The 57671-nt window shown below is 57.1% G+C and carries 45 protein-coding genes (2 of these 45 only partly in view); 20 read left to right on the top strand and 25 right to left on the bottom strand.

Annotated elements, in window-relative coordinates; all coding sequences use genetic code 11:
* Nucleotides 1-724, top strand: partial view of a DMT family transporter gene (locus ABVF61_RS18485; protein WP_353995008.1) — the 3' portion only. 173 nt of this gene lie to the left of the window's left edge; only the last 724 of its 897 coding nucleotides appear in the window; its start codon lies off the left edge, out of view; the stop codon is at nt 722-724.
* A gap of 16 nt (nt 725-740) precedes the next feature.
* On the opposite strand, the gene ABVF61_RS18480 is transcribed toward ABVF61_RS18485, so the two are convergent.
* Nucleotides 741-1622, bottom strand: a complete 882-nt coding sequence (locus ABVF61_RS18480) for a LysR family transcriptional regulator (RefSeq protein ID WP_353995007.1) — start codon at nt 1620-1622, stop codon at nt 741-743.
* A 101-nt stretch (nt 1623-1723) separates the two neighbouring features.
* Between ABVF61_RS18480 and glyA the strand changes: the two genes are divergently transcribed.
* From glyA to ABVF61_RS18460, 4 genes are read left to right on the top strand one after another with little or no spacing between them, the layout of a single operon-like run.
* Nucleotides 1724-3049 carry a serine hydroxymethyltransferase gene (gene glyA / locus ABVF61_RS18475; protein ID WP_353995006.1) on the top strand — a complete coding sequence of 442 codons (1326 nt, stop codon included), beginning with the start codon at nt 1724-1726 and terminating at the stop codon, nt 3047-3049.
* Nucleotides 3004-4260 (top strand): ATP-binding protein, encoded by a 1257-nt coding sequence (locus ABVF61_RS18470; RefSeq protein ID WP_353995005.1) that lies wholly within the window; start codon nt 3004-3006, stop codon nt 4258-4260. Before glyA ends, ABVF61_RS18470 begins: the two co-directional genes overlap by 46 nt.
* A 35-nt stretch (nt 4261-4295) precedes the next feature.
* A complete protein-coding gene (locus ABVF61_RS18465; protein ID WP_353995004.1) occupies nt 4296-4664 on the top strand; it encodes a response regulator in 369 nt (122 codons plus the stop codon).
* A 35-nt stretch (nt 4665-4699) separates the two neighbouring features.
* Nucleotides 4700-7027, top strand: coding sequence for a methyl-accepting chemotaxis protein (locus ABVF61_RS18460; protein ID WP_353995003.1), 2328 nt, complete (start codon nt 4700-4702; stop codon nt 7025-7027).
* 164 nt (nt 7028-7191) lie between these two features.
* Here the strand turns inward: ABVF61_RS18460 and ABVF61_RS18455 are convergent, their stop codons facing one another.
* The 3 genes from ABVF61_RS18455 to ABVF61_RS18445 form a co-directional block, all read right to left on the bottom strand.
* The gene (locus tag ABVF61_RS18455; protein WP_353995002.1) at nt 7192-8241 is read right to left on the bottom strand and encodes an AbrB family transcriptional regulator; all 1050 of its coding nucleotides are present in this window, start codon (nt 8239-8241) and stop codon (nt 7192-7194) included.
* Between the two features lie 94 nt (nt 8242-8335).
* The gene (locus ABVF61_RS18450) at nt 8336-8704 is read right to left on the bottom strand and encodes a glutathione S-transferase family protein (RefSeq protein ID WP_353995001.1); all 369 of its coding nucleotides are present in this window, start codon (nt 8702-8704) and stop codon (nt 8336-8338) included.
* A gap of 38 nt (nt 8705-8742) precedes the next feature.
* Nucleotides 8743-9066: a glutathione S-transferase N-terminal domain-containing protein gene (locus ABVF61_RS18445; protein WP_353995000.1), complete on the bottom strand. Its 324-nt coding sequence runs from the start codon at nt 9064-9066 to the stop codon at nt 8743-8745.
* Nucleotides 9067-9142: 76 nt separating this feature from the next.
* Here ABVF61_RS18445 and hemN point away from each other — a divergent pair, with 76 nt between their 5' ends.
* Nucleotides 9143-10519 (top strand): oxygen-independent coproporphyrinogen III oxidase, encoded by a 1377-nt coding sequence (gene hemN / locus ABVF61_RS18440; RefSeq protein ID WP_353994999.1) that lies wholly within the window; start codon nt 9143-9145, stop codon nt 10517-10519.
* A 17-nt stretch (nt 10520-10536) separates the two neighbouring features.
* On the opposite strand, the gene ABVF61_RS18435 is transcribed toward hemN, so the two are convergent.
* From ABVF61_RS18435 to ABVF61_RS18405, 7 genes are all read right to left on the bottom strand, one after another.
* Nucleotides 10537-11133: a hypothetical protein gene (locus ABVF61_RS18435; protein WP_353994998.1), complete on the bottom strand. Its 597-nt coding sequence runs from the start codon at nt 11131-11133 to the stop codon at nt 10537-10539.
* Nucleotides 11134-11340: 207 nt separating this feature from the next.
* Complete coding sequence (locus ABVF61_RS18430; protein WP_353994997.1) at nt 11341-12054, bottom strand: helix-turn-helix domain-containing protein; 714 nt, start codon at nt 12052-12054, stop codon at nt 11341-11343.
* Nucleotides 12055-12431: 377 nt separating this feature from the next.
* The gene (locus ABVF61_RS18425) at nt 12432-13340 is read right to left on the bottom strand and encodes an endonuclease/exonuclease/phosphatase family protein (RefSeq protein WP_353994996.1); all 909 of its coding nucleotides are present in this window, start codon (nt 13338-13340) and stop codon (nt 12432-12434) included.
* 208 nt (nt 13341-13548) lie between these two features.
* Complete coding sequence (locus ABVF61_RS18420) at nt 13549-13890, bottom strand: response regulator (RefSeq protein ID WP_353994995.1); 342 nt, start codon at nt 13888-13890, stop codon at nt 13549-13551.
* 139 nt (nt 13891-14029) lie between these two features.
* A complete protein-coding gene (locus tag ABVF61_RS18415; RefSeq protein ID WP_353994994.1) occupies nt 14030-14641 on the bottom strand; it encodes a response regulator transcription factor in 612 nt (203 codons plus the stop codon).
* Nucleotides 14642-14679: 38 nt separating this feature from the next.
* Nucleotides 14680-15843: a two-component system sensor histidine kinase NtrB gene (locus tag ABVF61_RS18410; RefSeq protein WP_353994993.1), complete on the bottom strand. Its 1164-nt coding sequence runs from the start codon at nt 15841-15843 to the stop codon at nt 14680-14682.
* A 74-nt stretch (nt 15844-15917) separates the two neighbouring features.
* On the bottom strand, nt 15918-17090 hold the full coding sequence (locus ABVF61_RS18405; RefSeq protein ID WP_353994992.1) for a pyridoxal phosphate-dependent aminotransferase: 1173 nt from the start codon (nt 17088-17090) through the stop codon (nt 15918-15920).
* A 244-nt stretch (nt 17091-17334) separates the two neighbouring features.
* On the opposite strand from ABVF61_RS18405, the gene ABVF61_RS18400 reads away from it, so the two are divergent.
* On the top strand, nt 17335-20856 hold the full coding sequence (locus ABVF61_RS18400) for a PAS domain-containing hybrid sensor histidine kinase/response regulator (RefSeq protein ID WP_353994991.1): 3522 nt from the start codon (nt 17335-17337) through the stop codon (nt 20854-20856).
* Between the two features lie 3 nt (nt 20857-20859).
* Here the strand turns inward: ABVF61_RS18400 and ABVF61_RS18395 are convergent, their stop codons facing one another.
* Both ABVF61_RS18395 and ABVF61_RS18390 read right to left on the bottom strand, forming a co-directional pair.
* Nucleotides 20860-23286 (bottom strand): putative bifunctional diguanylate cyclase/phosphodiesterase, encoded by a 2427-nt coding sequence (locus ABVF61_RS18395; RefSeq protein ID WP_353994990.1) that lies wholly within the window; start codon nt 23284-23286, stop codon nt 20860-20862.
* 336 nt (nt 23287-23622) lie between these two features.
* Nucleotides 23623-24303, bottom strand: coding sequence for a response regulator (locus tag ABVF61_RS18390; RefSeq protein WP_299479670.1), 681 nt, complete (start codon nt 24301-24303; stop codon nt 23623-23625).
* Nucleotides 24304-24770: 467 nt separating this feature from the next.
* On the opposite strand from ABVF61_RS18390, the gene ABVF61_RS18385 reads away from it, so the two are divergent.
* Nucleotides 24771-25640 carry an acyl-CoA thioesterase gene (locus ABVF61_RS18385; RefSeq protein WP_353994989.1) on the top strand — a complete coding sequence of 290 codons (870 nt, stop codon included), beginning with the start codon at nt 24771-24773 and terminating at the stop codon, nt 25638-25640.
* Between the two features lie 57 nt (nt 25641-25697).
* Here the strand turns inward: ABVF61_RS18385 and ABVF61_RS18380 are convergent, their stop codons facing one another.
* The 3 genes from ABVF61_RS18380 to ABVF61_RS18370 all read right to left on the bottom strand — a co-directional run bounded on the left by ABVF61_RS18380 (nt 25698) and on the right by ABVF61_RS18370 (nt 30427).
* On the bottom strand, nt 25698-26231 hold the full coding sequence (locus ABVF61_RS18380; RefSeq protein ID WP_353994988.1) for a hypothetical protein: 534 nt from the start codon (nt 26229-26231) through the stop codon (nt 25698-25700).
* Nucleotides 26232-26371: 140 nt separating this feature from the next.
* The gene (locus ABVF61_RS18375; protein WP_353994987.1) at nt 26372-28018 is read right to left on the bottom strand and encodes a cisplatin damage response ATP-dependent DNA ligase; all 1647 of its coding nucleotides are present in this window, start codon (nt 28016-28018) and stop codon (nt 26372-26374) included.
* 87 nt (nt 28019-28105) lie between these two features.
* Nucleotides 28106-30427: a methyl-accepting chemotaxis protein gene (locus tag ABVF61_RS18370; RefSeq protein ID WP_353994986.1), complete on the bottom strand. Its 2322-nt coding sequence runs from the start codon at nt 30425-30427 to the stop codon at nt 28106-28108.
* Between the two features lie 306 nt (nt 30428-30733).
* Between ABVF61_RS18370 and ABVF61_RS18365 the strand changes: the two genes are divergently transcribed.
* The gene (locus tag ABVF61_RS18365; protein WP_353994985.1) at nt 30734-32806 is read left to right on the top strand and encodes a DEAD/DEAH box helicase; all 2073 of its coding nucleotides are present in this window, start codon (nt 30734-30736) and stop codon (nt 32804-32806) included.
* Between the two features lie 113 nt (nt 32807-32919).
* Here the strand turns inward: ABVF61_RS18365 and ABVF61_RS18360 are convergent, their stop codons facing one another.
* Complete coding sequence (locus ABVF61_RS18360) at nt 32920-33684, bottom strand: MipA/OmpV family protein (RefSeq protein ID WP_353994984.1); 765 nt, start codon at nt 33682-33684, stop codon at nt 32920-32922.
* Between the two features lie 376 nt (nt 33685-34060).
* Here ABVF61_RS18360 and ABVF61_RS18355 point away from each other — a divergent pair, with 376 nt between their 5' ends.
* On the top strand, nt 34061-34696 hold the full coding sequence (locus ABVF61_RS18355; RefSeq protein ID WP_353994983.1) for a TetR/AcrR family transcriptional regulator: 636 nt from the start codon (nt 34061-34063) through the stop codon (nt 34694-34696).
* 30 nt (nt 34697-34726) lie between these two features.
* On the opposite strand, the gene ABVF61_RS18350 is transcribed toward ABVF61_RS18355, so the two are convergent.
* Together ABVF61_RS18350 and ABVF61_RS18345 are read right to left on the bottom strand one after the other, a co-directional pair.
* On the bottom strand, nt 34727-35170 hold the full coding sequence (locus ABVF61_RS18350) for a DUF6841 family protein (RefSeq protein ID WP_353994982.1): 444 nt from the start codon (nt 35168-35170) through the stop codon (nt 34727-34729).
* 41 nt (nt 35171-35211) lie between these two features.
* Nucleotides 35212-36234, bottom strand: coding sequence for a ligase-associated DNA damage response exonuclease (locus ABVF61_RS18345; protein ID WP_353994981.1), 1023 nt, complete (start codon nt 36232-36234; stop codon nt 35212-35214).
* 131 nt (nt 36235-36365) lie between these two features.
* Here ABVF61_RS18345 and ABVF61_RS18340 point away from each other — a divergent pair, with 131 nt between their 5' ends.
* Both ABVF61_RS18340 and pdeM read left to right on the top strand, forming a co-directional pair.
* Nucleotides 36366-38870, top strand: a complete 2505-nt coding sequence (locus ABVF61_RS18340) for a ligase-associated DNA damage response DEXH box helicase (protein WP_353994980.1) — start codon at nt 36366-36368, stop codon at nt 38868-38870.
* Nucleotides 38867-39604, top strand: a complete 738-nt coding sequence (gene pdeM / locus ABVF61_RS18335; protein ID WP_353994979.1) for a ligase-associated DNA damage response endonuclease PdeM — start codon at nt 38867-38869, stop codon at nt 39602-39604. The genes ABVF61_RS18340 and pdeM overlap by 4 nt, the downstream gene beginning before the upstream one ends.
* A gap of 43 nt (nt 39605-39647) precedes the next feature.
* On the opposite strand, the gene ABVF61_RS18330 is transcribed toward pdeM, so the two are convergent.
* From ABVF61_RS18330 to ABVF61_RS18310, 5 genes are all read right to left on the bottom strand, one after another.
* Nucleotides 39648-40016 carry a hypothetical protein gene (locus ABVF61_RS18330; RefSeq protein ID WP_353994978.1) on the bottom strand — a complete coding sequence of 123 codons (369 nt, stop codon included), beginning with the start codon at nt 40014-40016 and terminating at the stop codon, nt 39648-39650.
* 237 nt (nt 40017-40253) lie between these two features.
* Nucleotides 40254-41354 (bottom strand): AI-2E family transporter, encoded by a 1101-nt coding sequence (locus ABVF61_RS18325; RefSeq protein ID WP_353994977.1) that lies wholly within the window; start codon nt 41352-41354, stop codon nt 40254-40256.
* Nucleotides 41355-41501: 147 nt separating this feature from the next.
* A complete protein-coding gene (locus tag ABVF61_RS18320; protein ID WP_353994976.1) occupies nt 41502-42287 on the bottom strand; it encodes a TIGR02186 family protein in 786 nt (261 codons plus the stop codon).
* Nucleotides 42284-43213 carry a sulfite exporter TauE/SafE family protein gene (locus tag ABVF61_RS18315; protein ID WP_353994975.1) on the bottom strand — a complete coding sequence of 310 codons (930 nt, stop codon included), beginning with the start codon at nt 43211-43213 and terminating at the stop codon, nt 42284-42286. The genes ABVF61_RS18320 and ABVF61_RS18315 overlap by 4 nt, the downstream gene beginning before the upstream one ends.
* Nucleotides 43214-43338: 125 nt before the next feature.
* Entirely contained in the window at nt 43339-47439 is a 4101-nt protein-coding gene (locus ABVF61_RS18310; protein ID WP_353994974.1) for a peptidoglycan-binding protein, read from the bottom strand.
* A gap of 415 nt (nt 47440-47854) precedes the next feature.
* Between ABVF61_RS18310 and ABVF61_RS18305 the strand changes: the two genes are divergently transcribed.
* The 8 genes from ABVF61_RS18305 (at nt 47855) to ABVF61_RS18270 (ending at nt 57136) form a co-directional block, all read left to right on the top strand.
* A complete protein-coding gene (locus tag ABVF61_RS18305) occupies nt 47855-48316 on the top strand; it encodes a MerR family transcriptional regulator (protein WP_299479719.1) in 462 nt (153 codons plus the stop codon).
* A 315-nt stretch (nt 48317-48631) separates the two neighbouring features.
* Nucleotides 48632-50428, top strand: a complete 1797-nt coding sequence (locus ABVF61_RS18300; protein ID WP_353994973.1) for an acyl-CoA dehydrogenase C-terminal domain-containing protein — start codon at nt 48632-48634, stop codon at nt 50426-50428.
* Nucleotides 50429-50533: 105 nt separating this feature from the next.
* On the top strand, nt 50534-51175 hold the full coding sequence (locus tag ABVF61_RS18295) for a glutathione S-transferase family protein (RefSeq protein ID WP_353994972.1): 642 nt from the start codon (nt 50534-50536) through the stop codon (nt 51173-51175).
* A gap of 21 nt (nt 51176-51196) precedes the next feature.
* On the top strand, nt 51197-52405 hold the full coding sequence (locus ABVF61_RS18290) for an acetyl-CoA C-acetyltransferase (RefSeq protein ID WP_353994971.1): 1209 nt from the start codon (nt 51197-51199) through the stop codon (nt 52403-52405).
* Nucleotides 52406-52408: 3 nt separating this feature from the next.
* Complete coding sequence (locus ABVF61_RS18285; RefSeq protein WP_353994970.1) at nt 52409-52807, top strand: cupin domain-containing protein; 399 nt, start codon at nt 52409-52411, stop codon at nt 52805-52807.
* A 17-nt stretch (nt 52808-52824) separates the two neighbouring features.
* Nucleotides 52825-55035 (top strand): 3-hydroxyacyl-CoA dehydrogenase NAD-binding domain-containing protein, encoded by a 2211-nt coding sequence (locus tag ABVF61_RS18280; RefSeq protein WP_353994969.1) that lies wholly within the window; start codon nt 52825-52827, stop codon nt 55033-55035.
* Nucleotides 55036-55179: 144 nt separating this feature from the next.
* On the top strand, nt 55180-56316 hold the full coding sequence (locus ABVF61_RS18275; RefSeq protein ID WP_353994968.1) for an AraC family transcriptional regulator: 1137 nt from the start codon (nt 55180-55182) through the stop codon (nt 56314-56316).
* Between the two features lie 544 nt (nt 56317-56860).
* Nucleotides 56861-57136, top strand: coding sequence for a DUF6460 domain-containing protein (locus ABVF61_RS18270; RefSeq protein ID WP_353994967.1), 276 nt, complete (start codon nt 56861-56863; stop codon nt 57134-57136).
* A gap of 36 nt (nt 57137-57172) precedes the next feature.
* Here ABVF61_RS18270 and ABVF61_RS18265 read toward each other — a convergent pair whose 3' ends face one another.
* Nucleotides 57173-57671, bottom strand: partial view of a histone deacetylase family protein gene (locus tag ABVF61_RS18265; protein WP_353994966.1) — the 3' portion only. The gene runs 419 nt beyond the window's last position; the window shows 499 of its 918 coding nt (coding positions 420-918); its start codon lies off the right edge, out of view; the stop codon is at nt 57173-57175.

Below are 57671 nucleotides of genomic sequence, written 5' to 3'. Positions count from 1 at the left end.
GTTTTGGGTTCTGGCAAGACTGAAGCGTGAAACCGTCTTTCACCCGGACGTCCTGTCGCCGGTCATGAGGGTCCGCTTCGTTTTCGAACTTCTCGGGCGTCTCTTCTATATCCTGGCGCTTGCGTTGACCCCACTCTCTTCCACCACGGCTATCCTGCAGGCCACACCCATCTTCGTTGTGCTTGGCGCTGCCCTCTTCTTTGGAGAAAGTGTCGGCTGGCGCCGCTGGAGCGCGATTTTTGTCGGATTGATCGGCGTTTTGATCGTGCTGCGCCCGACTGGAGACAGTTTTTCGCTGCTGTCCTTGCTTGCAGTCATCGGCATGCTCGGGTTTTCGGGCCGGGACCTGGCCAGCCGGGCAGCGCCTGCGACCCTGAGCACGAACGTCCTTGGGTTTTACGGGTTCATAACAATCATTATCGCAGGTGTGCTCTTCAGTTTCTGGGAGCAGCCGGTCGTGATTGTGCCCACGCCCTCCCATCTGCAGGCGCTCGCGGCAGCAGTCGTCCTTGGTGTGGTCGCCTATACCTCACTCATGAAAGCCATGCGCACCGGAGAGGTGGCTGCGGTCACGCCGTTCCGCTATTCACGGCTGCTTTTCGGCATACTGCTCGGCGTTGTCTGGTTTGGCGAAACGGTCGACATTCAGATGCTGATCGGCTGCGGTGTTATCGTCGCGTCCGGCCTGTTTATCCTGTGGCGCAGCAACAGGGCCCGGTCGTAAGTCAGGATCAGGGCGTTCAATCGACGTTGCCCGACAGTCTTTGCAGCTCCGCCACGACCTCGCTGCATCGCCCTTCCGGTAGTCGCCACATTGTAATTGCGCGAGGCAACGGCACCTTTGTCGCAAAAGGGGCAACAAGTGCGCCGGATCTCAAATGCTGCTCGACCAGGGATGTGTGGCCCATCAGGACCCCAGCGCCGCTGATGGCCTCTTCGACCGCCAGTGAATACAGCGAGAACACCGGTCCGCGCGGTACGAGCCCGATCCCCGGACATGCATGCGCTGCCCAAATGGCCCAGTCGTCTACCCAGGCGGTGTCCGTCAGACAGGCAACCTTGTTGAGGTCCGCGGGCTGTTTGAGGTGACGCGCACATTCGGGCGAACAAACCGGCAGCAGTTCATCCTTTTGGAGCTGCACGCCACCTTGCGGAATGACGTCGCTGTAGAACAGGCAAAGATCAAATGGAACGCGCTTCAGGTTCGGTGGGGTTTCCAGAGCAGTGACGGAGACATCGAGATCGGGAATTCTGGCGCGCAGCCCTGGCAGCCGCGGCGCGAGCCAGAGCTGCGCAAGGGCCGGAAGGGCTGCTATGTGGACCTTCCGCGGAGCGGCGTCCTGCCTGAGATCACGCACCGCCCCGCCCAGCAGATCAAAAACCTTCACAAACGCGGGCAACGACCTTTGTCCAATCTGAGTGAGCTCCACACCCCGGGCGCTGCGGACGAAGAGGGCAGCACCGATCTCCTGTTCAAGCGCTTTGACCTGCGCCGCAACAGCTCCTGACGTCACGTTAAGCTCCTCTGCGGCGAGCGCAAAACCTCCCAGTCTCGCCGACGCTTCGAATGCGCGCAACGCGTTGAGCGAGGGAATACGCGGCATTGGTGGTGAGACAGACATCTTGAGACCTAATTTTTCTAGCCCTTTTTTTTCTAAATTCTGATTTGCCAAAGCGCAAGCTGACAGGCACGTTCAACCCAACGTCCTTTGGAGGGTTTCGTATGTCAGTACATGAGCTCCGGCCATGGTTGCCGCACGGTGTTGCAGAGCGGATCGACGGTATCGTCAAGGCGACCCGTTCGCTGTCGTCCGATCAGATCGTGCGAACGATCGATGACCTGGCCGACAGGAACCGGGAAATTCATGAGCGGGACTGCTTCAACCTCAATCCGGCGACCAACGTCATGAACCCGAGAGCTGAAGCGCTTCTCGCCAGCGGGCTGGGATCCCGGCCCTCGCTCGGCTACCCGGGTGACAAATACGAGATGGGTCTTGAAGCCATCGAAGAGATCGAGGTGATCGCGGCGGATCTCGCCTGCGAGATCTTCAACGCGCAACATGCCGAAATCCGGGTCGCGTCCGGGGCGATGGCAAATCTCTATGCGTTCATTGCGACAACGAAGCCCGGTGACGTCATCATAGCCCCGCCCGCTTCCGTCGGCGGTCATGTCACCCATCACGATCCGGGCTGCGCCGGTCTCTACGGTCTTGAAATCCATGAGGCTCCGGTGGACGCCGATGGCTATACCATTGATGTGGAAGGTCTGCGCGAGATGGCGCACCGTCTGAAGCCGAAGTTGATCACGATCGGGATGAGCCTCAATCTCTTCCCGCATCCGGTTTCAGAGATCAGGGCGATAGCGGACGAGGTCGGCGCGTTTGTCCTTTTCGACGCAGCGCATCAGTGCGGGATGATCGCGGGCGGCGTTTTCGCCGATCCGCTAGCCGAAGGCGCCCATCTGATGACAATGAGCACGTATAAGAGCCTGGGTGGACCGGCCAGTGGGCTGATCGTAACCAACGACCAAGACCTCTCGCAAAAGCTCGACGCCATCGCCTTTCCGGGCCTGACGGCCAATTTCGATGCTGCCAAATCGGCAGCACTGGCCGTCTCTCTGCTGGACTGGCGGGAATTCGGCACAGCGTACGCGCAAAAGATGGTTTCTACTTCAAAAGCGCTCGCGTCCGCCCTTGCGCAGGAAGGACTGCCGGTCCTTTCAACGAAAAAGGGCTTTACGGCATCTCATCAGTTTGCTCTGGAGGCGGCACCATTCGGCGGCGGGCAAACGGCTTCGAAGAAACTTCGCAAGGCCGGTTTTCTTGCCTGTGGCATCGGTCTCCCGATAACCGAGGTCAATGGCGACATGAACGGGCTGCGCTTCGGCACGCCAGAGCTCGTGCGCTGGGGCATGAGCGAGGCAGACATGCCGGAACTCGCCCGCCTGATCGCCGAAGCATTGCGTTCCAATGACCCGCACGCCATGGCGGGCCGCGTAAGCGAATGGCGGCGTTCATTCAAGGATCTGCACTTCGTGCGCCACGGCTGATCCGGTCTTCCGTTTTTGCATTTCTGTGCCTACCCTTTCATGGCGATGTCACCAACGCATGGAGGGGCGAGGCGGATATGCAGAAGCAGTCAGATCATGGATATGAGGCTTTGGAGACCATACTCGGCAACGCCCCCGATTTGCTGAAGTCACTGCTTGAAGGATCACCCGACACGATCAGCATCTCGGATGCACGGCAGCCGGATCTGCCGCTGACCTATGTAAACCCGTCCTTTCACAGAACAACCGGATATGCTTCCGATGAAGCTCTCGGAAGGAACTGCCGTTTTCTGCAGGGCGAAGATACAAACCCGGACGACGTTTCAATAATCCGCAAGGCCATCGCCGATCGCGCGCCTGTCGATGTTGTTCTCCTGAACTACAAGAAATCCGGAGAACCCTTTATCAACGCGCTTCGGATGGCGCCGATTTTCGACAGATCAGGAGACCTTGCCGCGTTCCTGGGAATCCAAAAGGACATTACGCAGGAGCGGCTGCGCGCCGAAAGCGATATGGCTCAAAACAGGCTGGAAGCTCTGGGAACGGCATCCGGCGCACTCGCCCATCAGCTCAACAATCTGTTGCACCCGATCACGAGCCTCATTTCCCTGCATCTGCCCGACATTGCCGACCCGGTGATCCGTAAAGACCTGGAAATGTCGCTCTATAGCGCGCGGCAAGCCGCGGACCTGTCAAACAATCTGTTGGGGCTGTCGCGCGGAAATTTTCAGGATAGTTCGGACGTCACCCAGCTGCCCGACGGTCTTGTCCGTGCCGTCGAACTTGTGCGTTTGATGCTGCCGCCGACCATCACCATCGAAACCGACTTCGCGACGGTCTCTAAAGACCTGCGAGTTCCAATTAATGAAACCTTGTTCGCGCAAGTAATCATTAACATCGTCACCAACGCCGCCCAGGCAACCAAGAATACCGGGATAATACGTATAGAACTCGCTGAACCCGAGAGTTCAAGACTGAAAATTTCGATTGCCGACAACGGCCCAGGTATACCAAAATCGCAGCGCAACAAAGTATTCACACCTTTTTACTCTAGCAAAAAAGAAAAAAACGGATCAGGTCTTGGGCTTTCCGTCGTTTTGCAAATTATTAATAAGTTTGATGGAAATATTATGATCAGTGACGGCCTCATACAACCAGATGGAGACGGATTTGGTTGTATGTTTACTATAGATCTACAGAAAATTACGTAAGGTTGTATTTCGGTAGATCTGGGAGCGACGGTATAATGTGTCAGATTCTACTGATTGACGATATGCAGCCCGTCCGGCACGCGATTGCGGCAACGCTTCGCAAAGCAGGACACGAGGTTGTTGAGACCGATGACGGCAACAAGGGGCTCGAAATTGTTTCCAAGAAACAATTCGACCTTGTGATCACGGACATCATGATGCCGGCCTCCGATGGAACGGATGTGGTGTTTGCACTCAAGACGGCCAATACCGGTCCCAAAGTCATCGCGATGTCGGGCGGCGGGGCAGGAATTCCGGCAAAAGAGGCTCTGCAACTTTCGACATCTCAGGCGGACGCGGTCCTGAAGAAGCCGTTCACCAATGAAGACCTGATCGAGACGGTGAGCGGGCTCACGTCGAACTGATCGGACTGTCATCCACGCTTTCGGAGGGGATAATCGTGGCCTGGTTTTACAATATGCGGCTGACGCAGAAACTTCTGCTCGCCTTCGGCGTCTTACTGCTCATCATGGCATTTCTCGGTGGTAAGTCCGCCATGATGTTCAACACGCTGGATCATGAATTCACCGAGTTCACCGAACACGGCAATGCGCTTGCCGCGGCGACCGACATCACGCAGGCTTTCTCCGAAATGGAGATCAAAGCAATAGAGTTCATTGCTGATTCATCGGATGAAAAGCTTCAGGAAGTTGATGCCGCCCACACGAGCGTGGTTCAGGCGATCGACGAAAAGATCAAGAAGCTTCATATTCCCGAAGAGATCGAGCGCCTCGAAGATGCGCGCAAACACGTTGAAATCTATTGGGATGATTTCCAGAAGGTTGCCCACGAGCGTGCTTTGCAGAAGGATATTGTCGACAACAGCCTGCACAAGGCCGGCGACAAGCTTCAATATGAGATCGTGACGGTCTTCAAGCACAAGCAGGAGCAGGATTCCAAGAACGGTAAACCTTCCGAGACAGTTGAACTCGTGACGGATGCGATGATCCATCTCCTGATCGCACGCGACCACGCCAACCGGTTCGTCTATTCCGGTATGGAATCTGAACTCGACTATGCACTCTCTGAAATCGACCGGGTCAAAAAGGATCTGACCAGCGATGCCATGGCCAAGCTGGACGGTGAGGACAGAAAGTTGGTCGACGACGCGCTTGGTCAGATTGAGGTCTATGTAAGCGCTCTCATGGAGTTCCGCACGCTTGAACAGGACATCAGGCACCTGGAACAAGACGTTATGTCCAGCGAGGCAAAAATTGTTGCTGACGACCTTGCCGCGATCAAGCAGTTTGCCATCGACGCGGAACACAAGCTGGAAGCGAAGGTTCATGAACAAACCGCGAGTTCAATCATGTTCTCGCTGGGAGGAACTGCAATCGGCTTTGCGGTCGGGCTCGCCGCAGCCATCGCGCTTGGACGGATGATCAGCGGTCCGGTGAACGGGCTTTCCCGGACGATGGATGACCTTTCGCGCAATCGCCTCGACACCGAGATCCCTGCGCTCAAAGGCAAGGATGAAATCGCCGACATGACCCGTGCCGTCATGGTTTTCCGTGACGGATTGGTTGAGCGTCAGGCCATGCGCGAGGCGCAGGAAAAGAACCGCGAACAGACGAACCGCCGCCGGGACGAACTGGATCAGATGATCGGCATTTTCGGCAACACGATCCGCGGCATTTTCAAGCGCATGTCGCACTCTTCCACCGAAATGTCCGACACGGCGGAAACCCTGACGCAAACCTCCGAGAACTCGACCAATCAGGCGACCGTGCTTGACAAGGAGGCAAGCGACACCTCCTCCATGGTGGCAACGGTGTCCTCGGCTGCGGAAGAACTGATTTCCTCCATTCAGGAAATCCGGCGCAATGCGGATCACTCGGCAGAAATCGCCGCCAAAGCTTCGGATCGGGCGGAAGAAACAAAGTCCAACTTCAGTGAACTTGTCACCGCGTCGGACCAGATCACCAGTGTTGTCGACCTGATTCGCGAAATCGCCGATCAGACCAATCTCCTGGCTCTCAACGCCACGATCGAAGCTGCGCGCGCCGGCGAGGCGGGCAAGGGCTTTGCTGTGGTGGCCTCGGAAGTCAAGGAACTGGCGGCGCAGACCTCCCGGGCAACAGGTGAAATCAGCAACCAGGTCGGAGCAGTCCAACGCACGGCACAAAGCGCTGAACAATCGATCGGTGAGATCTACGGGACTGTCCGCGAGATCAACGATGTCGCCACCAGCATCGCATCGTCGGTCACGCAACAGGAAAGTGCCACGTCTGAAATCGCACGCAGCATGGAAACTGTTTCAAGCAGTGCGGCGCGCGTGCGCGACAGCGTCTCTGTGATGCGGCAGAACTCCGAAGACACAGCCAACTCCTCCAAGTTGGTGAAGGATGGCAGCTCGGTGGTCTATGACGAAGCCGTGCTTTTGGGTGACGAGGTGGAAACCTTCCTCGATGCGATTGCCAACCGTGGCGACGACGAGACTTACCGGATCTACGAGGTCGACTGGCCGGCAACGCTGGAAATAGGCGGCAGGCTGATCAGCGCGCGCACTCTGAAAATCTCGTCTGCGTTCTGCACTGTTTCCGAACAACTCGACGTAACACCCGGCACACGTGTGGTGTTCGAGTGCAGTGAATTGACTGCGGCGATCGAAGCACGCGTGGCGGTGACCGAGAATGGCACGACAACCCTGCAATTCCCGCTGAACCTGGATCACATTGCCGATCTCAGAACCCAGCTGGAACAACGCGGCCTGGCATCAGCTGCCTGAGCAGAGGCAAAAACACACCGGGACGCCCAGGACCTTCGCAATGGTTCCAGGGCGTCCCGTTTTCTATTGCCGGGTGCGAGCGAAAGTTCGAAACGGTCCCCGCTCCCCTTTAAAGACGAACTCACAAGGGCCCTATCCGGCAGACACCGGTTCATCCGATGCTTTCACGATTTCGGTCGTCCGAGCACGAGCCCTGTGATCAGCGGCAGCAAAAGTATCATGCCCGTAAAGCGCGCAATCTGGTGTGCCGCGACAAAGGCCGGGTCCAGATCGAGAATGAACGCCAGAAGCGTCATGACCTCAAGTCCGCCAGGCGCATAAGCCAAAAGGGCCTGACCGAATGGAATGTCAACCAGGGACGAAATCAGCAGCGCACCGAGAATAGACATCAAGAATGCTGCGCTGAAAGCCGCGATAGAAGCCCCTAAAACAGAGACGAATTGCCTGAAGGTCATCGCGCCGAACCGGCAGCCGATCATCGCTCCCATCAGGACGAAACATGGCAGAACAAGATAGAAGGGGAGCACGAGTGTCCAGACGCCCGAGGCATTCAGCCCGGCACTCATGAAAAACGCACCGGTCATCAGCCCCCCCGGCACATTCAGCTTATGCGCCACCAGGCTGGCAAGCAAACAAAGTGGCAAGCCAATGATGATCTCAAACCAGCTGGATGCCTCGATCATGCCGCCCTCCCCGTCAACGGTTCCACTTGTCGACACAACGGCGAAAGGCAGAATGGCAACGAGGACGAACAATCTCAGCGATTGGCTGGACGCAATCCGGGGAAGGTCGGCGCCACGGTCTGTCGCAAGCGCGATCACATAGGACAGAGCCCCTGGTATCGCTCCGAAAAACGCTGTTTCCCGAGACCATTTGGCCCCGAAATGCAGCACCAGATACCCTGCCAGGGTAACGCAAACGACCACGACAAGCAGAAGCGCCATGGAAACCGGCCACTCGGCGATCCGCTCCACGACATCGGGCCGGACACCGGCGCCCATCGAGACACCGATGACGACGAAAAGCGCGTCACGCAGCGGATCAGGCATGATTGTCGGCGCGCCCGCGAGTGTCGCAACGGCTACAAAAACCATCGCGCCAGACAACCAGGCGGCGGGAAGGCCCGCGAGATAGAACAAGCCGCCTCCGCAGGCTGCGATCAGGATTGTCAGCGACAGGTGCGCGGCGGTTTTGGTCAATTTGTCAGAAGTCATTTGGGTCTGGCAGATTTGGAGGTCCTCTGTCTCCCGGACTAATATAGTTGATTATGATCGTCATGGTTGATTGCATCGATCAACATAAAAGACCTCAAAACTCCCGTGCCATGGCAACTTCTACGGGTTGCGTAAAGGGAGCTCCTTCGATCATCTCAAGTTCGCAGGCTTTCCGGATCGCAGGCCGCTCTTCCAGCCGTTGAAGCAACTGTAACAGACGGGGATAGTCCTCGACCGGCCATCTTCCAGCTGTACCATAAATCTGTGCCCATCTTGCGCAGGCTGCTGTGTAAAAATCGAGGCAGGTCACCTGCTTGCCGATCAGGTAAGGGCCTGCTGAAACGGCAAGTTCCTGTTCCAAAAGCTGAAAACTATTCGAGATGCGCTTCTTGAGACCTTCTGAAAAAGCGGCCGAATCCCGGTCTCCTGACAGATATCTGTGCGGCTTGAAGGAAATGCGCAAGTCGGAATGAAGCGTGTTGGAAAGGAAAAACAGCCATTTCAGAAAGCGCCCCCGACCCGAGGCTCCTGAGGCGGGGCGAATGATTGATGCCGGTCGGCGAGCAGCAGCAAGATAGCCCCGACTTCAAACACGGGAGCATCCTGTCCCGGACACTCCAGCACTGGGATCAGGCCCTGAGGATTGAGCCTTCGATAGGCTTGCGTTTTTTGAGCCGAAGTCTTTCGATCAACCGGGACGAAGTCATAGATCACGCCCAATTCCTCGAGCAACATGCGCACAACAAGGTTGGCATTGTCAGGCGCACCGTGGAGGCGGTAACGCGAAGCCGCCTCCTCCAATTTCGTTTCTTCAAAGCCGCTCACATTTTTCTCCAGTCATCCGTTCACGGAATTGAGCGATATCAAGGTTCGAGACGGCGATTTTCTGAAATATACCGTCATGACAAACGATCCGCTCTCCTATGCGCTGCGCAGCGTGCCGCGTTATACCAGCTACCCGACAGCACCACATTTCCATAGCGGTGTGAGCGCCCAAACCTATAGAGAATGGTTACGCGCGATCACGCCAGAGGACAGTCTGTCGCTTTATCTGCACGTGCCCTTTTGCCGGGAGCTCTGCCATTATTGCGGATGCCATACCAAAGCGACGCGTCAGGATGCGCCGATCAGAACCTATGCGGCGACACTCGAACAGGAAATCGGGCTGGTTGGCGAACACCTTAAAGACGCCGGACCGGTTCGCCATATCCATTGGGGCGGCGGTACCCCCAGTCTTCTGCCCCGGCAAAGTTTCGCCGATCTGACCGGATTGATGCGTGTCCTGTTCGAGTTTTCACCGGACCTGGAACATGCAATCGAACTCGACCCGCGGCTTGTAAGCGAAGACCTGGCAGAGACGCTCGCGCTTGTCGGCATCAACAGAACGAGCCTGGGCGTCCAGGATTTTGACCTCAACGTACAAAAGGCAATCGGACGGGTTCAGCCTTTTGAAGTCGTTGCAAAAGCGACACGGATGTTGCGCGCGAACGGGCTTGATGCGCTCAATTTCGACCTGATGTACGGACTTCCCGGTCAATCGCGCGAAACAATTCTGGATACCGTCGACAAGACACTGGAACTCGCGCCGAGCCGGATTGCCCTGTTCGGCTATGCGCATGTTCCCTGGATGCGCAAACACCAGAGATTGATCGACGAAACGGCGTTACCGTCCGCAGCCGAGCGGCTTGAACTTGCCGATCTTGCGCGCTCCGAATTGCTGAAAGCCGGCTACGTGGCGGTCGGCCTCGACCACTTTGCGCACGCCGATGACAGCATGGCACACGCCCTCGCAGACGGCTCCCTGAAACGGAATTTTCAGGGCTACACGACAGACCAGGGCGAACAGCTTATCGGCTTTGGCGTATCGTCGATCGGCAAACTGTCCAATGGATACATTCAAAACCTGCCGGATGTCGGCAATTGGCGACGCCAGATACTTGCCGGTGAACTTCCGGTTTCCAAGGGTTTGGCACTCAGCGCTGACGACAGGCTGCGCGGCCGTATCATCGAAGAGCTCATGACAGACTATGCCTGCGATCTCACTCCGGTCTGCAAAGGCTTCGGACTCACTGTCAACGATCTCAGCGATGCCATCCGAGCATTGGAAGATCTGGCGGCGGATGGTCTGGTGACACTCGATTTCGGCGACAATGACAATGTGAGGGTTTCAGTCACTGAAAGCGGACGGCCATATGTACGTCTGGCAGCGGCTGCATTCGACAGCTATCTTGCCGAAAGTCAGGCGACCGGCAAGGCGAGACACTCCGCTGCCGTCTAGATGAAAGAGAGCGCCGCTCAGCCCGCGCGCGCGCCGCTCACCGTAACCTCGACCAGAAGCAGAACAGAGGCAATCATCCTGTAGGCCGATTGCATCGGTGCCGGCTGGCTGAGTTCGAGAAACCAGTCACGATCTTTGAACAAGCCGGTGAGTTTTTGGAGCCTGGTCTTGGGCTCTTCTTCTCCCGGCCTCAGGGCGCGCCTGATAATGCCAATGCCGCGGCCATCGACAACCAAGGCGTAACTGTCCGGCCAACTGCCCATCGCGGCCTCGAGTGTTTTTTCAGACCACTTCCGCGGGTCGACCACACGAAACAGCTCATTTTGCATCATGTCGCGCGCAAGCCAGGCGTCGGTTCCCTTTAAGGCGATTTCACCCGCTTCGCCAGCATCCTGCGACGTGAGATGCCAACGCGTGTTCAGAAACTTTTTTTCAGGCGTCAGCGTACGGGTCATTCCGTCATTGACGTTGAATAGCTCAATTGGCTTTGCAATCGTCCTTTTTGTAAGATCGCATCGGACGAATTCCTCCTCGTTGGCAAGCACGTTGTACTGCTTGTCCGCGTTGCAATCGGGATTTGAAGTTTTCACAAAGCGAAGAGAATCTATCTGCATCACGGACCGTCCGATCTACAAGGAAACCTGGCAAATTTATGCAGTTTCAACTCTTAATAAATGACCGCTTCTGGGCTTGTGGCGATCCAGACGCCTCAAGAATGACAAACATGCCTAAGAAACACTTGCAACCTGCATCCAAAAGTCCGTTTGAACAGACAAAAGGCCGAGCATGAGCCCGGCCTCAGGGATACGATCTGCCTTCGATCAGTGAATACCGGTCATCTGGCAGAGGCCGCAAACCTTGTTGAGATGAATTTTGTCCGCTTTGTCGACGCGGATGACGCCGCGGCGTTTCAGGTCGGAAACAACCCTGCTGACAGTCTCGATCGTGAGCCCGAGATAGTCCGCAATTTCCTGCCGTGTCATGTGAAGCTGCAGATCAAAACTGTCGTCGTCTTCGTCGGTTGGACCAACGCAGCCCAGTCCACCGCGATCAGGCACAAGATGCATCAGAAAGCTGGCAACGCGCTCAACTGCCGATTTGCGGCCAAGAAGAACGGCATGTTCATGCAGAACCTGCATCTGGTTCGTCAGACACTTTGCGAGCGTTCTTTGCAATTCATCGGATCGCTCGACGTGCCTCAGGTCGATTTCCTGGACGATTGAATGCGTGAGCGTTTCCGCCGTGCAGTCGTTCTCGTCGCTATTGGAAAGGCCGAAGATGTCACCAGGACGCAGGACCTCCACCACCTGGCGGCGGCCATCGGGAAGGAGTTTGTAGAGCATGATTGATCCGCGAACGAGCTCGTAAAGCCGTTTAGCAGGGTCGCCTTCATAGTAGACAACAGCATGTGTTTCATACTCGGTTGTCTTGCCGCCAAAGCTGGAAAATCCCGCTTTGGGCGCTTCGCAAAACGCCGTGCGGTCTGACCGTGATCCAGCACCGTGACCTGTGAAACCAGCTTCAAGATATGCCATTTTTCCCTCCTTCGCGCAGATCAGCGCGGCTTAAGCCCGCAACGACACTTCCTGGCACCATCACCCCACCACAGCAGGAAGACGTTTTGCCCAAGAGAGCCCCGTGCTGCAAAAACGCCCCGTCCGACGTTTTCGCAACCCGCAATGATCACTCTAAAACGTGGAAACCATTGAAGGAATTCGGTCGACTGCGTAAGAGGAATTACATATGGGCGGAAACGCCGCAGTAGACGCTCCAGGGCCCGCTCGCTTTCACAGACCTCATGGCTCCCCGCACAGCTTTGCACTCCAGACAGAGCACTCCGTGAGGCAGGGATTGGCCTTATCAAGGGCCGCTTCAGGCCAGTTTTTTCAACGCGGGCAAGGCTTACCTTGCATCATCTCACGTCCATGCGAACGAGAAGGCCCAGATGGTCTGAACCCATATAGGGGCGTGTTTCAACCGATCCTTCCGTACCCTTGGGAACAAGCACGTTGTCCAAAGGCAACGGTAGCAGCCACGCCCCGAATTTGAATGAGTTACGTGTTTTTCCCAGTATCTTGTTGCCTGCGGCCCTGCTTATTTCCCGCACACTCTCTCCCCACGGCACCATGTTGAAGTCGCCAGCGATAATGACGGGGTCGTCCAGCTTGCTGATCCACTCGGAAACTTGCTTACTCTGCTGATATTGCCGGTAGGGAAATGGCCATTCCAGGTGTAGCGAAACGATCCAAACCCGGCGGTCGTCCGGGAGAATTGCCTTAACGCCGGCAAGTCCGCCCTCGGGCAGACAGAACTCGGATCCGACAATCGTCGGCAAGGACGTCAGGATGGCGACGTCCTGCCTGGGCCTGAACCGACAGAACACAGAGAAAGAGTAATGATCGAACAGCTTCGCCATGAAGCGGCGATTGTGGTCCGATACTTCTTGAAGGGTAACAACCTGGGCAGAGGACAGGATTATGTCATCTGCTAGAGAGTAACGTGGCCAGGCCCTTGAAAGCAGGTTCTTTTGATAAAGCGTTAGGCAGTTGTTGCTGCACGACATCTCCGGGCGAAAATACCCGGAAATAAAGGACCCTGTCGCAGCTGTTGAAATGATCAGAGAAAAGATGGCCATACGTTGAAAGCCAAGCACCCACAGCGCAAGTGTTGTCGGGACAAGCAAGGCCGCAAGAAGTGGGCGGATAACCGCCAGCGAGTCGCCAGGTGGGAATACGCGGCCCGTGAACCCAAGCAAAAGCGCTGCCGCAATGGCTATCGCCCAAGCCAGCGTGACATACCTGACAATCTTTTTGCGAACCATTCCAATCCTGTAGCTGCCACCGGCATTGGCTTGTACCTTAGGTCCGATGAACAGAGACAAAAACCCTTTATTTTCAGAAGGGCATCATGGGAATTTCCTGCCATGTGTTCATGAAGCGCTGTGTGCGGTCTGATCCCTAAAGGGTTCCAAGTGTCGCGGCGTGCGACCACATTGCCAAGATCAAGGTGACCGGCAGCTGCGCGCACATTCAGGCCATTGCGGCTGTCAGCATGTCGATGGAAAGAGGTTTGCGCAAAATCGTGAGATCGCGAAGTTCCTTGAGGCTCTGAAGGATCTTTACGCGTGATTTGCCGGAAATCGCAATTATGTTTGGCGGCATGGCCAATCGCTTCAATTCCCTGACAATGTCCGCTCCGCTGATACCCGGCAAGCCCAGGTCAACAATTACCCAATGGCCGTCAGACACATGGGCCTGCTCCATGAATGTTTCCCCATCCAGGTATATCCGTGTCGAATGATCCAGATGTTCGAGCGCCAGTGCCAGCGCATCTGCAACAGCTTCGTCATCCTCGATGATATGAACGACCACTCAATACTATCCCGGGTTCCAGCGTTACCGCCCAGATACCCGTGAAGCATACGCCACAAAAGCCGCGGCGAATGTACGCAGAAATACGTCTGTCTTGATCCAGGTCTCAGGCGCAGAAAACTGCGCCGTTTCTCGAACCTCAGTCCGCCGTCGGATGCCCCAGGACAATCCTCACAAGATCGGCAGCGTTTCTTGCGCCGAGTTTTTCCATGATACGCGCCCGGTGAACCTCGACAGTCCTTGGACTGATGCCAAGGGTCCGCCCGGCTTCCTTGTTCGACGCACCGTCGGTGATTTCCTTGAGAACTTCCATTTCCCGGCGCGTGAGCAGATCGGCCCCTTGAAAAGTCTGGCTTGTGTCGGCTTCCTGCCGCGTGCTCATTGCAGCGATGGCTTCCTTCACCCTTTCCAGCACTGTTTCGGCCGAGAACGGTTTTTCAATGAAGTCATGGGCCCCGTTGCGTATCGCCTCGACTGCCATGGGAATGTCACCCTGGCCGGAAATGATGAAGATCGGGGCCGGGTAGTGTTCGGCATTCAGAGCCTTGAGAATTTCGATCCCCGACCTGCCGGGCATATGTACGTCCAGCATGACGCATGCGGGCGCTGACTTGCTTGCGGACTGGATGAAGGTATCCCCGTCTGAAAATGTCTCGACGACATAACCTTCCATGTTGAACAGAACGGACAGCGCGTCCCGCACCGCAGGGTCATCATCAACGATATATACGGCCTCTGCGTCAGCTTCCATTATCTTTCAGTCCCCATACGTTGTTCGCGTTGTCTGCTTTAAAGATCATTATCCGATCGTTCTTCCCTTGGATGAACAGGCAAGGTCAACAAAAACGATGCGCCAGTGCCCTCAGGCGACGTTTCCAACTTCAGATCGCCGCCGTGGTTTTGGGCTATCGAACGCGAAATGGCCAGACCGAGACCGACACCTTTGTGCTTTACACCGGTGAAAGCGCGAAACAGTCCGTCAATCAGTTCGACCGGTACACCGGGTCCATTGTCCGTTACCCTAAATTCCAGCAGGTCTTCGTTGAGACGGACGCTTAACGTAACTTTTTTCTCCGGTTGGTCGGCAACCGCCTCACGCGCATTTCGCAGAAGATTGATCAATATCTGACGGATCTGGACGGGATCCGCCTGAAGCGAGGGCAGCCCTTCCTGGACACTTGCAGACAAATAAGCTTGCTGTCCGCCGCTTCCGAGTTCCGCCATCTCAAGGCAGGACCGTACAAGCTCGGGGACGTCGACAGTCTGTCTTTCAGGCGCTTTCTTTTCCACAAGTTGGCGCATGCGCTGGATGATCTCACCGGCCCGTTCGGCCTCGCGAACGGCTTTTTCAATGACGGAAAGGATGAGCGGATCGATCGAATCGTCGGTTTTGGCCTTGCGCGAGACCGACTGCAGGTAAAGAAGAACCGCTGTCAGCGGCTGATTGAGCTCGTGTGCGATCGCCGCACCCATCTCATCAAGCGCACTCAAACGCGTCATGTGCAACAACTGCGCCTGTGTTTTCGCCAGCCGGTCTTCAATCTGCTTTCGTGACCGCAGGTCCCGCAGAATGCCAATGAATTGACGCCCGTCAGGTGTATTCGCCTCGCCGACCGACAACTCGATCGGAAAGACGGTTCCGTCCTTGTGCTGGGCCTGAACCTCGCGGCCAATTCCGATGATCTTTCTGTGGCCGGTATTGATGTAGTTCTGAACATAGTGATCATGTGACCGGGCATATGTTTCCGGCATGATCCTGTTCACATTACGCCCGAGAAGATCTGCGGCTTCGTATCCGAACAGGTGCTCGCAGGCCTTGTTGTAAGCAAGTACCAGGCCGCGTTCGTTGATCACGATTATTCCGTCGACAGCCGTATCGAAAACACTTACCAGTCTCGCTTCTGAGACCGCGGCGGAGTCCGCATTTCGATCTGCTATGCTGTCGTCTGCCATCCCCGCACCTAACTGGAAATCACGTCCATTCAGGTTTAAGGGGTTTCACGTAGTCCAGCAACCCGTCAAGAGTCTTAAATCTCTGGAAGCCAAGCATTAATTCGCCGAATTGCTTCTTCCAGGTGGTCCTGCTTGCGTGCATAACAGAGCCGGGCGAAGTTCTCCCCGCCGGGACCGAATGCCGTTCCGGGCGCAAGACCGACACCTGTTTCACGAACAAGATCAAGCGCGAAGCTGCGCATGTCCGTGATGCCTTCGAGCTTGAAGAAGAGATAGAACGCGCCCTCCGGCGGCGCGGCCGAAATGCGCCCGATTTTGCGAATGCCTTGAAGCACGGCCTCCCTGCCTTTGCGCGCGCGCTCGATCTGGCTTTCGAGAAACTCCTGCCCCTCTGTGAGCGCCGCAACCGCGCCCCACTGTAAAAAGGCGGGCACACCAGATGTTGAATATTGTATCAGATTTTCAAAGACTTGACCCATGACTGGCGGTGCGGAGACCCAACCGACCCGCCATCCAGTCATGGCCCAGTTTTTCGAAAATGAATTCACGAAAATGATGCGGTCGTCTTCGTCGGCAATGTCGTAAAATGACGGCGAGCGCCTGCCGTTTCCATAGAAGTAAAGCGTATAGATCTCATCGGCGATGATCCACAAATCATGCTTGCGTGCGAGATCCAGAAACGCTGTTAAAAGTCCCTCGGACGCGACCCATCCGGTCGGATTGCTGGGCGTGTTCAAAAAGAGAGCGGCCGTATCCGAGGTGATTGCCCGCTCGATATCTTCCAAGGCGAGAGACCAGCCGCCGTTTGATTCGCGCATTGCAACCGGAACGGTTTTTGCGCCGTGAATTTCCACGGATGCCGCGATGTTCGGCCACGAAGGCGACGGAACGATCACTTCCTTGCCCGGGTCAACGATCGCCTGGACCGTCAGCTGGATCGCCTGCATGCCTGATCCCGTCACGTAAAATCTTTCGGGCGAAAAAGGCCTGCCGTAAAGATCCTGGTGATAGGCTGCCAATGCCTCGCGCAATTCCGGAATACCGCGCTGATAAGTGTAGAAGGTTTCGCCACGGTCGAGCGACGCCTTGACGGCCCTGTTGATGAAGGACGGTGTCGGCAGGTCCCCCTCGCCCACCCACAAGGGTATCAAAGCTTCGTGGTGACGACCGGCATTGGCAACTTCGACTATTCCGCTTTCAGGCGCGTTACGGGCACCAGTACTCAATCGCGCAATCAGGTCGGACAAATCGTATACTCCTCACACATGGTCGCCGCACCATAGCGTGTCCGCAATCCAATGTTTCATGAAACGATGTGAACTAGACTTCACCATCGTTGATCGGTTCCAACCTATTGCAAACCGGGTCATAAGTGTCTTCTTCGCCTTGGTCGCAAGGTGAATAGACAGAACGGTTCCGCTATGGTCCGATCTGGAAAAAGCAGCGGAACGGGTTTCTGCAACAACCGGTCGGGAGGACGGTCGCCGCAAGATGCTGCACGGATGGCTCGTGATACTGGTCGCAACGGCCTATATCCTGCTTCTGTTTGCGATTGCCAGCTACGGCGATCGCCTGTCCAACCGCTCGTCTTCTCGCGCGGGTGGCCGTCCTTTTATCTACGCCCTGTCGCTGTCCGTTTACTGCACATCTTGGACATTCTTCGGCTCGGTCGGCAACGCCACCAGAAACGGTGCGGAATTTCTGACCATCTATATCGGGCCGCTTCTGGTATTCGCGCTCGGATATCCACTCTTGAGGCGAATAATCCAGATCTCAAAAGCCGAGAGCATTACCTCGATTGCGGACTTCATAGGTGCGCGATACGGCAAGAGCCAATCGGTGGCCGCTCTCGCGACCCTGATTGCCGTGATCGGCGTCATTCCCTATATCGCGCTCCAGCTGAAGGCCGTCTCCTTTTCGGTTACCACAATGGTCGGCCCCCTGATTTCTCCCGGCTTCAGTTTCGCGCCGTTCTTCAACGACATCACGCTCCTCATTGCGCTCGGCATGGCCATTTTCAGCTGGGCCTTCGGAACCCGTCATATTGACGCCACCGAGCACCAGGAAGGCCTGATGCTGGCGATTGCGACCGAAGCAATCGTAAAGCTGTTTGCCTTTCTGGCCGTCGGTGTCTGGGTCACCTACTGGCTGTTCGACGGACCGTTCGACCTCGTGCGCGCCATCTCGGAAGCACCGGAGGTCGCAGAAGTCTTTGAGCAGCCGATCAATGTGAGCAACTGGCTGATCCTGTCGATCCTGTCAGGTTTTGCGGTTCTCATGCTGCCGCGCCAGTTCCACGTCACGGTGACGGAAAACAATTCCGACGCCGAACTGAGATGCGCAACGTGGCTGTTTCCGCTGTACCTCGTTCTGATCAATCTGTTCGTCATTCCCATCGCGGCAGCTGGCATGCTGCGGTTCGGACAGGACATCAACCCGGACACTTATGTCCTGGCGCTGCCAATCGATGCGGGCCACGACTGGCTTGCAATGTTTGTGTTTATCGGAGGGCTGTCCGCGGCTACCGCGATGGTCATTGTGGCAACGGTTGCGCTTGCGATCATGATTTCGAATGACATCGTCGTGCCGCTCTTGCTGCGCCGGCACAGCGAAGACGATCTTGTCAATGCCAGCGGGCGCGACATGAGCCGTCAGTTGCTGACGATCCGTCGACTGGCGATCTTTGCCATCCTGCTCCTGGCTTACGCCTATTACAAGGCGGCGGGTGACACGGCAGCGCTTGTCTCCATCGGGCTCTTGTCGTTTGCCGCGATTGCACAATTCGCACCCGCCTTTATCGGAGCTCTTGTCTGGCGGCGGGCCACTTCCCTTGGCGCGCTCGCCGGGCTCAGCAGCGGATTTCTTCTTTGGGGCTACACGCTGCTCTTACCGACATTCGCGCAATCTGGGCTCATATCGGCCGGTTTCCTGGAGACCGGTCCCTTCGGCATCGGTTTTCTGAACCCGCAATCCCTGTTCGGCATCGACATAGATCCGTTTATTCACGGAACATTGTGGAGCCTGCTGGTCAACATCCTCCTCTTTGTCGGCGTTTCCTTCGCCCGCAAGCCGCTGCCGGCCGAAACGCTTCAGGCCAATGTGTTCGTGCCTGCCGAATTCACACCGACGCCCAGCCTGCGTTACTGGCGAACGTCCGTTACCGCGAGCGACCTTCAATCCACGGTCGCGCGCTATCTTGGCGAAGAGCGGACCGAGCGCTCGTTTCACCGGTTTGCAAGCGAGCGCGGCATTCCGCTTGATCCGAACACGCTTGCAGACGCCAATCTGCTCCGTTTCTCCGAACAGCTTCTTGCAAGCGCGATCGGTGCGGCGTCCTCGCGCCTCGTTTTGACCTTGATGCTGAAGCGCCATGACCCATCGACAAAAGGGGCGGTAAAACTGCTCGACGATGCGTCAATTGCCATCCAGTACAACCGCGACCTTCTGCAGACGGCGCTCAATCAGGTTCGCCAGGGGATCGGCGTCTTCGACCCTGACCTGCGATTGATCTGCTGGAACCGTCAATTCCGGGACCTGCTTGGTCTGCCAGCCGAATACGGGCAGGTTGGAACAACGCTCGACGCGATCCTGCGATACAACATTGAACGCGGCGAACATGGTCCCGGACCGGTTGAATCAATGGTCGCCGACCGCATTGAAAAACTGGTGCTGGTTCAGGAGACGTTCCAGGAGCGGCTGGAGTCCAGCGGCACGGTTTTCGAAGTCAGGGTCAGCCCGATGCCCGATGGCGGAATCGTGACGACCTATACCGACATCACCGAACGGGTCATGGCGGAAGAAGCGCTTGCGCGCGCCAATGAGACGCTTGAGCGGCGCGTCAGGGAACGAACTGAAGAGCTCACCCACGTCAACGAACGACTTGTCGAGGCAACAAGGGAAGCTGAAGAAGCGAACATCGGCAAAACGCGGTTTCTTGCTGCGGCCGGGCACGACATCTTGCAGCCGCTCAACGCCGCACGCCTTTACGCGTCTGTTCTCGTTGACAAGCTTCAGGCCGGTGACGATGGCGAGCTTGTCCGCAACGTGGAATCAGCGCTTGAATCCGTTGAAGATATCCTTGGTGCCGTCCTGGATATTTCAAGGCTCGACACCGGCGCCCTGAAACCTGAACCCACTGTGTTCCGCCTTGATGAAATACTTCGAGGGCTGGCGCTTGATTTCCAGCCGGTCGCCCAGGAAAAGGGACTTGAACTGCGAATCGTACCGACGTCGGTTTCCATTCGAACCGACCGCAGGCTGCTTCGACGCTTGCTTCAGAACCTTGTGTCCAATGCCCTGAAATACACGCAGGAGGGCAAGGTTCTCGTCGGGTGCCGCCGCCGCGGCAATCGCGTCATCGTCGAAATCCACGATACGGGCATGGGGATCCCGAAAAGCAAACAGAAGGCGATCTTCCACGAGTTCCACAGACTGGACGACGGCATGCGCGTCGCCAAGGGTCTCGGACTGGGGCTTTCAATTGTCGAGCGTATCAGCCACGTCCTGAAACACCCTGTCGCGCTCAGATCGGAAGCGGACAAGGGATCCTGCTTTTCGGTCGAATTGCCGCGCTCTGCGGCCGTTCCGGACATTGCACCGGCGAAGCACGCGCCCGCCTCGCTTGGCAATCTGGACGGTCTGTGCGTTGTGGCGATCGACAATGAACCGGACATCTTGAGCGGGATGCACCATCTCCTGTCGAGCTGGAACTGCACAGTGGTGACGGCTTCCGACGATCAGGAAGCGGCGGCGCGTCTGAACAAGGCGGGGGTGGTACCGGACGTCATTCTCGCCGACTACCATCTCGATTCGGGCACCGGCATCGATGCGATCGTGAAGCTGAGATGGAAATTCGGTTCTCACATTCCAGCCATCCTGATCACCGCCGACCGCAGCAGACCGGTTCGCTCAGAGGCCAACGAGAAGGACATTGCCTTCTTCAACAAGCCGGTCAAACCGGCCGCCTTGCGGGCCCAGCTGGCACGTTGTCACGCAGGACAGGCGGCCGAATAGGTGTCAGGTGCCGGATCTCAGATTTGAGGCGTGAGCGCTGTCTGGTCCATCGCTCAGCGATGCTTCAGAGTCGCTTTCATTCCAGGCGTCGATCTTGACTTCGGTAATCTTCATCGGGTTTGCATGCGGCTTTCCAAAGAAATACCCCTGCAGGGTATCGCACCCGAGCGTGCGCAGGGCATCCACCTGAAACTGGCGTTCAACACCTTCCGCAGTGACTTCCAGACCAAGATTGTGTGCCAGCGCGATAACCGCCGAAATAATGGCAAGACCATCGCTGCGTTCGCCGATCTCGTCCACAAACGACTTGTCGATCTTGATCTTGTCGAACTTGTATTTGCGCAAGTAGGAGAGCGACGAATATCCCGTTCCAAAGTCGTCCAGCGAAATCTTGATCCCGAGATTGCGAAGCTTTTGCAGTTTCTCCGAAGCCGATCCGAAGTCGCGCAGGAAAACGGACTCGGTGATTTCCAGAACAAGCCTTTCCGGCGGGAATCCGGTTTCGTCCAGAACGGAAGTGATCTGGCTCACAAAATTGGGATCCATGAATTGCACAGGCGACAGATTGACCGCGACGCTCTCGAGGTCGGGGCACTGAGCGGCCGCAGCGCAAGCTTTCCGCAGAACCCAGTTGCCGAGCGGCAGAATGAGGCCTGCATGTTCAGCGATCGGCAGGAACGTGTCCGGTGTTACCTCGCCGCGCGTCGGATGGAACCAGCGCACGAGGACTTCACTTGAGACGACGAGGCCCGAGCGTGCATCGACGATCGGCTGGAACTCGACACTGAGCTTGCCGTATTCGAAGGCCTCGCGAAGATCTGCTTCCAGCTCGCGGCGCTCGCGCACCTCGCGTTCCATTTCGCTTTCAAACGCCAGAGCCCGGCCACGGCCGCTTTCTTTGGCCTTGTAGAGCGCGATATCGGCCTTGCGCATCAGGTCATCGACAGTATCACCATTGTCCCGGAGCCTCGTGAATCCGACCGTTGCACCTATGGCAAAATCCCGACTGCCAATCCGGAAAGGCTTCCGCGTAACGTTGACCAGTTCCTCCGCAAAGGCACTTGCAGCCTGGTCGCTGACGAAACGGCCAAGCGCTGCGAACTCATCTCCACCGAAGCGGGCCAAAGACGTTCTACCTTCACTGATGTCGGTAAACCTGGCGGCAACCTGCTTGAGAAGTTCATCGCCGGCCGGGTGACCGCTTGTGTCGTTCACAACCTTGAAGTTATCAAGATCGATCAGAAAGAGCGTCAGTGTGTTCTGCCCGGATCGGGACTGTTCCTCGAGCAGCGTTTCTGCCTGTTTCAGGAACCAGCTGCGATTCCCGATACCGGTGAGCGAGTCGTGTTCGGCCAAATGCGAGGCGAGTTCGCTGGCCCTGCGAGCCTCGGTCACGTCGGAGGCAACGCCACGATAGCCGGTGAAGGAGCCATGGTCGTCGTAGACCGGCCTTGCCGCCAGTGACCACCAGCGCTCCTCGCCATTGACCGCCAATCCGATCACGAGCTCACGGAAGGATTTTTGAAGCCCTACCTTGTTTTCCAGGTCAGCAACGCTTGTCCGTGCTTCCTCATTTTCGAGGGTGTAAGCCAGATCGACCATGCGCATGGTTTCCAGCTCGGAACGGCTGTGTCCGCTTGCATGGCAGAAGCGGTCCGAAACATTGCGGAAGTTCCCGCTGCTGTCGGCTTCCCAGATCCAGTCACTCGACGTTTCTTCAAACTCGTTCAGAAGCAACGCAATGACGTCGCCATGCTTTTCAAGTTCCGCTTCGGCGAGAAAATGCGATGCAAACAGCCAGCCCGCTGCAGTGGTACTGCCGATCACGACAAAGGTGTAGCTCGTGAGCAGGAACAGGAGCGGCCACATCATGACCCCCTGATCGATTACCAGCGCGACAACGGATGCGCAGTAAAGGATCGCAACCCATCTGAATGCAGCCTGGGGGACCGTCGCAAGTGCAAAACCACCGCCGCAGATCATTCCCGTCGTGACACAGGAGGCGATCCAAATGCCATTGACGTTGCCACTTGCGAATGCGGCGACCGGAACCACTGCCCAAAGGGCACTGAGCAACGTTGCGTGGCGCAATGCTGCCGAAAGCGCGCGTTGAGAGGCAAGTTCAACCGGTGAACGGTTTGACAAGAACCACTTAATCGTCGTGAGCGCCATCAGGCTCATCACCAGGGCCACCCAGACGAAAACATAAGTGAGTGGAAACACCTGTGCCAGAACTGGCGTGACAACGACAACGTTGACGATGTTGGCGAGCACAGTGAGCGGGGTCAACCGCGCGATGCTGGAGATCTGTGCGGCGCGTACCCTGCATGCGAGATACTGATCGACGACAGGGTGGCCGAAGGCAAGAAGCAAGGCCCGTTCCGGGCTGGAATCCATTTGCCCGTCCGCTTTGACCGCCGCGAACTTCATTCGCGCTCCGGGTGACACAAGCGCCGCAAAGATCGTTTTAAGGATCAATTTCCAATTGGCGCCGGGCCGCATCTCATCTCCGCATCTGATACTCGATACTGTGTGCGTCACAGCTCAGTCAGACAAAGAGGTACATGCATTCCCTGAAATTCCGGTAAAGAGCCCTGGCCGATTTCCGGAAATTTCTGAATCTTTTAAAGAATTTAGCCCTAACGCGCGTTTACGTTAACAAAATCATTCGTACATCCGCATGCAGACCGCGCGCCTGATGAGGGAGCCGCATATACTGCAGATTATCGGCACTTTTACGGATTGCCGGCCCGTGCGATCACACAGCTATGCGCCAGCGGCTTCCTGTGCTTCGCCGCCGATTTGCCACTGACCGGCTTCGATTTTAGACGCTGCGATCACGGCCTGGGTCCGACTTTCGACACCCAGTTTTTGCAGAATTGCGGAAACGTGCGCCTTGACCGTTGCCTCGGAGACCGACAATTCATACGCAATCTGCTTGTTCAACAGGCCCTCGGACAACATCATGAGAACCCGAACCTGCTGCGGGGTCAGTGTGGAGAGGCGCTGAACAAGATCGTCACTGCCGTCATCCGCCTTCAGATCAACATCGGGTGGGGTCCAGACATTGCCGGACATGACTTCAGAAATCGCCTGCCGGATCACTTCGATGCCGTGCGATTTCGGAATGAAGCCGGATGCTCCAAATTCCATTGCTCTGCGGATCGCTTGGGGCTCTTCGTTTGCCGATACCACCACGACCGGGACGCCGGCATATTGCGCGCGCAGATACATCAGGCCCGAGAACCCGCGCATTCCTGGCATTGTCAGATCAAGCAGGATGAGATCCGCATCACCATCTTCTTCAAGGCGCACTGTCACGTCTTCGAGCGCACCAGCCTCCTCGATAGACGCGTTCGGGTATTGCGTTTCCAGTGTCTGGCGCAGAGCTCCACGAAAGAGCGGGTGATCATCTGCTATGATAAACCGGTACGAAGTGGACGACACGTTGTTTTTCCTCCCTCAACGGTCTTACCTCCGCTTTACTGGCTCATTTTGCCGAGCGCTCCATCACAAAGGTGCGCTGCCAGGCATTTTTGTTCGCTTCAGTCCCAGTAAAGCGGCCCTCAGGAAGTATGTTTGCATCACGAGTTGCGTGCAAGTCAAACAATGGTTTTGGTTGGAATATGCACTTGTTCGTCACCCGACATACGGTTGAGCCCTAGAATTTCAACCTACAGAATCGGTATCCGCAAATATAAAACCCTTATTGACTATATGCAAATTCGCACAACCATGAGTTTCATTAAAAGTTCCGCAGTAGCAATCTGAATCTCGAAAATAATTCTCATCATATTATGACTATTTTTTCCACAGACTACATTTCTTATTGATAATTTCCCGAAAGAAGGCAACAAATGAACTTTCAAGCGTTCGCGAACATTTAGTAAATCTCAAACTCATGAAATTTTAGAATGACAATACAAGCCACACTTTTTTCATTTGTAAATCGCTGGGAATGTGACGAGAACGATCACCTGAATGTCCAGTTCTATTTCAGCCGTTTTGAAGAAGCTGACCGCCAGTTTCGACTAATGTGCGGGCTCAGCGAGACGCTTGTGGGGGCAAGACGCGTCCGCCATGTGCGATATCACAAGGAACTGCGGACCGGCGACCTGATCACGGTTCATTCGAGCATCGCCTTCGACGGCCCGCATATGTTGACTGTGGTGCATGAGATGCGCGACGGAAGCACGGGAACGCTCGCTGCAACGGCTCTGGACGGTTACGAGCCAAGCCCGAATTCAGCCAAATCCCTGCGGCAGCGGTTCAAGGATTTCCAGACACCCATGATCGCGGAGGCCGCGCCACGCGGCGTTCAGTCCGGTCCCGCAGGCATTCGCGCACCGCTACAGAGTCTTTTGAACCAGGGCGCTGAAGTCTGCTTCAGAGGCACTGTCATGCCCCGGGACGTCGGCCCGGACGGCAAAGCGGATGATCAATACGCGCTGGCCTGCTGCACGGACGGTGTTGCCCATGTCTGGCAACGCACACCGATGAACTACGCCTATCTCCTTGAGCACGGGTTCGGGCGCGTTGCGGTGGAGATGAAGCTGACGTGGTCAACGCCGCTCAAGTCGGGTGACGCGGTGGTTGTTGCGACCGGCTTCACGCATGTTGGCAAAAGCACGTTCAACATGCGCCACCATATTTTTGAAAGCAGGACGGCGCGACTCGCGGCAACTCTCGATGTCGTTGCCCTAACGATGGATCTGTCGTCACGCAGCGCGGTCGCTTTGCCGGAAGAAGCTCATGGTGCGATTTCGAAAATGCTGATCGACTAAGACGAATGCATTCGGCAGGCGGGTGGTCATGTGCTTTTCGTAAGCGTCAGAAAAGCGTTAGTTCCCCTCGCCTTCGAAGTCGCGCTGTAACTCGCGCACCATCCCGAAAAAGCGTCGCATCGCGCTTTCCGTAAAGGTGAGCATCCGCTCGAGCTCTTCGTCTTCTTCAGCCCATTTCGAAGATTGATCGCCACTGCCGCTATCGTCGCCGGGTTGCTTCAAGGCCGAGCCAGGTGATGTCGGTTTTTTCCCGCCTTCAACGTTGTCAAGCTGCTCAAGTTTCGCTGTCAATCGGTCAACCTCGGCGGCGAGTTCGTTGATCTCGGCGAGATAAGCTTCCTCGGCAAGCGGAACGGGATTGCATCGCCAGGACCCGTTTCGCTCACGGCAGATCGCTATCGTGCCATTTTGCCTGTCGACCCTCAGTATGTCGCCATCGACTGCAACCAGCGAAAAGCGCTTTGGCTGCCCCTCTGAAACCGCCTCGGTAGCTTCCGAAGAGATATCGGACTGCGCCTGCGCGGTGACGGCGGACATCAATACCGTCGCGGCACCAACAATAAGAAAGAAGCAATATTTGCGTATCGGCATCGAATATCTCCACGCTTCAATGCCGTGCACGAGGCATCCGGCATGTTTTGAATCAGTTGAGTGCCACAATTCCATGGCCAAAGCACGACAAACACAAATTTCGGCAACGACTTAACAAGCGTTTTTCGAGGAGCAGGCTCCTACGAGGGCAGCAGAGCCTCGAGAACTTCAATGCGGTCGGCTTCTTTTGCCGGCTTGTCCCACCGTAACCTTGAAATGCGGGGAAAACGCATGGCAACACCCGATTTATGGCGCGTCGACCGGTTCAAACCTTCAAACGCGACCTCCAGTACCAAGCCCTCTTCCAGGCCATGCTTGACTTCTCTTACCGGTCCAAACCGGTTGATGGTGTTGTTGCGAACAAATTTGTCGATCTGACGAAGTTCCTCATCGGTGAAACCGAAATACGCCTTGCCTACCGGTACAAGCTCGTCACCGGCCGCCCCGGCGCGCCAGACGCCGAATGTGTAGTCGGAATAAAAGGACGACCTTTTGCCGTGCCCTCGCTGTGCGTACATGAGCACCGCATCGATCAGGAACGGTTCCCGTTTCCACTTGAACCACAACCCGCGCGGCCGTCCGCTCACATAGGCCGCATCGCGGCGCTTGATCATCAGCCCTTCGACGGCCTCAGCATCGGCCGTTTCGAGAAGCGTGTGCGGCTCTGCGCGCGCCGCGGAAATCTGATCCCAATCCGCCGCCTGCAACATCGGCGAAAGGTCGATCGACGGGATTGCCAGGGAGGCAACTAGATCTTCCAGCCTCTTGCGCCGCTCAATGAAAGGCATCTCGCGCAAGTCTTCTCCGTCCACATAGAGCAGATCATAGGCCCTGATGGCCGCCGGATAGTCCCGAATGAGCTTTGGGCCGGCGGTCTTCCGATTGAGGCGTTTCTGCAAGTCGGAAAACGGTCTGACCTTGCCCTCGGAAATGATCAGAAGTTCACCGTCTATGCAGGCATCAAAGTCCAGCAGATCAATGACATCAGGGAAAGACCTGGATATGTCTTCACCTGTGCGGCTATAGAGGCGCCGGACGATTTCACCGTCCGAAGCGGTTCCCGATGCCGCCTGGACCCGGATGCCGTCCCATTTCCATTCAATCGCAAAGTCTGCAGCCTCGAGCTGGGCCATGTCGCGAGCTTCGTCAAGCGGATGAGCCAGCATGACGGGCCGGAAGGGGGCCGGATCCGTGTTATCCGGGCGTTCCCCCTTGCCCTCTGCCCAGGCAAACAATGTCTCGTAGGGCGGTTCAAGGCCGTGCCAGACTTCCTCGACCTGAGCAACATCGAGATCACCCAGACGGGCAACCGATGTTTTTGCAAGGCGAGCCGAAACACCGACACGCAAACCTCCCGTTACCAACTTCAAGAGAGCCCAACGGCCGGTTTCGTCCAGATGGTCAAGCCAGGCCGTCAGCAGCCTCGGGACATCGGTTTTTCCGGCGACTTCCAGTTTTGCAACGACATCCGTCAGCGTCGGAGCGTCGGTTTTCGTGTCCGCACCCCGTTCGCTAGCTTCCGGCCACATGAGGGCGATCGTCTCAGACAGGTCTCCGACGAAATCATAGGAGAGCGCAAACAGCTGGGGATCCGTGCGCTCGCTTATCAACGCGCGAAGGAGCGCAGGTTTTGCGTTCTTGAAGCTCAAGCCACCTGTCAGCGCCGCCAGTGTGTAACCGCGATCGGGATCTGCTGTTTCCTGGAAATAGCGAACCAGCAAAGCTTCCTTCGCAAGGCGCCTCGGTTCAAGTGAAAGTCTGTCGAGAAGTTGGGAAAACGCGCGCATGATCTAAAAAAAGCCGGGAAAGACTGGAGGGGCAAGTCTTTCCCGGCAAAATGTGCGTCAGCCCGACAATGTCAAGGCGTCTGCACGTCAGGCAGCAGCAGGTTGCTGCATCTCGTTCGCGCGGTACTTGAGCCCCGCCGTTCCGTCCTTGACCCACCTGATTTCCATCGGGAACCGGTCACCGGACTCGTCTTCATAGGTGATTTCCATCCCGACCGAAGCGCCTTCGAACTCTGTCACAGCGATACCGCCATCGGAACTGTTGACCAGATTGGCCTGGAATTCACGGCCGTCTTGATAAATCAGTCTCACGCCCTGTCCAGTTTCCTGTTTACGGGACGCTCTTCGCCGTTCGTCGACATCGCGCGCCATGTCTTCCAGGAACCCTTCAATACCCTGGGCCATCTTGTCCGCGACTTCCTTGACCTCGCTGGAGATGGTGTCGACGGTTTCAGCCTCACCGGCCGTCGCCTGGATCGCCTCATCAACGCTCTCCGCGCTGCTGACCGCATTTCCCGTTTCGCTTGCCGCCATCGTGATGCTTTGCGAAATCTCCTGCGTGGCGACGCTCTGTTCGCCGACGGCAGTCGTGATCGCGCCGGTGACTTCGCTGATCATTTCGATGGACCCAGAGATCTTGCGGATGGATTCAACGGCTTCGTCCGTCAGTCCCTGGACAGAGGAGATCTGGTTTGAAATCTCCTCCGTCGCCTTCGCAGTCTGCGTTGAAAGTTCCTTCACCTCGGCAGCAACGACGGCAAATCCCTTCCCGGCCTCGCCCGCTCTCGCTGCCTCGATCGTCGCATTGAGCGCGAGAAGATTTGTCTGTTCCGCAATGGCGCGGATCATTTCAACGACCGTGCCGATTTTCTCAACGGCGTCGGCGAGGCTGGAAACGTTGCCATCTGTTCTATGAGCTACGGCGGTCGCCTCGTCTATGACACCATTGGCCCGTTCGGCCTGGTTCATGATTTCCTGGATCGCGGCCGACATTTCTTCTGCGGCTGCAGCAACAGTCTGGACATTGTTCGATGAAGACGTGGAAGCATCTCGGGCCTGACCGGCAGCGCCTGACGCTTCCTGCGAAATAGAACGCACGCGGGCGGCAATGTCCGTCATTGACGAGGTTTTGTCATGAACCTCACCCGTTACGCTTGCCATGAGGTCTCTGAACTTGTTGATGAGGTTTTCAACATGGTTCTGACGCATGCGCTCACGGTCACGTTCTTTGGCGGCTTCCGCTTCGAGCTTCTGGCGGACACGCGCATTTTCCTGGAAAACGGCACCAGCCCGAGCCAGATCCCCGACAGCGTCGGTTCTTTCGGCGTAGGGCATTTTGAAGTCGAGGTCCCCTTGCGAGATCCTTACAAGATTTCCGGTTAAGTTCGCCAACAGTCCGTTGACGCTGCGCAACTGCCAGACACAGATGGCAAGGGTCACCAGCACGACGCCGACCGTTTCCGCCACAACGTAATAAAGATGCGTGTTCGCCGCATTGGCGAGTTCCTGTGCCCTTGCTTCTGCTGCTTTCAACATGCCGATGGACGAATCCCGGATCAGGTTCAACCGCTCGGTTGCCTTGCCGAACCAAACCGATCCTTCAACGCCCTGGCCGTTCTTTGTTTCGGGGAGCGTGCGAAGGATATCGCGCCAGGCCATCACCTGATCGACGCTCGCACCTGAAACCATCTGATTGTACGCCTCAAGCTCCTTGGGCGTGGCGATGCGCCGGAAGTTGCTCAAAAATGCGGTTTCAACAGACAGGCGGTCGAAATAGGCCAGAAACCGGTCGTTGGGCACCGCCCCGGTATCAGCGACGATCGTAAACAGTTGAGCGCCGATCGCACGCTCCAGGCCGCCGGCTTCAACAGCCTCGGTCAGCAGGAGGAACGGTGTCATTTGCTCTGCGTAGATCTGGTCCGCGCTCGCGTTCTGGGCCGCCTGCGCAATCGTGATCAGGTCACGGATCTTTCCGGAGTAGAATGCCAGGTTTGTCTTGCCTGTAACGGACTGGCCATCAATCCCGTTTCTGTGCCTTGCAACGTCGTTCAGGCCGTCGACCGTTGCGTGAATTTCTTCCAGCAGTTTCGTATTGCGAATGTCCAGGTCCGCAGCGGTCTCGCGCAGGTCCGCAAGGGCGGCGTCCGTAGCGACCCGTTGCTTTGCAAGAAGATCCTTGGGACCGGAAGAGAACCCGGACGCAAGCAATACGGCTGTCCTGCCGCGTTCCTTTTGCAGCTCATGCAGAACGGCTTCGGACTTTTCCGCAACCAGCGCCGTCGGATAGATGTCAGACGCTATTTTGCTCTCGTTCAGGGCCTCGTTCAGTGCAATCAGGCTTGCGACCCCATAAGCCAGCAGCGGCACTATTGCCAGAAGAGCTATTTGGGCGCGGATCGATTTCAGCATGGCACACCCCTATTGTGCAGAAATTTCTGCAATCTAGAGGCGAGTGAAGTTAAGAAATTGATTAGTTCAGGCTCAAATCCGCATACAAAAAACTACCCTAGGTATAATTTCCGGTTGTGCGAACGATCTGCCGCTAACGCCATTGGCAGCATTGCCGATGCTAACAAAACCTTCAAAGTGGAACGCAGTGGACGGCGCTGTGATTCGACGCTATAAGCCGCCCAATCATGGTCCGCTGTTAGTTCGGACCGGTCCGGTAGACTGCTGGTTGGCACGCAGATGATCCGGAGCAGTTGAAAGATCTCTATGACTGATTTCACGTCTCTCGCCCCGGCCCTGTCGGCCGCGCTGGCGAAACGGGGCTATGAAAGCCTCACTCCTGTGCAGGAGAGCGTCCTGAATGACGCGCCGCCGGAGGCCGATCTGCTTGTTTCTGCGCAGACGGGTTCCGGCAAAACGGTTGCCTTTGGGCTTGCCCTTGCCCCGACGATCCTTGGTGAAGAGGAGCAACTCGGCAAGGCAGGTGCTCCCATTGCACTTGCCATCGCACCAACGCGCGAACTGGCATTACAGGTCAAGGAAGAACTGGCCTGGCTTTACGGGGAAGCGGGTGCCGTCACGGCGTCTTGCGTCGGCGGCATGGATCCGCGCACCGAACGCCGCCAACTGGAACGCGGCGCACATATCGTCGTTGGAACGCCCGGCCGCCTTCGGGACCATATCGAGCGCGGTGCGCTGGATCTGTCAGGTCTCAGCGCCGTCGTCCTCGACGAGGCGGACGAAATGCTCGATATGGGCTTTCGCGAGGATCTGGAATTTATCCTGGATGCCGCACCTCAAGAACGCCGCACGCTCATGTTCTCCGCAACGGTTCCCAAGCCGATCGCGGAACTGGCCAAGCGGTTTCAAAAAGACGCGGTGCGTCTTTCAACGATCAACGCGCGCGAGCAGCACGGCGACATCGACTATGTCGCGCATCCCGTCGCACCAAACGAGCGCGAAAACGCAATCATCAATGTGCTGAGGCTGCACGAAGCGGAAAAGGCAATCGTGTTCTGCTCCACCCGCGAGGCCGTGAGCAGGCTGACCTCCCGGCTTGCGAACCGTGGGTTCTCCATCGTCTCGCTCTCTGGTGAACTGAGCCAGGAACAGCGTTCAAGCGCGCTTGCGGCCATGAAGGACGGCCGCGCCCGGGTTTGTGTGGCAACTGATGTCGCCGCGCGCGGTATCGACCTGCCAAATCTGGATCTTGTCATTCATGCGGACCTGCCGACCGGCAAGGCGGCGCTTTTGCACAGGTCCGGCCGTACCGGCCGGGCTGGACGCAAGGGGACCTGCGTGCTCATGGTTCCCTTCCCACGCCGCCGCCAGGCTGAACGTGTTCTGCAATTTGCCGGTATCAAGGCGACCTGGACGGGTGCGCCCACCGCCGATCAAATCCGTGCAAAGGACAAGGAACGGCTTCTGGCCGACCCCGCGCTTTCCGTCGAGCTTGAAGACGAAGACCGGGACATCGCGATGGAACTTCTAGCGCTTCACAGTCCGGAGCAACTGGCATCGGCTTTCGTGAAACTGCGCCAGTTACGCATGCCCGCGCCTGAAGAGATTTCCGAACTGGACGAAACCTCGTTGCGTGGACGCGACGCGGGCGCGCGCGGTGGCCGCAGCGCGGAAATCACCGGCAAGTTCGAAGATGGTATCTGGTTTTCACTGTCCCTCGGGCATCGGCAGCGGGCAGAGCCCCGCTGGATCCTGCCGATGATCTGCCGGGCAGGCCATGTCACCAAGAAGGAAGTGGGCGCAATCAAGATCTTCCAGAACCAGCTTTACTTCGAGATTGCGGGCAGCCACGGCAAACGTTTTGCCGACGTGATCAAACGCGAAGGCTCCGGCGAAGAGAACGTGGAGATCACTTTGCTGGATGCGCGTGGCGGCAAGATCCCGGCAGCGCCCAAAGAAGATGACTACCGCCGGCAGCGAGGTGGCGCTCCAAAGCGCAGAGCGCGCAGGGACGATGCTCCCGATTATGAAAATCTCGGCCCCGAAGACACATTAAAACCAAATAGGCCGAAGCGCGGTTCGAAGAGTGACTTTGACGGTGGACGCGGGAAAAAGCGTCGCCGACATGGTGACGACGAGGCCAAGCCGCATCATCCCGCTTATGAGCCGCTCGACATGACTGCACTGGCGCAGGGATCCGATACCGGGGATGCTAAGCCGTCACGCAAACCGAAGAGCGGCAAGCCGGGAGAAAGCGAGCGCAAACGCAAACCGAAAGCGATGGCCGCTTCCAAGGGGACGCAGTCTTCTAAAAAGGCGCCGAAAAAGAACAAGCCCTCACGTGCCGCGCGCAAGGCAGCGAAGGCGAAAAACGCCTGAGTTCCCAACCTGTTTTCCAAAAGCAGTTTCGCTCCGAAAACGCAAACTGATCCGGGTGTCCGCTGAAACAAACAGCGGACACATGAGATTTGTGACGCCGCGTCGCGACGACATCAGAACGAGAAAGAAATACCGAGCCCTCCGGTGAACTGATCCGCAGATCCCTCGTCCTTGACGATGGGGCTGTCGGCGGCATCACCCAGAAGCCTGGAATAGGTAGCGCGGCCGACAATTCCCCAGCGTTCAGTTACATTGAAACTTGCTGTCGCGCCCAGACTGACGTCCTTCAATCCGCCAGAAGCAGAATATTCGGCAAGACCGCTGCGCTGCGCACCACCCCTGGTGACGCCGAAGTAGGTATCCATGTAGCTGTCATTGGCGAACCCGAGCGAAACCTCGGTCCCAAGACGCAATCGTTCGGTTGCCGCAATCGAGTAAGATGCCCCAACAGACCCGCTAAAGCCGTCATGAACACCGGAAACGTCGGCCATGAGATCCGCTGAAACTTCCAGAATGTCTGATTGCGCGAGAAGTGCATTGAACTGGTAGGCGGCAAATCCCCCCACTTCGAATGCGGCGTCAATCTTGTCCAGCCGATCCACGACTTTGTTCGACGTGCCATCGCGACCCATTTCATAGGCAATTGAGGGACCAAACTGAAACGCTGCTTCCGGCCGAATGTTCAAGGATGCCTCAGGACCTTCCAGTTCCAGACCGAGGCCAAATGCCGTAACGTTGAGATAAAGCAAAGGAACGGCCGCGTATTCGGCTGCCCCGTCAAAATCCGGCTGGACTCCGGCGCCCAGAACGACAATCCCGTCAATCCAGCCGTCGTCATCGTCCTCAAATACACCGGGCTCGCTTTGCGGTGCAGGCACATCCGCGGCCGTTGCTGCCCCGGCCGAGCAAAACAAGATGAGGAGCGACCAACTGCCCACACATGTGGGATACCTGAAATTACGCAACGCTATGACCTCCGTTCAAGTCAGGTTCTTGCCGCCGGCGCTCAGATTTGGCCGGCGGCAGGAGGACTTTGGCTGCGGTCGCGTTTTTTAGATACTCGCGTCTGAAACGGGCATCTCAATCCGTTTTTGGACATCTCTTGAGCACTTTAGATATTGATTTTTATAGAGAAACTTCTTCTCCATCCGCGAGGTGCAAATGAGAGCGACGAACCTACTCGCGTTCCGGTCACATTTCTGTCCCATCTCGTCTGCTTTTTGGCGTGCGTTACAGAAATGAAGGATGTTTTTCTTGCCCTTGCATACGGAACCGCGCCAAAGGCGCCACCCGAAACAGCTGCGTTCCCGTCTTATGGTCGAGACGATCGTCGAAGCAGCCGGACAGGTTTTTACCGAAAGCGATTTTGAAACAGCGAGCACAAACCAGATCGCGGAGCGGGCCGGTATCAGCATTGGCTCGCTGTACCAGTATTTCCCGAACAAGGACGCCCTCATCCTGGCAGTGCAACGGCAGCACCACGACGAGGTTCTCAACGTGGTCAGAACAGCCATGGAAAGGTCGCAGGAACTCCCGCTGCAAGACGCAATCCGCGAGATAATCGGGGCAAATCTGGATATGCACCTGAAACAGCGGCGGCTTCATGCCGCGATCGAGGCGTGGATCCCAGCGAATTCCAAGCTGGTTGACCGGGCCGGTTTTCAAGAGGAAATGGCAAGCACCGTCATGACCTTTCTTTCACAAAGGTCGGATGTCCCTCAAGGCGCGCACCTGCAAACAGCCGTTTTCGTGATCATGAATATGGTCAAGTCGGTGATGCACGCGGCGGTTCAGGATTGCAACTCCGTTCCGGACCGGGACCAGATTGTTGACAGACTAACGGTCGGGATCCTGGGGTGCCTTGCAGAACAAACGGGTGAACGCCGCTAGTCGCCTCCCGTCAGTCGCAAAAACCCTTGCCTATTCGTTGACGATTGCGGAGATCACCCAATCCGAGCCGTCCTGGATCAGCTGGTAATGGCAGGTGAATTCCAGGACAGCTTCGCCATCGGCACTTTCCTGCGTCCAGTCGAGTGTCACAAGCGCGGACGAGCCGCTGACATGACTTGAAACAACCTGAAAATCCGAGTGCGTGACGCCTTCTTTTTCGAGCGCTTTCAAAAGCGCTTCGACGTTCTCGATCAATTCCTCATCATCTGCAAAAACGTGGCCTTTTTCGTGTTGCCATATGACCGCGGGCAGCGCGAAGCAATCGCAGATCCGGTCAATGTCATAGTCATTGAAACCGGCCTGATAATCATCGAAAAGCTGGGCAATCGCCTCTTCGGCATCCCCGTTGGAGCCGGAACCTGCCCCGTTCGTATGACCGTTCCGGCTTTTCTCAATACCACCGTCGTCCGCCATGACCGCCTCCCCAAAGGACCTTTACACACACAGAGCTCAATTCATGCCCCTGAGACCTGTGCGCTGTCGGTATCCTCGCCATCGTCGTAGCCTATCATATTGAGGGGACGGGCCTTTCGTCCATTCAATTCGCACCAGTGCACAAGAGCTTCCTCAGCTCCATGGGTTACCCAGATCTGGCTCGCCTGCGTTTCAAGAATGGTTCTGCACAGATCGTCCCAGTCGGCATGGTCGGACACGATAAGTGGCAGTTCTGCACCGCGCTGACGCGCGCGCGCCCTGACGCGCATCCACCCGGAGGCCATTGCGGCAACCGGATCTCCGAACCGTCGTGCCCAACGGTCGCTTAACTGCCCTGGGGGGCACACCACGATTTCGCCCTGCAGCTCCTTGCCGCGCTTGCCAACGGGTTCGACCGGGCCAAGGTCAACGCCCTGAGACTGGTAATAGGCCGTCAGCTTCTCAAGCGCGCCGTGAAGGTAGACGACTTTGTCATAGCCCGCAGCGCGCAACTCGCCGATTATACGTTGCGCCTTGCCGAGTGCGTAAGCCCCGACAAGATGCGTTTGTTCGGGAAAGAGATCCACTGAGGACAGAAGTTTCCTGATTTCTTCACCTGCTGGCGGGTGGCGGAAAACCGGCAAACCGAAAGTCGCTTCAGTAACAAACGTGTCGCAGGTGACAAGTTCAAAGGGAGCACAGGTCGGATCTTCCTGCCGTTTATAGTCTCCCGACACGACGGTTCTCTGGCCGCCGGCCTCAATCAAAACCTGCGCAGAACCCAGAACATGGCCTGCTGGATGCAACGAAACATCGACGCTTCCGACTTTCAGAACCTCACCAAGGTCGATGGGCTGGGCGACACCGCAGAAATTCTCGCCATACCGGATCGCCATGATGTCGAGCGTTTGCTGTGTGGCCAGAACCGCACCATGCCCCGCACGTGCGTGGTCTGCATGGCCGTGGGTAACGATTGCTTTTTCAACCGGGCGGACCGGGTCGATGTAAGCGCCGGCTTCCGGGCAAAAAAGACCTTCGGGTGCTATCGTCAAAAGATCGGACATCAGCAGCATTTATTCCTGAATTGATAAGGCATTCAAGAGGTATAGCGTTCTTCGCGCCAACAGGAACACAAAGTGAACATTTTTGACATACTGCCCTCGCCTTTTTTCAGCGGCTATCCTAAAACCCTTTAATGGACGCTGCGCTGCTACCCAATCGCTTTCAGAGCTGGTTTGCCTCAAGAGGATGGGCCCCAAGGGCGCACCAGCTGCAGCTTATCGATCATCTGGCGCAGGGGCACTCCACCTTGCTGATCGCACCGACAGGTGCGGGCAAGACACTCGCCGGGTTCCTGCCGTCGCTTGTGGAGCTGGAGCGACGCGGCAAGCGCAAACCCGGTGAGCCCGGCAACGGTATCCACACGCTTTACATTTCACCCCTGAAAGCGCTTGCGGTCGATATTGCGCGCAATCTGGAAGCGCCCGTTGCTGAAATGAACCTACCGCTCAGGCTGGAGACACGCACAGGCGATACACCCTCACACAAGAGACAGCGCCAGAAACTCAACCCACCGGACGTGCTCCTTACAACGCCTGAGCAGATTGCGCTGCTGCTGTCGGATCCAGGGTCTGCAAGACTGTTTGCGTCGCTGAAGACGGTCATCCTCGATGAGCTTCACGCCCTGGTCACCTCCAAGCGCGGAGATCTGCTTGCGCTCGGACTGGCGCGCTTGCGCCGGCTTGCGCCAAATCTCAGAACCATCGGCCTGTCAGCGACCGTGGCCGAACCCGACGATCTGCGCGCCTATCTGGTCGAGCAGCCCGACGCCGACAGAAGGTCTCTTTCACATGTGGTCCAGGTCTCCGGCGGAGCGCAGCCGGAAATCTCCATTCTGGACTCAGAAGAGCGGCTGCCATGGTCCGGTCACTCGTCCCGCTACGCCATCGGAGACATTTATCGCCTGATCAAGGCGCATAGTGTTTCGCTGCTTTTCGTGAACACGCGCAGCCAGGCGGAGATGGTGTTTCAGGAACTCTGGCGCATTAATGAAGACACATTGCCGATCGCCCTTCATCACGGCTCGCTCGACGTCGGGCAACGGCGCAAAGTGGAAGCGGCCATGGCGTCCGGCACATTACGCGCCGTGGTGGCAACATCGTCACTCGACATGGGCATTGACTGGGGCGACATCGATCTTGTCGTCAATATCGGCGCACCCAAGGGCGCAAGCCGTCTGGCGCAGCGGATCGGACGTGCGAACCACCGCATGGACGAACCGTCCAGGGCCGTGCTGATACCGTCGAACCGTTTCGAGGTTCTCGAGTGCCAGGCCGCCCTTGCCGCGTCCAGGCGAGGCGAACAAGACACGCCACCGCTGCGAAAAGGGGCGCTCGATGTTCTGGCCCAGCATGTTCTTGGCCTTGCCTGCGCCGATCCACTCGATCTGACCGCGATTTTCGATGAAATCCGTTCCTCTGAAACCTACCGGTCGCTCGACTGGGAGACCTTCGAGCGGGTTGTCGATTTTGTCGCCACCGGCGGCTATGCGCTGAAGAGCTACGATCAATACGCAAAGCTGCGGAAGGGCAAAGACGGCCTCTGGCGGATTGCCCACCCGAAAATCGCGCAGCAGTACCGGCTCAACGTGGGCACGATCGTCGAGGCCCCCAAGCTCAAGGTCCGCCTCGTTCGTTCAAAGGCGGACGGTCGGCGGACGCCGGTCGGGCGCGGTGGACGTGTTCTTGGTGAAATCGAGGAGTATTTTGTCGACCAGATGGTTCAGGGGGATACGTTTCTCTTCGGCGGCGAAGTCGTGCGTTTCGAAGGCATTCGCGAAAACGAAGCCTTTGTCTCGCGGGCCAAGACCGACAATCCGATGATACCTTCCTACATGGGCGGCAAGTTCCCACTGTCTACCTATCTGGCAGAAGGCGTGCGGGCGATGCTGGCAAGCCCGACAAGCTGGAAACATCTGCCCGGCCAGGTGCGCGAATGGCTGGAGATCCAAAAGAGCAAATCCGTTCTGCCGGCCCGCGATGGTCTTCTGGTCGAAACCTTTCCCCGTTCCAACAAGCATTACATGGTCTGTTACCCCTTTGAGGGGCGCCTTGCGCATCAGACGCTCGGCATGCTTTTAACCAAACGCCTGGAACGGTTAGGGGCGCGGCCGATGGGCTTTGTGGCCAACGACTATGCGCTGTCGGTCTGGGGTCTCGGCGACCTGTCGCTTTTGTTTTCCTCCGGCAAGATTTCGCTGGATGCGCTTTTTGAAGAAGACATTCTCGGCGATGATCTCGACGCCTGGCTGGCCGATTCAAGCCTGATGAAACGCACTTTCCGCAACTGCGCCATCATTGGCGGACTGATTGAACGGCGGCATCCGGGTCAGGAAAAAACCGGGCGCCAGATGACGGTTTCCTCCGACCTGATCTACGATGTTCTCAGGGCGCATGAGCCCGACCATATCCTGCTCAAGGCAACGTGGAGCGATGCTGCCGAAGGACTTCTGGATATCTCGCGCCTCGGTGAACTTCTTGCCCGAATTCGCGGGAGAATCACGCATACTACCTTGACGCGCGTTTCCCCGCTTGCGGTCCCTATCCTCCTGGAAATAGGAAAAGAACCGGTTTATGGCGAGGCAATGGATTCACTCCTTGAAGACGCGGCTGAGGTTTTGGTTCAGGAGGCTATGGAATGAATGTTCTGACTTCGCATATGCGCAAATACGAAGCTGCGCCTGTGTGTCACGACATTCAGATCAACGGCCAGCTTGTCGGCCTGCACGACAGTGGCATCTTGTGGTGGCCGGAGGAATCTCTTCTTGTGGTTGCCGATCTGCACCTGGAAAAAGGCTCCAGCTACGCACGGCGCGGTGTGATGTTGCCGCCCTACGACACCGGGGCGACGCTGGAGAAACTCGCCGGTGTGATGGATGCGTTCGACCCGGCCTGCGTGATCTGCCTTGGCGACAGCTTCCATGATGCTGACGGGTCGGACCGGCTGCCCGCCCCCTACCGGGCCATGCTGACCACTCTCCAACTTGGCCGGGAATGGATCTGGGTGACCGGCAATCACGATCCGGTTGCACCTGTTCGCCTGTGCGGGGAGACGGTCGAAGAAATCTCCGTCGGCCCTTTAAAGTTCCGACACGAGCCCGTGGAAGAAATCGGCGCTGAGCGCGCCTTGGGTGAGATTTGCGGGCATTTGCACCCGGTTGCCCGCGTCCGCCGCTTCGGCCGTTCAATCCGCCGCGCCTGCTTCATCACCGACGGCACCCGTCTGGTATTGCCCGCCTTTGGCGCTTTGACCGGCGGCCTTAACGTAACGGACCGTGCCTACTCAGCGCTCTTTAGCCGCCGCCAATTCTCGGTTTTCATGCTCGGCAATGACCGGCTCTTTCCGTTCACGGCCAGCCGGCTTGTCGGAGACTGAGGCACATTATCGAAACAAAGGCCGGAGCGTTTCGAGTTTCCGGTCAATCGCTCGCCGTTTCCGGCTGGGGCATGAAATAGAAATCGCGGCCGTTCGTGCCTTTTCGTTTCATCAAAACGACCTCTTCGCCGACAGCAGCGATATCCGAATTCCCACTGCGAACGGTGACTTCGCTGCCATCCTCCAATCGGACGCGCAAAGTCGTGCGCAAGGATCCATCGTCCCTTTGATCGATTGAATGATCAAGCAGCACACCGCTGATCGGCTCTCCGCTATGACGACTGACGCCGCTCTGGGACAGCATGAACAGGGTGATTGCAATGGCAAGCGGAACGCCGATCACGGCGGCAATCAGCATATTCCGCATGCGTTCCGCCCACATCAGACGATCAAGTTTCCTGTTTACACTCAAGCGCTTCTCCAGCCCTTTCCAACGTTTCAGCCGCGCCGGTGCGCACCAGCAGCTTGAACTTCAGGTGGTGGCTGAACTTGAGTTTGCAACCACTTCCCGGAAAACCGCGCACATATTGGTACCGATGACCGTTCGGCCACTTTGCATGGTGCCGCGTTCAAGGCCTGTTATTTGCGAAAGCAACAACACCTGCGCATCAGCAGCCAAGAACCAGTCGCCTGGGAATGCGCAATCGGATCAGGTTTCCTCGCCCACCTTCACCCAGGCAATCACCAGCTCATAGAAGACCGCGAGGATCACCGGTCCGAGGAAGAGACCGAGAAGGCCGTGCGCGATGGTGCCGCCGAGAACACCGATAAGAATGATAAGCATGGGAACATCGAGGCCGCGCGACATCAAGATCGGACGCAGGACATTGTCGACCAGCATGACCGGGACCATCAGTAAGGTGAAGAGGAGCGCAGGCACCAGATCCCAGGAGCTCCAGGCCCAGATGATGGTTGGAATGATCACCAGTGCCGGACCGATCTGGACGATGCAGAGGATCAACGCGATAAAGGTCAGAATTCCGGCCAGCGGCACGCCGAAGGCAATCAGCAGGACCCCGGTCAGAAGGCCCTGAATGACCGCAACGCCAATGACGCCGCGCGACACGTTCCGGATGGTCGCGCCGGCGAGGTCCACGAATTCGGCCCCGCGCGGCGCGATGATCCGGTCGGCAAATCTCTTGGCGCCCCTGGCAAGCGACGGGCCGGGCACAAAGAGACAACCAGCCAGAATGATGGAGATGACAAAAAACAGGACGCTGCCGCTAAGCGAGGCGAGCATGGACAGAATACGGCCGCCGGCCGGGACCAGCATCGGGCCGACCTTCGTGAAGAAAAGTTCCAGGCTGCGGGTGGCCAGGGCCCAGAGTTCTGCAATCCTGTCGCCCAGGACAGGCAGTGCAGCGAGTTTTTCCGGCAGTGGCGGCAGCTTGAGCCCATCTCCCGTAATCCCCTGGAACCAGCCTTGCAGCGTCTCGACAAGACTGACCACGAGCACCGCCACCGGACCGATAACAATTGCAAGACACAGCAGGGTGATGAGGATTGCCGACCAGACCTTGCGCCCGCCCAGCTTCGCCGCGAGCCAGTCGTAGGCGGGATAAAGCGCAACGGTGAGAACCACGGCCCAGAGGAGAAAGAGGAAAAACGGCGCGATCAGCTGCAATGAGAAATAGGCAAAAAGCCCAAGAACACCAAGGCGGATCGCAATGTCGATGACCTTTGCATCCAGTGTTGGTTCTTGCTTAGGAGGCTCTTCGGCAGACGGTTCGGAAGTGGACTGATCAGTCATGGCGCCCCACCCTGTGATTCCCGGAAAATTCCTTTACGGCAGAATAGCCGCAGGACGTGGAAGCACCAGCAGAATATCGCAGGTTGATACGCTATCCTCGCCCCATGCATTTCGGCAAAGCCGAGACCAGTGCTGAGCGAAAAAGGATCAGTCTTTCTTGAAAATTACGCCGGCGAGCCACCCGGTGAAGATCGCCAGGATCACGGCAAGGACGCCGTAGACAAGCGGATAGTTCTGGGCAAGTTCGAATGTCACCTGCTCAAAGCCGATCTTGGCAACTGCGAGTGTCTGCTCGGTTTCGGAAATCAGCTCACCCTGATTGAAGAGGAAACTCTTCACCCTGTAATCACCGACGGGAATATTCGCAGGCAACGGTATCGTCGTCCGGAACATGGTGTCGGTCAGAAACTCGATCGATGCTTCACGCTCCGAATAGAGACCCATCTGCTGGCGCAGCCGGATAAAGGCTCTTCTGAAGTCGTCTCGGTCGGACAGCGGCACGTTCGAAACGCCCGAAACCGCCAGATTTATGTGATGGAGCCCAATGCTGTATTCGTCCAGCACTGTACGGTGGGCAATCTCGCCGATGTCGGCAGTGCTTGCAACGGCATAAAAGGACGGCACGTTCTGAAAGCGTTCCGCTTCACGGTTGACCCAAACGCCAAGAAAGCGGCCCTTGCGGCGCGTCGTGATGTCCTGTGGCGGTCCTTCCACCACGATCGCCAATTGAAAGTCGTCCGGTTCGCTGGTCTGCCGGTCGATATCGCTCGCTTGCCCGAAAATAACGATTTCCGTGCCAGTGAAGTTCGACTGGATGGACACCATGTCGGAGGAAAGCGCGGTAACCAGATCCTTGGATTGTTCTTCCTCCTGAGCAGCACTCGCCGTCAAACCGAGGACCATGCAGACAAGGAGGAGAACCGGACGGATCATGATCCTGCCCCCTTGCGGATCGCGATGGAGTAAAGATCCTCCGGCACCAGCAGCAGATCAACGGCAAAACGCAGGCCAACGCCCAGGACAAGCAGAGCCAGCAAAAGGCGCAGCTGGTCACCGCGCAGGTTCTGGCCCATGCGCGCGCCGAATTGCGCCCCGATGACCCCACCGATCATCAGCGTCATCGCAAGAACGATGTCGACGGTTTTCGTTCCCATGGCATGGAAGATCGTTGCTGCGGCCATTGTGAAGAGGATCTGAAACAGCGACGTGCCGATCACGATGTTGGTCGGAACCCGGAGCAGGTAAATCAGCGCCGGCACCATCATGAAGCCGCCACCGATACCCAGAATGGTGCCGAGGAAGCCGATTATCGCGCCCAGCCCGACAACCGGGATGACACTGACATAGAGCTTTGAGCGTCGAAACCGGACTTTCAGCGGCAGACCATGAATCCAGTTGTGTTGTCCGGGCTTGCGGGCCGTTGGCGCAGCGCCGGACTTTCGCCGGCGAATGGCCCGGACGGATTCAAACAGCATGAGCCCGCCGATTGCACCGAGAAACGTCACGTAAGACAACGAAATCACGAGATCCAGCTGTCCCACGGACTGCAGCACATCGAACAGGATCACACCAATCAACGATCCGAACACACCACCGGCAAGCAATATGGTTGCAAGCTTCATGTCGATGGCTTTTCGTCGCAAATAGGTCACGACAGCGGACGCAGAGGACGCGACCACCTGAGTGGTCACGGTCGCCACCGATACAGCGGGTGGAATACCGGAAAAGATCAGAAGCGGCGTCAGAAGAAATCCACCGCCGATGCCGAAGAGACCGGACAAGAACCCAACAGCGCCGCCCATCGCAAAAATCACGAAGATATTCACCGGGATTTCGGCTATGGGCAGGTAGAGTTGCACTGGGTTACGCCGGACAGACTACGGGTTGGATCGTGTTAAAATTAAACTGGACTGGTTAAAAACCCGTGCCTGCCAAAGTGTCAACCAGCAGGCACGTCACTTCTCTTTGGAAAAACGACTTTCGCTCAAATTGCCTGGCTCTTCAGCTCGTCCATCAGCTTTCGGTCGACTTCTCCCGTTTCTGCCATCCCGATGCTACGCTGGAAAGCTTTGATGGCGCTGCGCGTGCGCGGCCCCATTTGCCCATCCGGCGTACCCGTATCGAAGCCGAGGTAATTCAGCTTGTCCTGCGCTTCGCGGATCATGTCCGTATTGCCGGCTGGCGCCGCGGCCGAAACATTTGCCGCAGGCAATGCGGCTTCGTCCGCCCAGCTCGGCTCAAGCGTCACCTTGTTCGCCTTCGGATCCGGTTCCTGAAGCGAGAAACCCTCCACCGCCAGGCGTGCGTTGGCGAGCGTCTGCTGATCCATCATGTTGGCAACGTCGTCGCGACGCTTTGCAGCTTCCGGATCGCCCTTGTCGGCTGCAATGGCAAACCATTTGTAGCTAGCAACAAGATCCTTATCGACGCCGATCCCTCCGGCATAAAGGATACCGAGATTGAAGAGGCTGTCCTTGACACCGTAATTGGCGGCTGCCTCGAACCACATTGCGGCCTTGGCATAGTCAGGCTCCTGTCCGCCACCTTCCGCAAACAATACCGCCAGGTTGTGCATGGCCTTGGCATTCCCGGCCTGCGCGGCCTGCGAATACCAGGCTCTTGCCTTGGCGACATCCTTGTCGACTCCTCTGCCCTTTTCATAAAGGCTTGCGAGCCGGTATTGCGCGGGTGGCAGTCCCTTGTTGGCCGCTTTCTGATACCAGACGGCTGCCTTGGCCAGATCAGCCGGAACGCCTTTTCCTTCGGTGTATCGGACGCCAACAAGAAATTCCGCTGCCGGATTGCCGCCAGCAGCAGCGCTGCGCAATGCCATCGGGCCAACACCCTCCGGCGGCAGATTGGCAATCAGGCCACCGGCTCCGCTTTGCGGTGTCGTCAGCGCGCCCGGCGCGGTAAGTGTTACGCCATCATCGATTGCGCTCTGTCCGAAATTGCCGGCAGCGCCGGCAGGTGGTGCAAATGCGACTTCGGGCGCTGGCGATTCCGTGGACGTCGCCGGTGTGGCGCGAACGTTCGCCGCCGCCGCGGCCTGCTCCGTTACCGGCGCCTGCTCGCTCGCGCTGGTATTCGCCGCCACTGTCGGTGGTGGCGCTGCACTGACCGGATTGGTTCCCGTATCCCGTGGTGCGGATACTGCCGAAGCGCCAGCAGTCTCGACAGCCCCGCTTTGTGAACTGACGGCTCCACTGGCACCGGCAGCGGTCGCCAGAGCCGCATCACTGCCAACCGGCGCTGGAGAAGCATCAACAATATTCGATTTTTCCGGCTCAGCGGAGGCGACGGGAGCACTGTCACCCGATCCTGCGACGAACTTGTAAGCTGTCAGTGTGCCCAGGGTGAGGACGACCGCAACGGCTGCCAGCATAATGACCCGGCGCCGGTTGCCACCGCGTTGCGCGGTTTCAGGTGCCGGACGATCTCCCGGCAAAACCTGCGCCTGTGGATCTTCGGGAAAGTCTTCGACAAGGTCGTCTGCGCCGAGCTCCAGGTCGTCGCTCGGCTCTTGTCTGTCTTCAGCGGATTTCGATGCACCGTCGCGTTTCAAGACATTCCGGAGCCAGCCAACACGCGCCTTACCGCGCCCGGCATTGCCTTCTTCCAGCTCAGACGCCTGCGACTTTTCGAGCTTTTCAGCTTCCACCGATGCGGCCTGTGCGGCGCGCCGCGCTGCCGCTATGAAATCGGCCTTGCGCGCACGCGAGCGGTCTTCCGGGCTGTCCGACCGCGGATCGGCAGCCGCTGCTGCCTTGTTCAAAGCTTCACGGGTTGGCTGGGCCGGTTGAGCCGGTTGGCTCAGCACCGGTGCCGGTTGTTCGGCGAAGGCCTGCGCGCTGTCGGTAACAGGTGTTTTGGCAGATGCGTTCGGCTGCGCCCTGACATCTGAACGCTCGAGGTTGTCCAAGCGCTCGGTCAAGGACCCCAGCACGGACTTGACGCTTTCAAAGGTGTTTCGCGTGCGCTGTTCACCTCCTTCAGCAGCATCAAGCAGACGTTTCAGGTCGCCCTGCAGCGCGGAAATGGCCTCGTCATATTGTTCGGAGCGCGGGCTTGGCGCGTTTGCCACCGCATCGAACGCCGCTTTTCTGGCTATGTCGGTGACATCCGTTCTGGTTTGTTCCAGTCCGCGCTCGATGCGCTCAAGAACCGGACCCACGTCGCCAAGACCCTGCGGCGAAACGGAGGCACTGCTTTCAATCTGGGCAGCGAGCGCGGCAACCTTCTCACCCAACTGTTCAAAGCGGTCATCGTCGGTCGCCTCCGCTCCCTTGGACACAAGTTGTGCAAGATCGGATATCCGGGCTTCAAGGTTCTCCGTCGAGGACGGGACCGCCACGCTGTCACGCATGGACCCGATCTCTTCACGCAGTTTATCGAGATCGGAAGTGGTGACCGTGTCTTTGGGCTCGTCGAGCCGCGCGGACAAGTGGTTCAGCCTTTCCTGGACCTGTGCGAGGATCTTTGCGTCCGGACCTGTTGCAGCGCGCACGGCGGCTGCATCAAACACCGGAGCCGGACGTGATGCTTTCTTCTCGATGACATCGATCTTGCCGGAGATGCCCTCCAGGCGCTGTTCCAGTGCCTTGAAGGCGCCGGCATCGGCGGACGGAAGCGGAGCAGCCTGTTCAATTCTGTCAAGACGGTCGACGATATCATCGAGGCGACTGTCGACCTGTGACAAGTGCTCGTTGTCACCGGACGCAAGACGATCGTCGGCCATCATCCCGGCGATGTCTTCCAGGCGCCCCTGCAGGCGCGCGATGGTCTCCGGTTGCGGCATGCGTTCTTCCATAGCGGACAGACGCGTGTCGAGCCCGCGCTGTTCGCGTGCCAGCACCTCCAGATCGTCCAGGCGTCCGGAGACAAACTTCATGCGGTCGTCGATACCCTCAATCAGCCCCTTGATGTCGATCTGCTCGACATAACCGCGAACCTCACGCAGTTCGGCCCGCAGAGGCTCGATTTCCATCTGACCTTCGCGCTGAAGGAGTTCTTCCATCCGCTCTGCGATGTTTGCAACGCGGTCTTCAAGCACCATCAGATGCTCGGAACGCGGCAATGCTGAGAACGCTTCTTCGATTTCATTCAAACGGACGGTGACGCCGTGCAGGACACGTGGGTCCAACGCGGCCCTGGAAAGCTCGTCCAGGCGCTGCAAAATGTGTGAATAGCCATGCTCAAGGGTTTGCAGAGCACCTTCCACATTCGTGCGCCCGACCATGGATTTCAGGTCTGCGACTTCCTTACGGATCTCTGCAGCAAACTGTTCTCCGCGCTTGTCGGCGCGCAGACGCTCGACCATATCCGCAAGACGGCGAAGTTCAGCGTTCTGCCGGCCGACTGTTTCACTGGTTCCGCGGGAAATACCACCGAGCGCCTCACGTAGCGAGCCGAGCTCCTCGCGAACCTGAATGAATGCCTTTTCCTGCGGTGCGCGAAGGGCATCGATACGACGTCCCAGGTCCTTGTAGATATGAAGCGATGCCTCGTTGTGCGCGTGCTGCATAGGACCGCGGGGCGAACGAGTATCATAACCGTAATCTTCGTCATATCCGCCAGGCTCACGCGCGTCGCCATAGGCTGCAGGAGGCGCTTCGTAGTGGCGGCCTTCTTCAAGAGCATCCATTGCATAGCGTCCCGGCTGCGGGTGCGAACGGTGCGTGCCGTGCCTTTCGACATCGTCGTAGGATGTCGCGCTCGCCAATCCCTGCACCTGCTCGTCCAGACGATCCAGCGCACCAAGAACATCTTCGATACCGCTTGATGGCGGCGGTGCATGGCGTTGAGGTGCGCTGCGCTGAGGCCGTGACGGACGCTTGGGCCGTGACGGTGAATTTCCGCCCCGTTCCGACAACATCCGGTCGAGCTCGTCCGCGACGGCATTCAAATCGTCGTCACGGCTGTCGCGCATCCGAGAGTCATACCCACCGCCCAGGGCGGTCGCCGTGCGCGTCAACCGTTCTATGCGGTCCCGAGCCGGTTCTCTGCCTGCTGTTTCGTAAAAGTCGTCGCTTTCATACGCATCACGGCCGCGGCGTCCTGCCTCGTGTTTCTTCCAAGCCGGCATATCTAGACCCTGGACTTACGGTCATGACGACCGCTGTTTTAACGGACTGCCCTGATATTCCGGCAAAGGACGGAACAGTTGCAGCGTTTTAAGAGACTTTGTCGACTTAGGGTAAACAGGTCGTTAATTGGTGTTGCTAAATGCGAATTTCGCTTCATTTCGGCAAATATCGCCTGTTCATATCTCTGTCCGGCCACGAATCAACCTGTTGCGCGTTAACAATTTTCGCGGTTCGTGTGCCGCACTCTGGACCTTTACGCGTGCGTAAGCTAAACACACGGCAGCGTCAGGCCGATCGAAACACATCAGAATTTGCCCCCTTCATCGGGCACAAAACACTGTGTTGAGACCGGTCCGGACATTACGAAAAATCTGACACTGCCGGAAAACGGCTGGAAACCGAGTACCGACTAACATGAGCGAAGCGCTTTCTATTCTGAACGAAGACGATCTAGTTGATGTGGTGTCTGCCTCTGACGACAGCACCAAGAAAACACAATTTACTATTGGTGACCTGGCGAAGGAGTTCGACTGCACGTTACGGACCCTGCGGTTCTATGAGGACAAGGGGCTCCTGAACCCGAAACGCGACGGCATGAACCGGGTCTACAATCGCCGCGACCGGGCGCGCCTGAAGCTCGTCCTTATGGGCAAGCGCGTCGGCTTCTCCCTGACCGAAATCAGGGACATGCTCGATCTCTACGACCTGAGAGACGGACAAGTCACCCAGTTGCGTGTCGCTCTCTCCAAGTTCAACGAGCAGATCGCAGTCCTTGAAGACCAGAGAAAAGACATCGAGCAAGCGATTGAAGAATTGTCGCGCACCGTCGAGATCGTCTCCGGAATGCTGAAGCACAAGGAAGCTGAAGAGGCCTGATACGCGCCCATTCGAATCTATACAAAAAGCGCCGGTCGGAAGCGATCGGCGCTTTTTGTTTTCACCATTCGCAGTGTCGCCTGCGACGACACTGATTTTCAGCAAAAATCTACCCGTTTTTCGCCGCTAAGAAACGATTTCGTGACAATCACTCTCAAAAACGCTTCCCATTTACGCGTTTTGGGCACATTTTTTTGACATCCCTTACGTCGGGACACCACTTGCCGGACAAAATCAGGCCGCGTATATAGATGATCAACCTGACGTTTACGGAAACGTAAACTCAAGCACTCCGGCAGATCTGGGAGGATATGCATGCCTAGCTATAAAGCGCCCGTCGAAGACACGCTATTTCTGTTGAAAGACGTTTTCGGTTACGAACGCTATTCCAATCTTCCCGGTTTTTCCGATGCACCGCTTGATCTCGTGGAAGCGATCCTGCGCGAAGGTGGAAAATTTGCGGAGGAGATCCTCCAGCCGCTGAATCAGACCGGTGATCAGGAAGGGTGCACGCGCAATGACGACGGCACCGTCACGACACCGAAAGGATTTCTGGAAGCCTACAAGGCGTTTTGCGAAAATGGCTGGGGAACTCTCTCCGCAGATCCGGATTACGGCGGTCAGGGGCTGCCCCACACGCTGGCAACCATATTCAACGAATATGCATCGTCTGCAAACATGGCATTCTCGATGTATCCGGGGCTGACTGCCGGTGCGGTCGCAGCGCTCACGATTCACGGGACCGAAGAGCAAAAGCAAACCTATCTTCCGAACATGATTGCCGGCACATGGACCGGCACGATGAACCTTACGGAGCCCCATTGCGGCACCGACCTCGGGTTGATCCGGACGAAGGCGGTTCCACAGGCAGACGGTTCCTACAAGATTTCCGGGACGAAGATCTTCATTTCCGCCGGCGAACACGACATGGCTGACAACATTGTCCATCTCGTGCTGGCCCGGATCGAAGGTGCTCCAGATGGGGTCAAGGGCATTTCACTGTTTGTCGTTCCCCGGAACGCTGTGGGTGAAGACGGATCTGTCGGTGCCAACAATGGCGTTTCGTGCGGGTCGATCGAACATAAGATGGGCATTCACGGTAACGCAACCTGCGTCATGAACTACGACGATGCCACCGGCTGGCTGATTGGCGAGGAAAACAAAGGCCTCAAGGCCATGTTCGTGATGATGAACGAGGCCCGGCTTGGCGTTGCCGTCCAAGGTCTTTCGCAGTCCGAAGTCGCCTACCAGAATGCGGTGATCTACGCCAGAGAGCGCCTGCAGGGGCGTGCCCTCACCGGCCCAAAAAGCCCGGACAAGGCCGCGGACCCGATCATCGTTCATCCGGATGTCCGCCGGACATTGCTTTCGATCCGCGCCTTCAACGAAGCAGCGCGCGCACTGATCATCTGGACCGCGCTTCACGGCGATGTTTCGCACCGCTCGGACGACGAGAAGGACAGGCAGTTTTCCGACGACATGATGGGTCTGATGACGCCGGTTCTGAAAGGTGTTTTGACGGACACCGGTTTTGCAAACGCTGTCGACGCCCAACAGATGTATGGCGGCCATGGTTACATTGCCGAGTGGGGCATGGAACAGTTCGTGCGTGATGCCCGTATTGCCATGATCTACGAAGGCGCAAACGGCATTCAGGCCCTGGACCTTGTGGGCCGTAAGCTTCCTGCAAACGGCGGCCGGGCCGTCATGAGTTTCTTCAACGAGCTCAACACATTTTTGAAGGAAAACAAGGACAACGAGGATCTGGCAACCTTTACCGCGCCGTTGAAAAAAGGCGCGGACGATCTGCAGGCCGCCACTATGTGGTTCATGAACAACGCCATGAAGAATCCGGACAATGCAGGTGCCGGTTCGGTCGACTACATGCACCTGTTCGGTCTGGTGGCCCTCGGCTACATGTGGACCAGGATGGCAAAAACCATCAAGCAACAACTTGCCGAAGGTGCTGGTGACAAGACCGACTGGCTTGAAAACAAACTGGCGGTCGGCACCTTCTTCATGGAGCGGACGATGCCGGAAACAGCCGCGCATCTTGCCCGGATCTCTTCGGGTTCGGAAACGCTGATGTCCCTGGATGCCGAGGCGTTCTAATCACCGGTGAAGCGCAGTCCGCGATTTCTGAAATTCACCCACGCAAACCGGCAGATGGCGTTGTAGGCTCCACCCGCCAGATTTTGCCAGGGAGACGAACAAAGCATGGTCGAATACGTCCTACATTGCATGGCCCAGTCGGGTCACTCTTACAAAGCGGCTTTGATGATGGAGCTGTGCGGCGCCGATTGGGAGCCGAAATGGGTGGATTTTTTCAACGGCGAGACGCGTTCCGAGGAATTCCGCAGCAAATTGAATGAAATGGGCGAAGTTCCGGTGCTGGTCCATGGCGCGAAGATCCTGACCCAGTCCGGTGTGATCCTGGATTACCTGGTTGAACAGTTTGATCAATTCGGCTGGTCGAACGAGGACGAACGCCGGGAGATCCTGCGCTGGACGATTTTCGATAATCAGAAGGTCTCAGGTGTTGCCGGACCACTCAGATTTTTGCGGCTGTTTGCAAAGACGGGCGAAACAGAGGTCACTAAGTTTCTTGAAGGCCGGCTGAAAGGCGCACTCGCCATTCTCGACAAGCACTTTGAGAAAAATGCGTTCGCGATCGGCGACAAACCGACTACTGCCGATTTTTCGTTGTGCGGATACCTCTATGTGCGCGAGGAGATCGGCACCGAATTCGCTCCCTACCCCAATGTCATTGCCTGGCTTGAACGGATCAAAGCCTTGCCTGGCTGGAAACACCCCTATGACCTGATGCCCGGACACCCGTTGCCGGATGCCACGAAATAACCCCCTCAGAAGGAGGACGAGATGGCTGAAGCCTATATCTACGATCATGTGCGAACTCCGCGGGGCCGCGGAAAGAAAGATGGCGCGCTTCACGAAGTCCCCTCCGTGCGCCTCGCATCCACGGCGCTTGAGGCGATCCGGGACCGGAATGGCCTCGACACGGCCAAGATCGATGATGTGGTCCTTGGCTGTGTGGATCCGGTCGGCGAAGCGGGCGGCGACATTGCCCGTGCAGCCGTCTTTGCAGCCGGATACGACACCTCGGTTCCCGGCATGCAGATCAACCGCTTTTGTGCATCGGGCCTCGATGCCGTCAACATGGCATCGGCCCAGGTGATGGCGGGCCAGCACAAACTTGTCGTTGCCGGTGGTGTTGAAAGCATGAGCCGCGTCGGCATCGGGGCATCCGGTGGCGCCTGGCCGATCGAGCCCCAGGTTGCCATTCCGTCTTACTTCATGCCGCAAGGCGTTTCGGCGGACCTGATCGCAACCAAGTACGGCTTCAGCCGCGACGATTGCGACGGCTATGCCGTTGAAAGCCAGAAACGCGCCGCAGCGTCCTGGGAAGATGGGCGGTTCGCCAAATCAGTGGTGCCGGTGAAGGACATCAACGGCATCACGATCCTGGATCGCGACGAGCATATGCGGCCGGAAACGGACATGCAGTCGCTTGCCTCGCTCAACCCCTCCTTCGAACTCATGGGCAGCATGGGCGGCTTCGACGCGGTCGGTATTCAGGCGCACCCGGAGATCGAATCGATCAAGCATGTTCACCATGCCGGCAACTCCTCCGGAATTGTCGACGGTGCAGCGGCGGTCCTTATCGGTTCGAGCGCGGCCGGACGGTCGTGCGGTATCAAACCCCGGGCGCGCCTCAGGGCGTTTGCCAATATCGGCTCCGAACCGACACTCATGTTGACCGGTCCCGTCGATGTCACCGAAAAGCTGCTCAAGAACGCAAAGATGGAAATGAAGGACCTGGATCTTATCGAGATCAATGAAGCCTTCGCGTCCGTCGTTCTGCGCTACCAGCAGGCTTTCGATCTTGATCCGGATACCGTCAACGTCAATGGCGGTGCGATCGCCATGGGACACCCGCTCGGGGCAACTGGCGCGATGATCCTGGGCACCGTGCTGGACGAACTGGAACGGCGCGACCTCAACACGGCTCTCGTGACCCTGTGTATCGGCGCGGGCATGGGCACTGCAACGATTATCGAGCGAGTCTGATCCATGATCAGTAATCTTGAAAAAGAGTTCGCCGAAATTTCGGACTACTGGTCACCGCGTGTGGTTGCGGACGTCAATGACCAGTCCGTGAAGCTTGCCAAGCTGAAAGGCGAGTTCGTCTGGCATGACCATGAGAACGAGGACGAGCTCTTTTTCATCGTCAAAGGTAGCCTCACCATTCGATACCGCGACCGGGCGGATGTGATCCTCAATGCAGGCGACATGCATGTCGTTCCGAAAGGCATTGAACACAATCCGGTCGCCGAAAACGAATGCTGGGTGATGCTGTTTGAACCGTCAGAAACAAAACATACGGGCGAAGTGATCGTCGAAGGCACCAGGTCGGCCGCGCAGCAGCGCGCCCATTTGCAGTCGCAAGACCAGCAATCCGGTGGCGCCTGAACCGAGGAGGTATTCCCATGAGCTACAAGAATTTCACAATCGAGACCGATGCCGACGGCATGGCGCTCATCACCTGGGACATGCCGGAAAGGTCGATGAACGTGATCGACCTTTCGGTGATGGACGAACTCGATTCGCTTATCGATCAGGTCGTTGGTGACGATGCCATCAAGGGTGCAATCATTGCGTCCGGCAAAGCTGCCTTTTCCGGCGGTGCAGACCTCACCATGATGGAAGGCCTGCTGAAGGACTTTCACGTCAAGCGCGGCAACGATCCCGAAGGCGCAGCAAAGGCTCTTTATGAAGGTTCCCGCAAGCTGACGCTGGTCTACCGGAAGCTGGAAACCTGCGGAAAACCTTTTGTCGCAGCGGTTTCGGGAACCTGCATGGGCGGTGGTACCGAACTTGCCCTTGCCTGCCACGCGCGTGTTGCGGATGAAGGCCTGAAGATGGGCCTGCCGGAAGTCAAGGTCGGGCTTTTTCCCGGTGCCGGCGGCACGCAAAGGGTCATGCGCATGACCGATGGCCAGCAAGGGATGCAGTTCCTGCTACAGGGACGCACCCTGCGTGCGCCACAGGCAAAGCAGATGAAGCTCGTCGACGAGGTGACCGGCACGAAGAAGCTCGTTGCTGCAGCCCGGAAGCTGTTGAAAGCCGGTGTCGATCCGGTCAAGGACTGGGACAAAAAAGGCTACAAGCTCCCTAACGGCAAGATCTATTCTCCGGCGGGTTTCCAGTTCTGGCCTGCAGCAAACGCTATCTACCGCCGCGAAACTCACGACAACTATCCAGGAGCCCGGTATCTGCTGCATGCCGTGGTTGAAGGCTTGCAGCTGCCCATGGATCTCGCGCTTCAGGTGGAAAGCCGGTATTTCGCCAAGGTTCTGCAAACCCCGGAAGCGGCGAACATGATCCGCTCGCTGTTTGTTTCCATGCAGGAACTCAACAAACTGGCGCGGCGCCCTGTTGACCAGCGTCCCAACAAGATCAAGAAAATCGGCATTCTGGGTGCCGGTTTCATGGGGGCCGGCATCGCCTACGTTTCCGCGAATGCGGGTATCGACGTCGTTCTGATCGACCGCGACCAGGAGTCCGCCGACAAGGGCAAGGCTCATTCGGATGAACTGATCAGCAAGGCGGTCAAGCGCGGCCGGGCAAGCGAAGAGCAAAAGGAAAAGCTGCTTGCGCGGATCGAACCAACGGCAGATTACGAAGCGCTTGCCGACTGCGATCTGGTGATCGAGGCTGTGTTTGAGGACCGGGAGATTAAGAAAACGGTGACTGAGAAGGCCGAGGCCGTGATGAAGTCGCGCGCCATCTTCGCTTCCAACACATCAACGCTACCGATCACGTCTCTCGCGCAGGCCTCAAAGCGTCCGAAGAATTTCATCGGCATTCACTTCTTCTCGCCCGTGGACAAGATGATGCTGGTGGAAGTGATCCTCGGCAAACGAACATCCGATCGCGCTCTGGCTCTTGCGCTGGACTACATCAAGGCGATCAAGAAAACGCCGATCGTCGTCAATGACAGTCGCGGTTTCTATACGTCCAGAGTGGTCATGACCTACATTCGCGAAGGTCTGATGATGCTCGCAGATGGCGTTCCGGCAGCGATGATCGAAAATGCCGGGAAAATAGCAGGAATGCCTGTTGGGCCGCTGTCCCTCGGCGACGAAGTCGCGCTGGATCTTGCCTGGAAGATCGTTTCAGCGACCCGCAAGGACCTTGGCGTCAAGTATGTCGAGGGGCCGCTCGACAACATCCTTGAGGAAATGGTCGTCAAGCGCGAGAGGTTCGGCCGCAAGAACAGCAAGGGCTTTTACGACTACAAGGGCAAGGACAAGAGCCTTTGGCCCGGGTTGCCTGATGTCACCGGTCAACCAAAGCCCGCCGAAAGCTTCAACATCGAGGAACTCAAGCAAAGACTGCTGGTGATGCAGGCGCTTGAGACGGCGCGGATATTCGAAGAACAATGCCTAACGGATGTGCGCGAGGCAGATGTCGGATCAATCCTCGGTTTCGGCTTCGCTCCTTATACCGGCGGTACGCTGAGCTATATCGACATGTTGGGTACCACTGAATTTGTTGATTTGTGCAAAAAATTCGCGCGCAAGTGGGGCCCCCGTTTCAAGCCGAACAAGTTGCTGCGCGAGATGGCCAAGGAAGGCGAAACCTTCTACGGCAAATTCCCGCCCAAGGCAGAAGAAAAGACTAAAAACGCTGCGTAATGCATACAGAAACCACCTCCTACCCGGCCGTGGTTTCTTTCGCTGCATAAAATAACAGTGTTCTCGTCTCTCAATTCTTGATCCTTGCTGCCTAGTCATGCAGAGTTCGCACAAGAACTGTGCACGGTCTGACCGGAGAAAAGAATGCCGCTGGAAGGCGAATGGGCACGCGCGGACGTGTTCCGAGTTTTGCGAGAAATCGGTTCGGATTACGATTTGAACTGGCCGCATATCGCGGAACTCTATGACTTCGATCTTGCGTGTCTTGACGACCCACAAGGAACCGTGTCGGTCACCGCCTGGCACGGTGTCTTCGAATACGTTGCCGGCGCGCTTGGCGACGACGCAGTGATGTTCGACCTTTTTAACAATGTCGATATCGGTTGCTTTTCAATCTTCGACTACCTTTTTTCCTGCGCCCCCACCTTGCGGGACGCTTGCCTTGGCTGGATGAAATTCATCCCGATACGCACCAATGCCTACCGGCTCACATTTGAAGAGACTGAAACGGGCGCATATGTCGAATGGCCGATATTGGAAGGCCGCGGCGAATGGCGGCAGAACATGTTTGCAAGAGTCGGGTGGGCCACTCAACAGTTCGAACATGCTCTGGACACACCAGTGCCGCCGGTCCTCATCGAGCTCGCCACGACGGCTCCACAAAACACATCGAATTTCCAGAAAAAATATCAGGGACGTATCCGGTTCGGAGCGTCTCACAACCGGATTTTCATTCCAAAGTCGTTGCTCTCCAGCCCGCTGCGCCAGAGCGACAACCACCTTTATGAGATTATTACCAGGGCCGCGTCTGAGGAACTGGACCGGTTTGGGGAACTGGAATCCCCTTTGACCCGGATTGCCAATGCCGTGGCGACAAACCTGTCGCATGGCGAATGCACATTGCCGCATATTTCTGCAAAACTCGGCATGTCGCAACGCGCTGTTCAACGGCTGCTGGAAAAAGAAGGCACCAGCTTTCGCAAGTTAAGTGAAGAAATCCGGCGTTCTGCCGCCGAAAGATACCTGCGCGGCACGGACCTCCCCATGAAGGAGATTGCCTATCTCATTGGATTTTCCGAACTCAGCACCTTTTCCAGGGCCGTGAAATCCTGGTTTGGCATGTCGCCGCGCAAGTTCAGGGAAGGGTCAAGCAGAGCTGGTGTCGCAAGCGGTCATTCAAGGAAAAAAACCGGTGACGTGCGCCTGTCAAAGGCCGCGCGCCCAATCAGCAGCAACCCGAACGCAGCGTTTCGAAAAACCTCGTCATCGCGCGCCGAGTAGGCGCAGCGGCTCCTGCAGGCAGGCAAACCTTCTTAAAATTAAAAGAATTTCGGCACGGAGGTGATTACGGGCTGAACCACCGCCGCGCCAGAGATTTTTCAAAGGTCCACGCGACGCCCGGTACTCCCTTCGAGCGTCACGGCATATCGGGCGGATTCCCTCAAACCTTGAGAGATTTCCATCCAGACTAGGACCGAGCCTGCAGCGTGATTTTTTGTCGTTCCCTCTTCCGGGGGGTTCCGGTTTGGTTTTTCGTTAGCTGCAGCAAGCGGGTAGACAATCCTGCCCTGGAAGTGGGCATTCCGCAGGCGGAAAGTTTCGTATACCCGACAGTCTTCTTACGCCAGCGAAGTGGTTATGTCTTTGACCTGAGAACGCTAGGATTTAACCAATCACGACACAGGGTCAAGAAAATGGGAAGAATTTACAATGTACTGATATTACATAACAATTCTGGAGCTTCAGCGAGTCTCATTGTATTTGCTGCCGAATGATCTTAACTATCCCGTGAACGTTAGATCGATACGACATTCCGGAGGCGTGCATGTCCGATAGCGGCCTGAGCCGATTTCTAGGCGGGTCCCCCGCGCAGGTGATTTTGCGCCTCGTGTTCCTTTCCTTTGTTGTCGGGATCATTCTGTCGGCACTCAATCTCGACCCGCTCGATCTTGTGAACATGGCGGTCAATTTTGTCGAACGGCTATGGGACATGGGTTTCAATGCCATCGGACGTCTCGGGAATTATCTTGTCGTCGGAGCAATTGTCGTGGTGCCGATCTGGCTGATCACACGCATTCTCTCCATGGGCCGCACGCGGTAGAACTCCTTTCGTTTCAGCCGTCTGTCTTCTATGCGCTCACACGAAGCTGAGCGCTGAAACGTCACGCGCGGTTCTGTGCAAGGTGACATGACGATCGGCAAGCTCATCAATATCCGTCGAGTAGCCGCCGCCAAGGACACCGGCAACGGGTAAGCCCATCCGCCGGGACGTTTCGATCACATATCGATCCCGCATCTGCAAGCCCTCACGAGACAGCTTCAGGCGCCCCAGACGATCATGTTCGTAGGGGTCCACGCCCGCATTGTAGAAAACAATGTCCCATTTCTCGCGGGCAAGCAGGGCTGGCAGCACTTCCTCAAGAGCGGACAAATAGTCGTCGTCAGCGGTTTCGTCCGCAAGACCGACATCCATGTGCGAGGGGACCTTTCGGACCGGATAGTTCTTTTGCGAATGCATCGAAAACGTGAAGACGTCAGGGTCCCCTTGGAAAATATCTGCAGTGCCATCGCCCTGATGGACATCCAGGTCGATTATGAGCACCTTGCGTATGGCGCCATCCGCCTGCATGACCCTG

The sequence above is a fragment of the Roseibium sp. HPY-6 genome, from assembly GCF_040530035.1.
Lineage (GTDB): Bacteria > Pseudomonadota > Alphaproteobacteria > Rhizobiales > Stappiaceae > Roseibium.
The sequence above is the reverse complement of the archived record's forward strand: the minus strand, read 5'-3'. Positions and strand labels throughout refer to the sequence as shown.

What these genes read in the sequence shown, in the direction of transcription:
- ABVF61_RS18365 (WP_353994985.1), top strand. Translation starts at nt 30,734, where the DNA reads ATGACTGATTTCACGTCTCTCGCCCCGGCCCTGTCGGCCGCGCTGGCG.
- ABVF61_RS18300 (WP_353994973.1), top strand. Translation starts at nt 48,632, where the DNA reads ATGCCTAGCTATAAAGCGCCCGTCGAAGACACGCTATTTCTGTTGAAA.
- ABVF61_RS18295 (WP_353994972.1), top strand. Translation starts at nt 50,534, where the DNA reads ATGGTCGAATACGTCCTACATTGCATGGCCCAGTCGGGTCACTCTTAC.
- ABVF61_RS18320 (WP_353994976.1), bottom strand. Translation starts at nt 42,287, where the DNA reads ATGATCCGTCCGGTTCTCCTCCTTGTCTGCATGGTCCTCGGTTTGACG.
- pdeM (WP_353994979.1), top strand. Translation starts at nt 38,867, where the DNA reads ATGAATGTTCTGACTTCGCATATGCGCAAATACGAAGCTGCGCCTGTG.
- ABVF61_RS18430 (WP_353994997.1), bottom strand. Translation starts at nt 12,054, where the DNA reads ATGGCATATCTTGAAGCTGGTTTCACAGGTCACGGTGCTGGATCACGG.
- ABVF61_RS18310 (WP_353994974.1), bottom strand. Translation starts at nt 47,439, where the DNA reads ATGCCGGCTTGGAAGAAACACGAGGCAGGACGCCGCGGCCGTGATGCG.
- glyA (WP_353995006.1), top strand. Translation starts at nt 1,724, where the DNA reads ATGTCAGTACATGAGCTCCGGCCATGGTTGCCGCACGGTGTTGCAGAG.
- ABVF61_RS18385 (WP_353994989.1), top strand. Translation starts at nt 24,771, where the DNA reads ATGACAATACAAGCCACACTTTTTTCATTTGTAAATCGCTGGGAATGT.
- ABVF61_RS18465 (WP_353995004.1), top strand. Translation starts at nt 4,296, where the DNA reads ATGTGTCAGATTCTACTGATTGACGATATGCAGCCCGTCCGGCACGCG.
- ABVF61_RS18325 (WP_353994977.1), bottom strand. Translation starts at nt 41,354, where the DNA reads ATGACTGATCAGTCCACTTCCGAACCGTCTGCCGAAGAGCCTCCTAAG.
- ABVF61_RS18480 (WP_353995007.1), bottom strand. Translation starts at nt 1,622, where the DNA reads ATGTCTGTCTCACCACCAATGCCGCGTATTCCCTCGCTCAACGCGTTG.
- ABVF61_RS18350 (WP_353994982.1), bottom strand. Translation starts at nt 35,170, where the DNA reads ATGGCGGACGACGGTGGTATTGAGAAAAGCCGGAACGGTCATACGAAC.
- ABVF61_RS18415 (WP_353994994.1), bottom strand. Translation starts at nt 14,641, where the DNA reads ATGGAAGCTGACGCAGAGGCCGTATATATCGTTGATGATGACCCTGCG.
- ABVF61_RS18340 (WP_353994980.1), top strand. Translation starts at nt 36,366, where the DNA reads ATGGACGCTGCGCTGCTACCCAATCGCTTTCAGAGCTGGTTTGCCTCA.
- ABVF61_RS18285 (WP_353994970.1), top strand. Translation starts at nt 52,409, where the DNA reads ATGATCAGTAATCTTGAAAAAGAGTTCGCCGAAATTTCGGACTACTGG.
- ABVF61_RS18410 (WP_353994993.1), bottom strand. Translation starts at nt 15,843, where the DNA reads ATGGCAGACGACAGCATAGCAGATCGAAATGCGGACTCCGCCGCGGTC.
- ABVF61_RS18380 (WP_353994988.1), bottom strand. Translation starts at nt 26,231, where the DNA reads ATGCCGATACGCAAATATTGCTTCTTTCTTATTGTTGGTGCCGCGACG.
- ABVF61_RS18470 (WP_353995005.1), top strand. Translation starts at nt 3,004, where the DNA reads ATGGCGGCGTTCATTCAAGGATCTGCACTTCGTGCGCCACGGCTGATC.
- ABVF61_RS18270 (WP_353994967.1), top strand. Translation starts at nt 56,861, where the DNA reads ATGTCCGATAGCGGCCTGAGCCGATTTCTAGGCGGGTCCCCCGCGCAG.
- ABVF61_RS18400 (WP_353994991.1), top strand. Translation starts at nt 17,335, where the DNA reads ATGCTGCACGGATGGCTCGTGATACTGGTCGCAACGGCCTATATCCTG.
- ABVF61_RS18345 (WP_353994981.1), bottom strand. Translation starts at nt 36,234, where the DNA reads ATGTCCGATCTTTTGACGATAGCACCCGAAGGTCTTTTTTGCCCGGAA.
- ABVF61_RS18290 (WP_353994971.1), top strand. Translation starts at nt 51,197, where the DNA reads ATGGCTGAAGCCTATATCTACGATCATGTGCGAACTCCGCGGGGCCGC.
- ABVF61_RS18395 (WP_353994990.1), bottom strand. Translation starts at nt 23,286, where the DNA reads ATGAAGTTCGCGGCGGTCAAAGCGGACGGGCAAATGGATTCCAGCCCG.
- ABVF61_RS18370 (WP_353994986.1), bottom strand. Translation starts at nt 30,427, where the DNA reads ATGCTGAAATCGATCCGCGCCCAAATAGCTCTTCTGGCAATAGTGCCG.
- ABVF61_RS18435 (WP_353994998.1), bottom strand. Translation starts at nt 11,133, where the DNA reads ATGCAGATAGATTCTCTTCGCTTTGTGAAAACTTCAAATCCCGATTGC.
- ABVF61_RS18375 (WP_353994987.1), bottom strand. Translation starts at nt 28,018, where the DNA reads ATGCGCGCGTTTTCCCAACTTCTCGACAGACTTTCACTTGAACCGAGG.
- hemN (WP_353994999.1), top strand. Translation starts at nt 9,143, where the DNA reads ATGACAAACGATCCGCTCTCCTATGCGCTGCGCAGCGTGCCGCGTTAT.
- ABVF61_RS18275 (WP_353994968.1), top strand. Translation starts at nt 55,180, where the DNA reads ATGCCGCTGGAAGGCGAATGGGCACGCGCGGACGTGTTCCGAGTTTTG.
- ABVF61_RS18425 (WP_353994996.1), bottom strand. Translation starts at nt 13,340, where the DNA reads ATGGTTCGCAAAAAGATTGTCAGGTATGTCACGCTGGCTTGGGCGATA.
- ABVF61_RS18455 (WP_353995002.1), bottom strand. Translation starts at nt 8,241, where the DNA reads ATGACTTCTGACAAATTGACCAAAACCGCCGCGCACCTGTCGCTGACA.
- ABVF61_RS18280 (WP_353994969.1), top strand. Translation starts at nt 52,825, where the DNA reads ATGAGCTACAAGAATTTCACAATCGAGACCGATGCCGACGGCATGGCG.
- ABVF61_RS18305 (WP_299479719.1), top strand. Translation starts at nt 47,855, where the DNA reads ATGAGCGAAGCGCTTTCTATTCTGAACGAAGACGATCTAGTTGATGTG.